This is a genomic window from Marinilactibacillus kalidii (assembly GCF_017599325.1).
GTDB classification, from domain to species: Bacteria; Bacillota; Bacilli; order Lactobacillales; family Carnobacteriaceae_A; genus Marinilactibacillus; species Marinilactibacillus kalidii.
The window spans coordinates 1-57671 of the sequence record NZ_JAGFVM010000033.1; the positions used below are offsets into that span (position 1 = coordinate 1).

General features: G+C 38.7%; 51 protein-coding genes, 1 other RNA gene, 1 riboswitch and 1 other annotated feature (1 of these 54 running past the window's edge). Of the genes, 4 read left to right on the plus strand and 48 right to left on the minus strand.

Features of this window, described 5'->3' with window-relative positions; translation table 11 throughout:
- The 19 genes from J5J05_RS08330 to J5J05_RS08420 all read right to left on the minus strand — a co-directional run.
- Nucleotides 1–833 (minus strand): ISL3 family transposase (locus tag J5J05_RS08330; protein ID WP_208559039.1); only part of this gene is annotated, 833 nt, incomplete at its 3' end.
- Nucleotides 834–959: 126 nt separating this feature from the next.
- On the minus strand, nt 960–3110 hold the full coding sequence (gene recQ / locus J5J05_RS08335; RefSeq protein ID WP_208560230.1) for a DNA helicase RecQ: 2151 nt from the start codon (nt 3108–3110) through the stop codon (nt 960–962).
- Between the two features lie 121 nt (nt 3111–3231).
- Nucleotides 3232–4872, minus strand: a complete 1641-nt coding sequence (abc-f, locus tag J5J05_RS08340) for a ribosomal protection-like ABC-F family protein (RefSeq protein ID WP_244244684.1) — start codon at nt 4870–4872, stop codon at nt 3232–3234.
- A 415-nt stretch (nt 4873–5287) separates the two neighbouring features.
- A complete protein-coding gene (gene pepF, locus J5J05_RS08345; RefSeq protein ID WP_208560231.1) occupies nt 5288–7093 on the minus strand; it encodes an oligoendopeptidase F in 1806 nt (601 codons plus the stop codon).
- A gap of 314 nt (nt 7094–7407) precedes the next feature.
- Nucleotides 7408–8793, minus strand: a complete 1386-nt coding sequence (gene argH, locus J5J05_RS08350) for an argininosuccinate lyase (RefSeq protein ID WP_208560232.1) — start codon at nt 8791–8793, stop codon at nt 7408–7410.
- On the minus strand, nt 8783–9706 hold the full coding sequence (gene argF, locus J5J05_RS08355) for an ornithine carbamoyltransferase (RefSeq protein ID WP_208560278.1): 924 nt from the start codon (nt 9704–9706) through the stop codon (nt 8783–8785). The genes argH and argF overlap by 11 nt, the downstream gene beginning before the upstream one ends.
- Nucleotides 9706–10881: an aspartate aminotransferase family protein gene (locus J5J05_RS08360; RefSeq protein ID WP_208560233.1), complete on the minus strand. Its 1176-nt coding sequence runs from the start codon at nt 10879–10881 to the stop codon at nt 9706–9708. Before J5J05_RS08360 ends, argF begins: the two co-directional genes overlap by 1 nt.
- A gap of 24 nt (nt 10882–10905) precedes the next feature.
- Nucleotides 10906–11814: an acetylglutamate kinase gene (gene argB, locus J5J05_RS08365; RefSeq protein ID WP_208560234.1), complete on the minus strand. Its 909-nt coding sequence runs from the start codon at nt 11812–11814 to the stop codon at nt 10906–10908.
- Nucleotides 11777–13027, minus strand: a complete 1251-nt coding sequence (argJ, locus tag J5J05_RS08370) for a bifunctional glutamate N-acetyltransferase/amino-acid acetyltransferase ArgJ (RefSeq protein WP_208560235.1) — start codon at nt 13025–13027, stop codon at nt 11777–11779. Before argJ ends, argB begins: the two co-directional genes overlap by 38 nt.
- Nucleotides 13028–13038: 11 nt before the next feature.
- Entirely contained in the window at nt 13039–14079 is a 1041-nt protein-coding gene (gene argC, locus J5J05_RS08375) for an N-acetyl-gamma-glutamyl-phosphate reductase (RefSeq protein ID WP_208560236.1), read from the minus strand.
- Entirely contained in the window at nt 14076–15347 is a 1272-nt protein-coding gene (locus tag J5J05_RS08380; protein WP_208560237.1) for an argininosuccinate synthase, read from the minus strand. The genes argC and J5J05_RS08380 overlap by 4 nt, the downstream gene beginning before the upstream one ends.
- Before the next feature lie 65 nt (nt 15348–15412).
- Nucleotides 15413–15681 (minus strand) — a binding site (T-box leader).
- Nucleotides 15682–15905: 224 nt separating this feature from the next.
- On the minus strand, nt 15906–16856 hold the full coding sequence (locus tag J5J05_RS08385) for a phosphoglycerate dehydrogenase (RefSeq protein ID WP_208560238.1): 951 nt from the start codon (nt 16854–16856) through the stop codon (nt 15906–15908).
- A 127-nt stretch (nt 16857–16983) separates the two neighbouring features.
- Nucleotides 16984–17823, minus strand: a complete 840-nt coding sequence (locus J5J05_RS08390; RefSeq protein WP_208560239.1) for a hypothetical protein — start codon at nt 17821–17823, stop codon at nt 16984–16986.
- 63 nt (nt 17824–17886) lie between these two features.
- A complete protein-coding gene (rsmI, locus tag J5J05_RS08395) occupies nt 17887–18762 on the minus strand; it encodes a 16S rRNA (cytidine(1402)-2'-O)-methyltransferase (RefSeq protein ID WP_208560240.1) in 876 nt (291 codons plus the stop codon).
- Nucleotides 18740–19093: a GIY-YIG nuclease family protein gene (locus tag J5J05_RS08400; protein ID WP_208560241.1), complete on the minus strand. Its 354-nt coding sequence runs from the start codon at nt 19091–19093 to the stop codon at nt 18740–18742. The genes rsmI and J5J05_RS08400 overlap by 23 nt, the downstream gene beginning before the upstream one ends.
- Nucleotides 19068–19790 carry a tRNA1(Val) (adenine(37)-N6)-methyltransferase gene (locus tag J5J05_RS08405; RefSeq protein ID WP_208560279.1) on the minus strand — a complete coding sequence of 241 codons (723 nt, stop codon included), beginning with the start codon at nt 19788–19790 and terminating at the stop codon, nt 19068–19070. The genes J5J05_RS08400 and J5J05_RS08405 overlap by 26 nt, the downstream gene beginning before the upstream one ends.
- Before the next feature lie 173 nt (nt 19791–19963).
- Nucleotides 19964–20722 (minus strand): 3-oxoacyl-ACP reductase, encoded by a 759-nt coding sequence (locus J5J05_RS08410; protein ID WP_208560242.1) that lies wholly within the window; start codon nt 20720–20722, stop codon nt 19964–19966.
- 127 nt (nt 20723–20849) lie between these two features.
- Nucleotides 20850–20962: riboswitch (TPP riboswitch) on the minus strand.
- Between the two features lie 369 nt (nt 20963–21331).
- On the minus strand, nt 21332–22213 hold the full coding sequence (locus tag J5J05_RS08415; protein WP_208560243.1) for a YtnP family quorum-quenching lactonase: 882 nt from the start codon (nt 22211–22213) through the stop codon (nt 21332–21334).
- Entirely contained in the window at nt 22210–23148 is a 939-nt protein-coding gene (locus J5J05_RS08420; protein WP_208560244.1) for an Rgg/GadR/MutR family transcriptional regulator, read from the minus strand. The genes J5J05_RS08415 and J5J05_RS08420 overlap by 4 nt, the downstream gene beginning before the upstream one ends.
- 95 nt (nt 23149–23243) lie before the next feature.
- Here J5J05_RS08420 and J5J05_RS08425 point away from each other — a divergent pair, with 95 nt between their 5' ends.
- Nucleotides 23244–24833, plus strand: coding sequence for an ABC transporter ATP-binding protein (locus tag J5J05_RS08425; RefSeq protein ID WP_208560245.1), 1590 nt, complete (start codon nt 23244–23246; stop codon nt 24831–24833).
- Between the two features lie 190 nt (nt 24834–25023).
- Here J5J05_RS08425 and J5J05_RS08430 read toward each other — a convergent pair whose 3' ends face one another.
- The 17 genes from J5J05_RS08430 to J5J05_RS08510 form a co-directional block, all read right to left on the minus strand.
- On the minus strand, nt 25024–26385 hold the full coding sequence (locus J5J05_RS08430; RefSeq protein WP_208560246.1) for an APC family permease: 1362 nt from the start codon (nt 26383–26385) through the stop codon (nt 25024–25026).
- A gap of 216 nt (nt 26386–26601) precedes the next feature.
- A complete protein-coding gene (gene nrdG / locus J5J05_RS08435) occupies nt 26602–27162 on the minus strand; it encodes an anaerobic ribonucleoside-triphosphate reductase activating protein (RefSeq protein ID WP_208560247.1) in 561 nt (186 codons plus the stop codon).
- Nucleotides 27152–29353, minus strand: coding sequence for an anaerobic ribonucleoside-triphosphate reductase (nrdD, locus tag J5J05_RS08440; protein WP_208560248.1), 2202 nt, complete (start codon nt 29351–29353; stop codon nt 27152–27154). The genes nrdG and nrdD overlap by 11 nt, the downstream gene beginning before the upstream one ends.
- A 104-nt stretch (nt 29354–29457) precedes the next feature.
- Nucleotides 29458–30417 (minus strand): class 1b ribonucleoside-diphosphate reductase subunit beta, encoded by a 960-nt coding sequence (gene nrdF, locus J5J05_RS08445; RefSeq protein WP_208560249.1) that lies wholly within the window; start codon nt 30415–30417, stop codon nt 29458–29460.
- Between the two features lie 105 nt (nt 30418–30522).
- Nucleotides 30523–32691: a class 1b ribonucleoside-diphosphate reductase subunit alpha gene (gene nrdE / locus J5J05_RS08450; protein ID WP_425270354.1), complete on the minus strand. Its 2169-nt coding sequence runs from the start codon at nt 32689–32691 to the stop codon at nt 30523–30525.
- Between the two features lie 4 nt (nt 32692–32695).
- The gene (nrdI, locus tag J5J05_RS08455) at nt 32696–33067 is read right to left on the minus strand and encodes a class Ib ribonucleoside-diphosphate reductase assembly flavoprotein NrdI (RefSeq protein WP_208560251.1); all 372 of its coding nucleotides are present in this window, start codon (nt 33065–33067) and stop codon (nt 32696–32698) included.
- A 5-nt stretch (nt 33068–33072) separates the two neighbouring features.
- Nucleotides 33073–33306, minus strand: a complete 234-nt coding sequence (gene nrdH, locus J5J05_RS08460) for a glutaredoxin-like protein NrdH (protein WP_208560252.1) — start codon at nt 33304–33306, stop codon at nt 33073–33075.
- A gap of 410 nt (nt 33307–33716) precedes the next feature.
- Nucleotides 33717–34061 (minus strand): initiation-control protein YabA, encoded by a 345-nt coding sequence (locus J5J05_RS08465; RefSeq protein ID WP_208560253.1) that lies wholly within the window; start codon nt 34059–34061, stop codon nt 33717–33719.
- 203 nt (nt 34062–34264) lie between these two features.
- On the minus strand, nt 34265–35248 hold the full coding sequence (gene holB / locus J5J05_RS08470; RefSeq protein WP_208560254.1) for a DNA polymerase III subunit delta': 984 nt from the start codon (nt 35246–35248) through the stop codon (nt 34265–34267).
- An 18-nt stretch (nt 35249–35266) separates the two neighbouring features.
- Nucleotides 35267–35596 (minus strand): cyclic-di-AMP receptor, encoded by a 330-nt coding sequence (locus J5J05_RS08475; RefSeq protein ID WP_208560255.1) that lies wholly within the window; start codon nt 35594–35596, stop codon nt 35267–35269.
- Between the two features lie 14 nt (nt 35597–35610).
- On the minus strand, nt 35611–36264 hold the full coding sequence (gene tmk / locus J5J05_RS08480) for a dTMP kinase (protein WP_208560256.1): 654 nt from the start codon (nt 36262–36264) through the stop codon (nt 35611–35613).
- 182 nt (nt 36265–36446) lie between these two features.
- Nucleotides 36447–36665 (minus strand): YaaL family protein, encoded by a 219-nt coding sequence (locus J5J05_RS08485; protein WP_208560257.1) that lies wholly within the window; start codon nt 36663–36665, stop codon nt 36447–36449.
- 12 nt (nt 36666–36677) lie between these two features.
- Complete coding sequence (gene recR, locus J5J05_RS08490) at nt 36678–37274, minus strand: recombination mediator RecR (RefSeq protein WP_208560258.1); 597 nt, start codon at nt 37272–37274, stop codon at nt 36678–36680.
- Nucleotides 37275–37339: 65 nt separating this feature from the next.
- Entirely contained in the window at nt 37340–37660 is a 321-nt protein-coding gene (locus tag J5J05_RS08495; RefSeq protein ID WP_208560280.1) for a YbaB/EbfC family nucleoid-associated protein, read from the minus strand.
- 33 nt (nt 37661–37693) lie between these two features.
- Nucleotides 37694–39424 carry a DNA polymerase III subunit gamma/tau gene (gene dnaX, locus J5J05_RS08500; RefSeq protein ID WP_208560259.1) on the minus strand — a complete coding sequence of 577 codons (1731 nt, stop codon included), beginning with the start codon at nt 39422–39424 and terminating at the stop codon, nt 37694–37696.
- Between the two features lie 221 nt (nt 39425–39645).
- An RNA gene (gene ffs / locus J5J05_RS08505) (signal recognition particle sRNA small type) lies at nt 39646–39734 on the minus strand.
- A gap of 61 nt (nt 39735–39795) precedes the next feature.
- On the minus strand, nt 39796–41070 hold the full coding sequence (locus tag J5J05_RS08510; protein WP_208560260.1) for a cytochrome P450: 1275 nt from the start codon (nt 41068–41070) through the stop codon (nt 39796–39798).
- Between the two features lie 653 nt (nt 41071–41723).
- Here J5J05_RS08510 and J5J05_RS08515 point away from each other — a divergent pair.
- Nucleotides 41724–43523: a S9 family peptidase gene (locus J5J05_RS08515; RefSeq protein WP_208560261.1), complete on the plus strand. Its 1800-nt coding sequence runs from the start codon at nt 41724–41726 to the stop codon at nt 43521–43523.
- An 84-nt stretch (nt 43524–43607) separates the two neighbouring features.
- Here J5J05_RS08515 and J5J05_RS08520 read toward each other — a convergent pair whose 3' ends face one another.
- From J5J05_RS08520 to J5J05_RS08555, 8 genes are all read right to left on the minus strand, one after another.
- Nucleotides 43608–44888: an ABC transporter permease gene (locus J5J05_RS08520; RefSeq protein WP_208560262.1), complete on the minus strand. Its 1281-nt coding sequence runs from the start codon at nt 44886–44888 to the stop codon at nt 43608–43610.
- Nucleotides 44881–45780, minus strand: coding sequence for an ABC transporter ATP-binding protein (locus tag J5J05_RS08525; protein WP_208560263.1), 900 nt, complete (start codon nt 45778–45780; stop codon nt 44881–44883). The genes J5J05_RS08520 and J5J05_RS08525 overlap by 8 nt, the downstream gene beginning before the upstream one ends.
- Before the next feature lie 155 nt (nt 45781–45935).
- Nucleotides 45936–46490 (minus strand): hypothetical protein, encoded by a 555-nt coding sequence (locus tag J5J05_RS08530; RefSeq protein WP_208560264.1) that lies wholly within the window; start codon nt 46488–46490, stop codon nt 45936–45938.
- Between the two features lie 288 nt (nt 46491–46778).
- Nucleotides 46779–47381: an ABC transporter permease gene (locus J5J05_RS08535; protein ID WP_208560265.1), complete on the minus strand. Its 603-nt coding sequence runs from the start codon at nt 47379–47381 to the stop codon at nt 46779–46781.
- Nucleotides 47371–47901, minus strand: a complete 531-nt coding sequence (locus tag J5J05_RS12860; protein ID WP_208560266.1) for a DrrA family ABC transporter ATP-binding protein — start codon at nt 47899–47901, stop codon at nt 47371–47373. The genes J5J05_RS08535 and J5J05_RS12860 overlap by 11 nt, the downstream gene beginning before the upstream one ends.
- Nucleotides 47902–48296: 395 nt before the next feature.
- Nucleotides 48297–48755, minus strand: coding sequence for an ATP-binding cassette domain-containing protein (locus J5J05_RS08545; RefSeq protein WP_208560267.1), 459 nt, complete (start codon nt 48753–48755; stop codon nt 48297–48299).
- A gap of 334 nt (nt 48756–49089) precedes the next feature.
- Nucleotides 49090–50124, minus strand: coding sequence for a branched-chain amino acid aminotransferase (locus J5J05_RS08550; protein ID WP_208560268.1), 1035 nt, complete (start codon nt 50122–50124; stop codon nt 49090–49092).
- A 39-nt stretch (nt 50125–50163) separates the two neighbouring features.
- Nucleotides 50164–51177: a PTS sugar transporter subunit IIC gene (locus J5J05_RS08555; protein ID WP_208560269.1), complete on the minus strand. Its 1014-nt coding sequence runs from the start codon at nt 51175–51177 to the stop codon at nt 50164–50166.
- Between the two features lie 418 nt (nt 51178–51595).
- Between J5J05_RS08555 and proC the strand changes: the two genes are divergently transcribed.
- Nucleotides 51596–52387, plus strand: coding sequence for a pyrroline-5-carboxylate reductase (gene proC, locus J5J05_RS08560; RefSeq protein WP_208560270.1), 792 nt, complete (start codon nt 51596–51598; stop codon nt 52385–52387).
- A gap of 14 nt (nt 52388–52401) precedes the next feature.
- Here the strand turns inward: proC and tadA are convergent, their stop codons facing one another.
- On the minus strand, nt 52402–52935 hold the full coding sequence (gene tadA, locus J5J05_RS08565; protein ID WP_208560271.1) for a tRNA adenosine(34) deaminase TadA: 534 nt from the start codon (nt 52933–52935) through the stop codon (nt 52402–52404).
- 100 nt (nt 52936–53035) lie between these two features.
- Here tadA and J5J05_RS12965 point away from each other — a divergent pair, with 100 nt between their 5' ends.
- Nucleotides 53036–53896: a helix-turn-helix domain-containing protein gene (locus J5J05_RS12965; RefSeq protein ID WP_208560272.1), complete on the plus strand. Its 861-nt coding sequence runs from the start codon at nt 53036–53038 to the stop codon at nt 53894–53896.
- Nucleotides 53897–53953: 57 nt separating this feature from the next.
- On the opposite strand, the gene J5J05_RS08575 is transcribed toward J5J05_RS12965, so the two are convergent.
- The 3 genes from J5J05_RS08575 to J5J05_RS08585 all read right to left on the minus strand — a co-directional run.
- Complete coding sequence (locus tag J5J05_RS08575; protein WP_208560273.1) at nt 53954–54292, minus strand: hypothetical protein; 339 nt, start codon at nt 54290–54292, stop codon at nt 53954–53956.
- 80 nt (nt 54293–54372) lie between these two features.
- Nucleotides 54373–55197: a manganese catalase gene (locus tag J5J05_RS08580; RefSeq protein WP_208560274.1), complete on the minus strand. Its 825-nt coding sequence runs from the start codon at nt 55195–55197 to the stop codon at nt 54373–54375.
- Nucleotides 55198–55332: 135 nt separating this feature from the next.
- Nucleotides 55333–57671: the 3' portion of an ATP-dependent Clp protease ATP-binding subunit gene (locus tag J5J05_RS08585; protein ID WP_208560275.1), read on the minus strand. The gene runs 163 nt beyond the window's last position; the window shows 2339 of its 2502 coding nt (coding positions 164–2502); its start codon lies beyond the right edge, outside the window — the gene reads right to left on this strand; it ends in the stop codon at nt 55333–55335.

The window sequence follows — 57671 nt, forward strand, 5'->3', positions numbered from 1 at the left end:
ATTCCTTTAGACGGATAGCTAGAATGGTTGTATTGTTTCATGATTTTTACTCTGATTCTATTTAAAGATCGATTAATCAACTGGGTGATGTGAAAGCGATCAATAATGATTTTTGCATTTGGAAAAAGCTCTCTTATAAAGTACTCATAAGCTGCGTTCATATCAATCACGATGAGTTTTACCTGCTCTCTCACTTTTAGCGGATACTTTTGAAAGTGAAGTTTGAGATAAGCTTTTCTTCTATCAGGAAGGATATCGATCACCTCATGTGTATCGCCATCGGCGTAAATGAAGCTCATCGAACCTTTCACATTTTTGACTGATTTGAATTCATCGAAAAGCAAACAAGGCGGTAAAGATTGGAAGTCAGGGTAATAGACTTGGGCGAATGTGCTAATCACTCGCTTAACGGTGGAAGGTGATACCGTATGTTCTTCTGCTATATACTTCATAGAAAGATCTTCTCTTGATTGAAAGCCGATGTGTTGCTTTACTTTCTTAGAAATAAAACAATGTTCTTCGACTTCTGAGGAATGAGCAGAGAAGGTCTGTGTACAAGACTTACAATAGAAACGTTGTTTCTTTAGATAAAGGCGCGTTGGATACCCAGCCACCTTATTCCAGACCATTTTAGTTAGCTTGGTTCCGTACTTAATAATGTTATAATCGGCGTTTTTAACACCGCACTTAGGACAATAGCCTGGTGTATAAGTGATTGTCCCACTGACAATATTGGTTAAAGTTCCTTTTAGGGTTTGACGATCGATCTGAGTCAATGTGATCGATTCATCTTGGATATGAAGCAATTTTTTGATATCATTAGATTCAAGCAAGCGAGATTCCTCCTATAGATTTGGTGTGGTAACTATAGTCTATCAGAGAATCTCGCTTGTTTCATTTTACATAAAAATAGTGTTGGCGAATTCTCACCAACACCAAATATTATAGAACCCTATTTTTTATTTCTCACTTTTAATTTTGGCTAAGACAAATTTGATTTGATTGTAGGTAATCGTTTCTTCCAAGCTTTCTTTAATAGGCTTGAGAAATTCATCTCCTACTTCATCGATCGCTTCTCTTACTTCACGATCAACTATATCGGGAACAAGTTCGCTATAATTGACCTCTTTTTGTTCTTCGATGGCTTTACACAAGTGGTTAACCACTGTATTGGTCGAGATTCCTCTAATCTCAGAGATCGATTCGATCGTTTCCCCTTCATTGTAAAGTTTCAAAGTTTCTTTGACTGTATTCTTACTTGAAGACTTGGTTGGTTTCGTGACTTCCTTGACTGAAATATTTTGTTCTATTTGTTGCGCTGTATCAATGTCTTGTTCTGATACATGTGCTTTGATAATAGAAAGAAACTGCTCTCCGTATGCTTCTAATTTTGCCTCTCCGACACCGTTGGTTGCTAAAAAGGCTGTCTCTGTTTGCGGAAACTTGGCTGACATGTCGATCAAACTTCTGTCTGTGAAGACAACGAAAGGTGGTTTGCCAATTTCTTGGGCAATTGTTGTTCTCAACCCTCTAAGTTTTTCAAATAACTGTGCATCGTAGTTTTCAATATTCTCCATTGCTTTTGTTTTGTGCGTTGGTTCTTGTTTCAATTGTTTGCGAATCGCTAATGTGGTTTGTCCCTTTAACAATATGGACGTCTTGCTTGTGAACGCTAGTGTTGGATATTGGTCGCCTCCGACTTTCAAATAGTCTTCACTGAGCATGATTGAAATCATGTCTTTGATGTCACTATCTGTATAGTCTGACATGATGCCGTAGGTGCTTAAGTCGTCGAAATTCATCTGCTCGATGCGGCTGGTTTTCTTCCCTCTCAACACGTCTGTAATCAAACCCGTTCCGTACAATTGATTCATTCGATAAATACAGGATAAAATCTTTTGACATTCTACGGTGATATCTGTCGTGACGGTTTCTTCATCACAGTTCGTGCAGTAATGACATTCTTGCCAGTCAACTTCTTGATTAAAGTATTTTAAAATGCTTTTACGAAGACAATTGCCTGTTTTACAGTAGGTAATCATAGAATTCAGATTTTTCTTGGCGTGTGGTGAGTTTCCTTGTTCAATCAGCATAGTGTTTGTAATGATGTCTTGCGCTGAATAAAATAAGATTGCTTCCGCAGAAGCACCGTCTCGACCCGCACGTCCGGCTTCTTGGTAGTAGCTTTCCATATCGAGCGGCATATTGTAGTGGATCACTCGTCGAACATTCGACTTGTCGATCCCCATACCGAACGCATTTGTTGCTACCATTATCGGCTTATCATCATATAAGAATTGTTCTTGATTCGCTGCACGTGTTTCTGGTTCAATACCGGCATGGTAGTAAGTCACAGGGAAACCTTTTTTATTCAAGTTTTTATAAACAGTATCGACATTTTTCCGGGTATTACAATAGATGATACTCGATTCTTTTTTATCTAAAATTCGACTCAACTCATTTAATTTTTTATCCGGCTTGATGACTGAGAAGTAAAGATTCGGGCGGTCAAAACTTGCGATATGTTGAAAAGGTTGTTCTAAATCCAATTGTTGGATCATATCTTCTTGAACGATGTTCGTTGCCGTTGCTGTGAACGCTGCAAATGGTGGTCGATTGGTCAAAGCATTCATGATCTGTGGAATAGCTTGATAGCTTGGTCTGAAATCATGTCCCCACTGGGAAACACAGTGTGCTTCATCGACTGCAACCAAGTTCACGTTCATTTGTCTAACAGAATAAAGAAATTGATCATTACCCAGTCTTTCCGGAGAAACGTAAAGTAAGTCTAGTTCTCCCCTTATTGCTTCGTCTATAATCACTTGTTGTTCGAAATAAGACAGCTGACTGTTGATATAGGCGGCGCTCACACCCATTGTTTGTAAGGTATCTACTTGATCCTTCATCAAAGAGATCAAAGGAGAGATAACAAGCGTCACGCCCTCCATACAAATTGCTGGAATCTGATAGCAAAGCGACTTTCCGCCACCGGTCGGCATCACACCGAGTACGTCTCTTCCTTCCATAATGGCATCAATCAATTCTTGCTGCCCTGGGCGAAATGTTTCATATCCATAATAGTGTTTTAATGTTTTAAAGATGGTTTCCATACTGCCTCCAAGATACTTGTGATTCTATAAAAAGATTTCGTCTTTACTCTTTTTCTGCTTCACAATTGTAACATAATTGGCTTCCTTTTTTTTACAATTCACTATTAAACGGTCTATTACTTTACTGTTCTTTTTCTTGATTTTCCATTTTTTTACTTCTTGCCCAAGAATAGCCACCTTCATAGGCTTTAACTTGTTGATGCTCTATCCAATAAATCTTTTTAAAGAGTTTATCTAAAAAGTAACGGTCATGAGAAACGGCTAAAATCGTTCCTTGGAAATTTTCTAAGGTTTCTTCCACTAGTTCTCTTGATTCAATATCTAAGTGGTTCGTTGGTTCATCTAAAACGAGAAAATTAATATTTTCAAGCATCAGCTGTGCCAATCTTAAGCGCATTTTTTCTCCGCCGCTTAATCCAGAAATGGGTTTGAATACGTCTTGACCGTAGAACATAAAATTAGCCAAATGATGTCTAGCTTGTCCTTCTTCTATTTGCAGTGGTTCCCTAAAGACATCGATCAATCGTTCATCGCTTTTATCAATAAATAGGTGTTGTGAAAGATACCCCACTTTTAGATTTTCGCCCATTTTAACTTCACCTGAATCAGGTGTTTCTTTACCTAGCAATAATTTTAAGAGTGTTGACTTTCCTGCCCCATTATTTCCAATTAAACCAATTTTTTCTCCAAAGCGAATATGCACAGCTGCATCGTTGATAATGAGCCGTTCACCGTAGCTTTTGGAAACTCCTTTGGTCTTCACAACATCTTTCCCACTTCGTTTCGACGCGTTGATTTCTAAATTCATTTGCTTATGATGAATGGGTTTCTTCACTTTTTCCATTCTTTCAATCATTCTTTCCATGTGTCTCGCTTTTTTATGCAGACCAGGATTAGGTGGCACTGCACGGTTAGCCCATTCTCTTAAGACTTTTGCTCTCTCTTTCATTTTCTTGATTTTACGTTGTTGCTCTTCGTATACCTGAAATTCTTTGATGATCTTTTCTTCTTTTTCTTTTACATATTCTGAAAAGTTTGAGTGATAAATCGTGTATTCACCATCTTCAATGTCGATCACTTTCTGAACTGCTTTATCTAAAAAATAGCGGTCATGAGAAATGATGACGACTGCTCCAGTATAGTTGGAGATAAATTGTTCCAACCATTCAATTGCTGCAAAGTCGAGATGATTTGTTGGCTCATCCAGCAACAGTAGATCAGGATTTCTCAATAACGTCATGGCTAATCCAACCTTTGTTTGTTCCCCACCACTTAGTTGTTCAAATGTTGCATCCATCAAGTGCGCGATGTTCAATCCTTGCGCCACTTGATCCATACTTGAATCGATCTCATAGCCACCATCTTGTAGGTACTGTTCTTGGATTTTTCCATATTGATTCATCAATTGTTCAAGCTGATGTTGATTCGTATCTTGGCTCATGGCTATTTCTAAGCGTGCCATTTCTGTTTCTTTTTCTGTCAGCTCTGCAAAAACGGTACGAAGCACATCTTTAACAAGTAAATCATCTGAATATGATGGCATTTGTTCAAGATAACCAATCGAACAGCCCTTTTTCCAGTAAATACTACCGCTACTTGGTGTTTCGCTATTTGCGAGTAGTTTCATGAGGGTCGTTTTCCCGCTTCCATTTCTACCAACTAATCCGATTCTTTCTCCTTGTTTCACTTCAAAAGTAACAGACTCAAAAATGGTTGTTCCTGCGTATTGCTGAGACACTTCGTTTACATTACATATCATCATTTTTACAAGCTCCTTTTTGTCTTACACCCTATTCCCTAGACAAAATTGAAGCATACAAAAATAGCCATAGAAAAGAGTCCTCTCCTAAGGCTATTTTTTAACAAAATCGAAAATGTCTTAGCACTTTCTAATTCGTTTATAAATGGTAGGGGTAAGCTGTTTTTCTGCAAATTTTCTATTCAATTACTAAAAATGGACAGACTAGTCCAATTCTGTAATCACAATAGAAAATTCAGCACGGCATATATATAAATATAATTCTTCTTTTCCGTGCTTTTTCGCAGTTAAAAACATCTAACCTCCACCTCCGTTCGTTTAAGATACTTCTATTCTATACTTTTTTATTTCTAAAAACAATCTCTATTATAAACAAAAAACGCCACGCTATGAACGTGACGTCTTTATTCCTGTGTATTTATTTCTCTAATTCACCAGTCAACTCGATAATGCGGTCTACTGATTCGTCTAGATATTTGATTGTATCTGATAATGGACGATCTGTTGTGATATCAACCCCTGCTACTAGGGTTGCTTCAGCGGGTACTTTTTGTCCGCCTAATGCTAGGAATGCTAACCAACCATCTACTTTTTCTTCACCACTCTTGATTTTAAGGAAAGCCTGTGTCGCAATCGTTAAACCTGCAGAGTAAGTGTAAGGATATAAGCCCATGTAGTAGTGGATTTGACGCATCCATGTTAATTCAGCGCCGACTTCAAGTTCCACAGAATCTCCCCAGAACTGTTCGAGTACAATAAGTTTCAGTTCGCTCAATTTCTTGGCATCAAAACTCTTACCTGCATCGATCAATTTATAGACTTCACGTTGATAAGCCGCTTCAAGTAAGTGTGTAACAAAATTATGGAAATAGGTACGAGAAATCATTTTAGATAAAATCGAACGTTCCATACGTGGATCATCTGTTTTGTTTTTCAAGTAATCTGTTAAGAGTAATTCGTTGAATGTTGAAGGCCCCTCAATCAAGTAAAGAGAAGGACGTGCACTCGTTAATGGATTATTTTCATTTGATAACACGCCTTGTCCAGCATGTCCTAATTCATGGAATAAGGTATAGGCATCTGTCAATTGCCCTGTCCAAGTCACCATGACATAAGGATGTTTGCCATAAGTGGTTGAGCAGAATGCCCCTGAACGTTTACCGATATTTTGTGCAAAGTCAGTCCAGCGTTCTGGATATGAGCGCATAATCATCTGCACATATTCATCTCCAAGTGGCGCTAACGCTTCTTGAACAAGATCTTTAGACTCTTCAATCGTGACTGGCATCGTGTATTCAGGATCGAGATCTACTTTAAGATCCGCATAAGTCATTTTTTCTAATCCATGAACGTCTTTTAAATGAGTAATAAATTTGCGCATAACCGGTGCGAAATCATTCATGATCATGTCGATCTGACGGTGGTACATTTCTTGATCAACTTCTTGGCTCTCTAATAAGTAGTCAAAGATTGAGTCATAGCCACGCATTGTCGCCAACGTTTTTTCACTTTGTAGGTGTGTGTAGTAAGCTGTTGCGACAACGTTTTGATATTGTGCTAGAACTTGGTTGAACTTGTCGTAAGCTGCACGACGGATTTTTGGGTTTTCATGATACATGTAAACTTCTTCGTATAAAACAAAACTTAATTCATATTCTTCGCCATCTACTTCGAATGTACCGTAATCTGCATCAGCTGAACGAGCTTGTTCAAAGATTTCTGATGGTGCTTCAAAGACAGGTTCTAGTTGGGCTAAGGCTTTTTCAACTTCAGGTGCCAGTTTTGCTTTTTTATCCGCTTTGACTCCTCTGATAAACGGTCCGAATTGTGCTTCTTTTTCCACAACTTCATTTAAAGTCGCTTCATCAACTTCTTGTATTTGAGAGTTAAAGAAACTGATTGCTGCGCCAAAATTAGCAAGCACGTTGGATACATGACGAGATTGTTGTTGTGCTTCGCTATCTGAGATGTCGACAGATACAGGTAACATAGCGTATTGTCCCAAATGAGACGCTTTCGCCATCAAGTTTTCAAATTCTTCGATTGCCGCGATCAGCGTGTCAACATTTTCTAACTTGCCATCATATTGATCTGCGAAGGCTTGTACTTCCTTTGGTAGTGCTTCTGCTGCTGCTTCAAAATCGGCTTGCGTTTCGAAGATGGCAGATAAGTCCCATGTTAGTTCTTCAGGTATTTGCGTACGTGGTTTCAATTGTTCAGCCATTCTGTTCTCCCCTTTGATGATATGTAGTGAATAGATTTTTGGTTATATTAATATAACCTTAAAAAAGCTGATATATCCACTACTGACAGCGGTATTTCCCCTGAAAATCAGTAGAAATCACTATTTTCTCATTAATCTATTTCCTATTTCTGATAATTATATCATTCTTTTTAACTTTTGTAAGTCCTTTTTTATGATTTTAGAAATTGTTTATTTTTTTTTCGTTTCAATAATTTTATATTACTCAAAGTTATAAAAAACGAAAATCCAGAGGTATGCTACTTCAGCAACAGTTTTCCCTCTGGATCATCGCTTTATTTTAACTGTTCTTTCAGTCTAATGATTTGTTTTTTAACAGCTTCAGGCGCGGGTCCGCCTTCAATCATTCGCTTCATCACGCACTGGTCCAAATCAATGGCTTCGTAGATATCTATTTCGAAGCTCGGATGCAAGGACTGATAGGTTTCTAAAGAAACTTCCTCTAATGTTATCCCTTCTTCAACGCATGTTTTAACAAGAGAGCCAATAACTTCGTATGCTTCTCGGAAAGGAACCCCTTTTTTAGTGAGATAATCTGCGCAATCGGTCGCATTGATAAACCCTTTAGAAGCGGCTTGACGCATCCGCTCTTTTTTCACTGTCATTGTTTGGATCATCGGCGTCATGGCTGACAATGCGATCGTAACCGTGCGGACGCTATCAAATAATGCTTCTTTATCTTCTTGCATATCTTTATTGTAGGCTAGTGGGATTCCTTTCATCATGGTGAGTAAGGTTTGTAGATTTCCGTACACTCTCCCTGTCTTGCCACGGACAAGTTCTGCAACATCCGGATTTTTCTTTTGCGGCATGATGGATGAGCCCGTTGCAAACGCATCTGCGAGTTCCACAAATTGAAATTCCTGTGTGCACCACAGAATCGTTTCTTCTGAGAGTCTGGAAAGATGCATCATGACCATACTTAATGCATAAGTCGCATCCATCACAAAATCTCGGTCAGAAACACCATCCAAGCTATTAGCAGTCACCGCTTTAAATCCTAACTGTTCCGCTACGAATTGGCGATCCAGTGGATAGGTTGTTCCCGCTAACGCACCATTGCCAAGCGGCATGACGTCTGTATGTTCGATTACTTCGTTTAACCTTTTGATATCTCTAGCAATCATTTGACCATAAGCTAATAGGTGGTGAGCAAAGGTAACCGGCTGTGCAATCTGTAAGTGTGTATAGCCTGGCATGATCGTATGCAGGTGTTGTTCAGCTTGTTCGATGATCACTTCTTCAAATTGGTGCAGTTGTGCTTTGATTTCGCTCATTTGGTTTTTTACGTAGAGTCTGAGGTCGAGGGCGACTTGGTCATTTCGGCTTCTTCCAGTGTGCAGTCTTTTCCCTGCTTCACCGATTCGGTTCGTGAGGGTTGACTCGATGAACATATGAATATCTTCTGCTTGTACGTCAAAGGAAAGTTGTCCACTTTTTATCTCTTCAAGGATCGTGGTTAAACCCTCTACGATTCCTTGTGTATCTTCGTTTGAAATAATCCCTTGTTTTCCAAGCATTTTTGCATGGGCGATACTTCCAGCAATATCTTCTTGATACAGAATATGATCAAAACTGATAGAGGAATTGAAAACATCTACTTCGTATGCGCTCTTCTCGCTGAAGCGACCCTTCCAAACTTTTTTACCATCAACTGGCATAGGCTGGCACTCCCATCAAATGTAGCAATACAGCTTTTTGAACATGCAAACGGTTTTCGGCTTCTTCAAAAATATGATGTGCGTGCTGCTCAAATACGGTTTCTGTGATTTCTTCTTCTTTATGTGCGGGCAGACAGTGCTGAACCATCACTTCGCTACTCGCTACTGCTAGTAACGCTTGGTTAACTTGATAGGTATTCTGAAAAATGGCTTTTCTTGAAGCGGCTTCTGCTTCATCACCCATACTTGCCCATACATCTGTAAATACAACATCCGCATCTTTTACGGCTTCATAAGGATCTTCTGTCAGCAAGAAATCTGGATGATCTCCATATGTTTCAAGCATTGCTTGATTGGGTTGAAACTCTTTTGGAGAAGCGATCGCTATTTGAGCGCCAACTAGTAAGGATCCGACGATCAGTGAATTGGCCATATTATTCCCGTCTCCGACAAAAGCAAATTTCAGTCCGCTTAACGTTCCTTTTACTTCTTGTATCGTCATAAAATCTGCCAGAATTTGACAAGGATGATATAAATCGGTCAAGCCATTGATAACAGGGATCGTGCCATATTCAGCTAGCCCTTCAACATCTTCTTGATCAAAGGTACGAATCATAATGCCGTCCAAATAGCGTGATAAAACACGCGCAGTATCTTCGATAGATTCTCCACGACCCATTTGAAGATCATTTGCGCTCAAGTAAAGTGGGTGCCCGCCTAATTGGTTCATCCCGACTTCAAAAGATACCCGTGTCCGTGTAGAAGCTTTTTGAAAAATCATCCCCAAAGTCTTCCCTTTTAAGTAAGGTGTTTCAATTCCTGCTTTCAGTTTCTTTTTCAAGTCATGACCTGTTTCAAGAATCGCCAATAGCTCTTCTTTCTTCAAATCTGATAATTTCAGTAAATGTTCCATCAACTAACGCCTACTTTCGTGTTCATAATGTGGTTGATACAGGAGACAGCTTCTTCAATCGCTTGTTCATCTATGATAAGTGGCGGCAATAGTCGTAATTTTTCCTTGGCAGTCAAAAACAATATACCCGCATCTTTTGCTTGTTCTACAACTTCTTTGGCTGTATACGAATCAAAGGTGACCCCAATCATCAAACCTAATCCAGAAACGGATTGAACGCCTTCGACTGCTAGCAATTGTGCTTTCAGTTGGTCACCCTTTTTCGTGACTTGATCTAAAAATTCGTCTGTCAGTGTATCCAAAACGACATTGGCACCAGCGGATACTACAGGGTTTCCACCAAATGTCGAACCGTGATCACCGGGTTCTAGCACGTCTTTTACCTTTTCTCCTAGTAATGCAGCACCTATTGGGAGACCATTTCCCAGCCCTTTGGCACTTGTTACGATATCCGGCTTCAAATTATAATGTTCATAAGCATATAACTTCCCTGTCCGACCGATACCCGTCTGTACTTCATCAATAATTAGTAAGCAATCATGTTGTATAGAAGCAGTGGATACCGCTTCGATAAATTCTGTTTCTAGCGGGATTACGCCACCTTCCCCTTGAACCATTTCGATCATGATGGCACAAACAGTATCATCCACTTTATCAAGCAAGTCGGCTATATCATTCGTTTGAACATAATCAAAGCCTTTTGTAAAAGGATCAAAATATTTGTGGAAAACATCTTGTCCTGTCGCTGATAAAGTCGTTACGGTACGGCCATGGAATGAATTGTTTAAGGTCAATATCTTATGCTTATCCGGATGCTTTTGATGACCATATTTTCTAGCTACTTTGATAGCCACTTCATTGGCTTCTGCACCGGAGTTCACGAACAGTACATTTGCCATGCCTGTTCTGGTACAGAGCTTTTGCGCAAGTTGCGCACTCGGATGTGTATAATAAAGATTTGAAATATGTTGAAGCTGACTCAACTGATTTTGTGTAGCCGCTACCCACTCTGGGTGTTGGTAACCTAGCGAATTGACACCGATTCCCGCTGTAAAGTCCAAGTAGCGTTTACCTGTATCGTCAAACACAACATATCCTTCACCTTTTTCTATTGTAATCTCCGTACGTGAATAAGTGGGTGCCACATACGCTTTTGTCCATTTTATACTTTCCATCAAATTCTCCCCTTCCTTTTTTTATCAGCTACTCGTTTCTTCTTTATAAAATAACGTTCCGATGCCACTATCTGTTAAAAACTCAACGATTAAGGCATGTGGGATACGCCCATCTAAAATGACGGCTTGTCGGACTTTATCTCTGACGGCCTCCACACAACAGTGTACTTTGGGAATCATTCCACCACTAATGATCTGTTGGTCATTTAACGCAGCTACGTGATCAATGTTGATTTGTCTGATCAATGTTTGTGGGTCTGATGGGTCTTTCATTACCCCAGCCACATCTGACATCAAGACAAAGTTGTCGGCGCCGAGTGCTTGTGCAAGACCACTGGCCATTTCATCTCCATTGATGTTACAAGTTTCTCCATTCTCATCCATACAGATACAGGCGATCACAGGTATGTATCCATTTCCTACTAGGTCCTCAATCACTTGTGTGTTAACGGTTTTCACCTCACCTACAGCGCCTAGTTGTTCTGGATCTTTCAAAGTCGCTGTGACCATGCCGCCATCAATCCCACTGATGCCCATCGCTTTTCCACCTAACTGCTGGATCATACGTGTTAAATCTTTATTGATTTTTCCCGCTAAGACCATTTGGGCAATTTCCATCGTTTCTGCATCAGTTTTTCTTAATCCATTAACAAATGTGCTTTCTACCTCGGCTTTATCGAGCCACTGATTGATTGCAGGGCCGCCTCCATGAACAATCACAACGTTGATGCCCACTTTAGCCAACAATAGGATATCGCACAATACAGCGCGCTTTAGTGATTCATCTTGCATCGCAGAACCGCCATATTTAATCACGACCATTTTTTGATCGTATTTTTGAATATACGGTAGTGCACTGGTTAGTATCTCAGCAATTTTATAAGAATCGTACGCTTCAGGTTCTGTAGGCACTGTTGATTTTGATGTAATCATTCGTCAAGTCACACCCCCAAGCTGTCGCTTTTTCTTGTCCTTGATAAAGGTAAATATCGATACTTAGTTGATCTGTTCCCAAAATCTCAAAAGCTTTTTCTTCATCAAAAGCCACGATTGAACCGGCTTCGCAGACACAAATCGTCTGGTGATTGTTTGCTCTTAAGTAGATGTCGAGTGACTGCTGATCGAATGATGCTTCACTATAACCGATGGCACAAAGTAACCGTCCAACATTGGCATCTCTTCCATAAACGGCTGTTTTGACCAAGCTACTTCCAATCACCTCTTTGGCAATTAACCGTGCATCTGCTAGCGTATGAGCATCCATCACATTACAAGTAATGAGTGTACTGGCACCTTCTCCATCCTCAGCAATGGCGATCGCTAGCTCTTTACAGACTTGATGCAATGCTTCTTTGAATAGCGGGAAATCAGGATGTGCTTGTGAATCGATCAGTGAATTACCTGCTTGTCCGTTCGCTAATACCGTTACCATATCGTTTGTTGAGGTATCTCCATCCACGCTGATCATATTAAACGTATCATCGACCGCTGATTTCAAGGCAAGCGATAGAACCTCAGCGTCAATCGCAACATCTGTCGTAATAAAACCGAGCATCGTCGCCATATTTGGATGAATCATCCCACTTCCCTTAGACATTCCGCCTATTTTGACTACACTTTCTTTCAAGTTAATGGCTACTGCACTTTCTTTAATCGTCGTATCTGTTGTCAAAATCGCTTCAGCCGCTGCTTCGTCGCCAGCTACGGTTAATTCATCGACCAATACGGGTATGCCATATTTGAATGGTTCTATAGCCAGTGGCTGACCAATTACCCCTGTAGAAGCCACTAGTACGTCATCGACTGATATAGCTAACGATTCAGCAAGTAAGGCACAAACTTCTTCAGCAATTTCGATACCATTTGCATTACACGTATTTGCATTTCCACTATTACAAATAATCGCTTGTGCTTGTCCATTTTCACTGTGCTGTTGCGTCACGATAAGCGGTGCACCTTTGACTTTGTTTTGTGTATAAACACTTGCCGTTGTGCACAACTTTTCACTATAAATGAGCGATAGATCTTTACGCTTATATTTAAATCCCGCATGCACACCCGCTGCCATAAACCCTTTAGGTGCACAAACATTTCCTTCGATCCATTCCAATGATTGTGTTGCTTTCGTTTTTATATTTGTCAGCATGTTTTTTCACCTCAAAACGATGGGGCTACCATCGAAAGTCCTTCTGTCTCTAAAAATCCATTCATCAAATTGAAATTTTGTACCGCCTGTCCTGCTGCACCTTTTTGCATATTATCGATTACACTCACGATGATCAGTCGGTTTGTCCGCTGATCTACTGTAAGACCGATGTGACATTGATTGGAATGCGTTACGTGACTGATATCTGGAAGGTTTCCTGCTTTCAAGACCGTGACAAATGGCTCTGCTTGATAAGCTGCTTCATAAATTTCATGAATCTCTTCTGCCGTTACCCCTTCTTTGATATCCACATAGATTGTGGATAAAATTCCTCGATTGACTGGTAAAAGATGAGGAACGAACGAGCAGTTGATGTTTCCGCCGCCCATTTTCTCAATCGTCTCTTCGATTTCAGGTGTATGCCGGTGACTTCCTACTTTGTAGGCATTAAACCCTTCGTTTTTTATAGGAAAATGGGTGCCTTCTGATAACGTTTTGCCCGCCCCTGTTACCCCTGATTTTGCATCGATGATCAATTTTTCAGGATCAATCAAACCCGCTTTTATAGCTGGGTAAAGGCCTAATAAGATACTCGTTGGATAACAACCAGGATTAGCAATCAGTTGTGCTTTTATAATTTGTTCTCGGTTAAGTTCCGGTAATCCATATACTGCTGATTCCCTTAATTCGGGATAGGCAACTTGGACGTCGTACCATTCTGTATAAGCTTCTAAATCTTTCAATCGAAAGTCGGCTCCGATATCAATGACCTTTTTCCCCAACTCGATACACTGTTTAACGAGGGCTTCGCTCTTTCCATGTGGTAGGCAGAGAAATACTACGTCAGATTGCGAAATAACCGTTTCGTTATCTGAAAACTTCTGATCTAATGGTCCGTTAAAGGCTGGGAAGATGGTTGATAACGACTCTCCGATGTGATTGACGGATGAAACCCCCATTAACTGGACATTAGGATGATGCAATAATAGCTTGGTTAGTTCAGCCCCCACAAACCCGCTCGCCCCAATAACACCTACTTTAACTTTACTCATAGCTTGATTCCTTCCTGAGTACCGTCCATTTGCTTCTGCGCTTCTTTGGCAAATTGGGTTTTTTGTTTCATTTCAGCTTGAATCACACTAGATAAGCTATATAGATTAATAAAGCCTGCTGCATCGCCTTGATTGTATACATCATCTTCATCAAACGTTGCAAATGCTTCAGAATACAGACTATATGGCGAAGTGACACTAGAAACTACCATGTTCCCTTTGTACAGTTTCAACTCAACTGTTCCTGTAACGGTTTTTTGCGTTTCATCGATAAAGGCATCCATCGCTTGTTTGAGTGGTGTGAAAAACTGACCATTATAAACTAAATTGGCATATTGTTGTGCTAAAGTTTGTTTATACTGAAGTGTTTCTTTATCAAGGGTGATCATTTCTAATTGTTCATGCGCAAAGTAGAGTAGCGTTCCTCCTGGTGTTTCATAAACACCACGGCTCTTCATTCCTACAAGACGATTTTCGATCATATCCAGTATGCCTATCGCATGTTGTCCTCCGATTGTATTTAACGTCTTAATCAGCGTTACGCCGTCTGTCTCTTTCCCATCGATAGCCACCGGGATACCTTTTTCAAATGAAATACTGACATAAGCAGGTTTATCTGGTGCTTGTTCTGGCGTGACACTCATTTCAAGAATCTGATCGTATTTAGGTTCATTCATTGGGTTTTCAAGGTCTAAGCCTTCATGAGACAAGTGCCAGAGATTTTTGTCTTTTGAATAGTTTGTTTCACGAGAGATTTTCAAAGGAATTTGATTCGTTTCTGCATAATCAATCGCTTCTTCACGAGAAGTAATGTCCCATGTTCTCCATGGTGCAATGATATCCAACTCCGGAGCGAGTGCTTTGATCCCCATTTCGAAACGAACCTGATCGTTTCCTTTTCCTGTACAACCATGACAGATAGCATCTGCACCTTCTTGTTTTGCGATATCGACCAAAGCTTTGGCGATGATTGGACGAGCGGTCGCTGTCCCTAATAAGTATTTGTTTTCATAAATGGCGCCAGCTTTCAATGTTGGAAAGATTGAATCATAGACAAATGCCTCTTCTACTTCGGCTAAGTAAAATTTAGAAGCACCCGTTTTTAAAGCTTTTTCTTCAAGCCCTTCCAATTCATCTTCTTGGCCTACATTTGCTGTAACAGCAATGATCTCACAATGATAGTGTGCTTTTAACCAGTGAATGATCACTGAAGTATCCAGTCCTCCAGAGTAAGCTAATACGATTTTATTATAGGTTTTATTTGTCATGATTTCGTCTCCTTTTTCTGCTTTATCTTATTTTGGGTAATAAAAAAAACCGTCTACTGTTTTTACACAGAGACGATTTATCATCGCGGTACCACTCTACTTGCAGACGATTATAAAGCAATTGTTTCTCTTTTGTCTGCCACCTCAGTGCAATAACGCTGCAAAACGGCTGGTTCTTCTAATCGTTTATTGGTTTTTAGATTAGTTGAAACAGCATCTTCCAAGTGCGGTTCAGTGAAGTATTCATGCCGACCTTCCACTCTGTGTCGACTCGCTGATTGCCGTTAGGCATTGATGAATCTCCTCCACTTACTCTCTTGTTCGTTGATGTTAAACCGTAGTCTACACGAGCAAAAATTAGAAGTCAACCTTTTTATTCTTTTTTATGAATAAAAACCATCATTTTATGTAATTAAAATCTATATGTTAAATATTTATACATATATTCAATTTAACAGTTCTATTTTCATATTATTTTATAACAATAAAAAAAGGCACGCCATCGCTCTCTCAAGCGCTATCGTGCCTTTCTACTTCATTTCATTTTATAACTGACTTTCAATAACCTTTTGTATAATCGACCACATTGATGGGTAAAGATTCTCCTTTAACAAAGGCTTCTAGATTTTTCTCAAATATGGGGAAAAGGTGGCGATCATAATTTTCTATATGTCCTGAAATGTGCGGAGTGATCAGTACATCATCACGTTTCCATAATGGATGATCCTCTGGAAGCGGTTCTTCATGTAAAACGTCAAGACCGGCGTATGCCAACTTACCATCCTCAAGCGCATCTATCAAGTCATCTGTCACGACTGATCCACCTCTTCCGACATTGATGAAAATCGACTGGTTTTTCATTTTACTGAATTGTTCTTTGTCAAAAAAGTTTTCCGTTTCGTCTGTCAGCGGTAGGATATTGACGACGACATCCGCTTGACCAATAACTTCTGACAGTTCATCTTGGGTATGTTGCACATCCATATGTTCAGCTTTTTCACCACTACGATTGATACCAATAGTTTTCATATCAAATGCTTTTGCGAGTTTTCCAACTTGCTTACCAATTGCGCCAGTTCCTACAATAAGAATGGTTTTCTCTTCTAATTCGATGAGTGTATCCAACTCTGACCATTTTGCATCCATTTGTGCTTTGACAGAATGGCCGATTCCTCTTGTATAATTTAAAATCATTGCCATCGTTGATTCTGCGATACCTTTTGCATGAATCCCGCTTGAGTTGGTCAACACGATTTCTTGATTTTCCAGTGACTCTAAATCCAAGTAATCGATTCCGGCAGAAGCTGTCTGAATCCATTTGATTTGATTCTGTTTATTTTCCAGCAATTCAGTGCCTTTGTCTTTATTCCAACTATATAAGACTTCGATATTCTCTATAGCATCCGCATCCTCTATTGAACGAATGGCCTTATAGTCTGGTGCAAGTTCCTCAATTCTTTTCTGCTGTTCAGATTCTAGTTCTCTAAAGGCTAAAATATATTTCGACATCTCTTCCACTCCTTTTTTCTATTATGACATAGGGTGGTCTAAATTTCTAATATTCAGTCATACATTAGAAAATGACAATCAAAAACCACCGACGAATAAACGTATCGGTGGTTTAGTGTTTAACGATTTAATTTACAGCTTCATAATTCCCTGAGACAGAATTCAGTTTTTGGATCGTGTCGTCTTCAAGATTGTAACGGTACATGCCAATTAAATTAGACCATTCCGCACCATCTTGTTCCATAGATTCTCTTACTTCGATCGTTACCCACTGTTCGTCTGTTTTGTTGACAAAATACGAATAGTCTTCATTTGTCAGTTGTTGACTTTGAATCAATTGTGTAAAGGCGTAATCTTCTGCTTCTTCGTCTGTCGCGAATGTTTTACCCGGTTCAGGTTTTGTCGTCTCTTCGCTAGTTGTCTCTGAGTCAGCAGTGGTTTCTGGTGTTTTCGTTTCTTGCTCAGCTAACCAATTTTCTAGGTCATCATCTGATGCTTCTTTAATAGACTGACCTTTGTCAGCTAAGTATTTATCTGCGAGCACAGCCGAACTACGTTCCGTCTGAAATCCTGCTTTATCAGAAGATACCCCGGCAACTTGTCTTGCTTGTTCTGCTTGCGCTACGGTTACTTCTTTCTGTAATGATTCGGCATCCGTTTTGATCGAAGGATAATCAGAAAGATCTTCATTTAAAAGGACAGAAAGCGTTCCTGCGGCTTCATCAAGTTGGTCAGCATCATATTGTGCTTGTGCCTGATCTAGTTCAGCCTGATAGGTTGCTTCTTGATCTACTGTTGTATCCGTCGTTTCGTTACTTTCAGTTGTATCGGTTGTATCTGAATCTGCTTGATTGGTTGCTTCTTGTTCCGTTTCAGGTGATACGTTCGTTTCTTCTGTATCATTGCTGCAAGCTGCTAATGTAGCGCCTACGGTTAAAATCGTGATGAGTTTCGGCCAATTTTTCATTTGAGGTAACCTCCTTCATTTGTTTTAGTATACTGTATCTTTTTAAAGAATACTATAATGTGCTTAAATCTCGTGATAAGCAGCATAAATGTCTCTTTTAGGTTGACTCCGGCGTTGAGAAACTTCTTTGATCGCTTGTTTACTACTCATCTCTTCAGTATCCATCACCTGTTCAACATGCTCTTTTATTGTCCAGTTTTGCCATTCTGCTGTTTCATTCTCAGAAACAGGATTGGCATTGCCTTCAAGAATCACACAAAATTCTCCACGAATTTGCTCGTTTTGAGCCCACTCTGATACTTCTGATATTGTCCCTCTAATAAATTCTTCATACCGTTTCGTCAATTCTCTGGCGAGGACGATCTTCCGTTCAGGACCCATCACTTTTTCGATTTGATCAAGCAATGCTTTTAATCGATGTGGTGATTCATAAAAAATGATCGTTTCTTGACGTTTGTTCAAAGTTTCGAGTTCCGCATTCAAGTCTTTTTTCTTGCGCGGCAAGAAGCCATGAAAATAAAACGGTTGTGGACTGATTCCTGATGCAATCAATGCGGGTAGCGCTGCGTTCGCACCGGGTAAAGGTACAACAGTAATCCCCGCTTCGATAGCTGCTTTGACTAAGTCTACACCAGGATCACTGATGGACGGCATACCGGCATCACTCACTTGTGCAATCGTTTCTCCAGATAGTAATTTTTCAACGAGAAAAGGGGTACGTTCTTTTGAATTGTGTTCGTGAAAGCTGATTTGACTCGTTTGGATCTCAAAGTGATTCAATAATTTTTGCGTATTTCTAGTGTCTTCAGCTGCTATTCTATCGGCTTCTTTGAGTAGGCGAATAGCGCGAAAGGTCATGTCTTCTAGGTTACCAATCGGTGTAGGGACAAGATATAAAATCCCTTGTGTTGTTGCTTCAAAGCTCTTTTGCGTCTGCATGAGCCACTTCCTTTCTCTCTTTGAGGATATACTGTTTCTGCTGATGGAAGGGAAGTTGGACGCCATTATCGATCAAATAGCGTTCTTTCCTTTTTCTTGTTTGCTTTTTAAAAGCGGCCTCTGCTTTGGTTGCGGCACTTCTAGTCGAATACGCTTCTGCATAGATCATTCTCAAGGGTCTACGATAAGTGGGTTTGGTATATTTCGCACCCGTTCCTGAATTATGTTCTTTTAATCTACGTTCCAAATCAGTTGTGTAACCACCATAAAAAGAGCCATCTTTACAATGCAGCACATAAAAATAGCTATCCTTCGTTTTCTTCTGGTCCATAAATCATCCTTCTCACTTCAGGCAAATAGTGGTCTTGCTCATCAAAAACAACCAGTGGTGGAAGAACGGTAAAACCAGATTCTTTCCCGTTTTTGATCCCTTCAATCAATACCATATTCGCTTCCTTTGTTGCTTTTGGATAGACAAACCGCACTCTTTTAGGCGCTAAATTAACTTTTCGCATGGCATCCAAGATCTCAAGCAATCGATCTGGTCGGTGAACAAAATAAGCTTTTCCTTTTGTTTTCAATAAAAAAGCCGTTGCTTTCATCAAGGCTTCTAAGTCTAAGTGGATTTCGTGTCTAGCAATTGCTAAATGTGTATTCGGATTCTTCAGGCTATCTTCTGTTACTTTAAAGTAAGGCGGATTGCAAGTCACTACGTCAACTGAGTCATGTTGAATGAGTTCTTTGACCGCTTTGACGTCGGCTTGTATCATTTCTACTTGGTCCAATAAGCCATTCCCTTGAACACTTCTTTTAGCCATATCTACTAATCTTTCTTGGATTTCTATGCCCTTTACCGGGCTAGCTGTTTGCTGGCTCAACATAAGCGCTACCGCACCGTTGCCGGAACAAAGATCGACGATCTTTGCGCGAGCATGTTTGGGAACTTGCGCAAATGCTCCTAGTAGAACGGCATCCAGTGAAAATGAAAATACAGAAGGGCTCTGTATGATCTCAATACCGTATTGCATCAACTGATCGATTCGTTCATCGTTTTTGAGTAATTCTTTCAATCGCTAGCTTCCTTCTTTTTACGTTTCTTACAGTATACCAAATTTTCCTTATGAACATTACCCCTGAATCAACAAAAGCTATACCCAATACGGGCATAGCTTCTGAAAAAACACGGATAAGGGTTCTATCATCAATTCATTGTTAGTCCACTATCTACAACAATATTTTGTCCAGTCACACCTCTTGAAGCTTCCGTGCCTAAAAATAAAACCACTTCTGCTACATCTGCTGGTGTCGTCACGCGATTCAGTGCAGAACTAGCTGCAATCATATCAAATACTTCTGGTGTGGTCACTGCGCTAGCATCTGTCTTTTCTAGTAAACCACCTGAGACCATGTTGACTGTGATTTGGTCTGCACCTAATTCTTTCGCCATATTTCTAGTAAATCCAATCAATGCTGCTTTGGCTGTCGTGTATTGGTGATAAGGAACGACCGGATTTTGGAATAGATTCGTTCCAATATTGATGACTCTACCATATTGGTTTTTACGCATACTTGGTAGCACTGCCTGAATCGTATTCAGCGCTGCTTGAATCGTTCCTTCAAACTGTTCTGAATAATTTTCCCATGTTAACTCTTCCACTTTTTCTTGTGCTGAAGGATTGAATTCAAAATTGATCAGCGCATTATTCACTACGATGTCGATCGATCCAAATCGCTCATTGACAGTCTCGACCATTGCTTTCACTTGTTCTTTATCTCTAACGTCAGCTTTTACGGCAATGGCCTGCTCACTGCCGATGGTTTCGACGACTTCATTCGCTTTCGCTTCACTATTAAAATAGTTCACCACGACTTGATACCCTTTTTCACCGAACAGCTTTGCAATTTCTGCTCCTAATCCTCTACTAGAACCTGTAACTAAGACCGTTTGTTTATTTCCCATGATTTCTCCTCTATATCGTTTGATTTTTAAATACAAAAAACCACTTTACTATCCTTATCAGGACAGAGAAGTGGTATCGGTTTATCAATCATCTTTATAAAGCTGTTTCAATCAGCTAGCTTTTGTAAAGTCATATGATCCACTTTTCCTCCGCTGGTTTTAGCCAGATCAGGTACCAAGGGTCAGGAATATTCCAATCTCAGCTTCGCATTTCAGCAGCAAGCCCCCCTAGTGGTCTTTATGTATTTAATTAACTTCATCATAGCATATCTCTTCTAATATCGACACTGATTTTGACGTTCCTATTTGAGAAACACTTTAGAATTGACAAGAGCCGCTTCCCAATTGGGAGCGGCTCTCTAATTAAAAATAAATTATTTATACAGTGATTCGGTGTTAAATTACTATTCAAATTATATTACTGAGTTTCTCATTTAAACAACACAGTCCCTACCTCTACCGTGTCCTTACAACTCTATAGTTGCGCCAGATCGATTAAACTTCGTTAAAACGATTTTATATAATGTTTCATATTTATTCTTAATATAGTTACATTATACCATATCTACTGTAATATGCAATTTTATTGACTATCATCTTATAAATATCTTAATAATGTAAGGGTAAAGCCGGTTGTTTTGACCGCTTCAAATGGTTCACGACCTGGTCGCCTTCTTTATGCCACTGTATCATACGATAATAGGCATCGTGGTAAAATAAAAACTTTGCATCAAGCCGTTTAGCCTCTTTCATCCAATACTGTTTTGCAGCAATGGTATCCATTGGATAATCATCAAAGCCTAGTACCCATAATGGGTTTTGATGGGCATGCGTTGGCATGATATCTGCCAGATGTAACAAGGTTTCTTGTCCTTGTGTTAATTTAACGATACAGTGTCCCTTACTATGACCACCTGTATGAATCAACTCAATACCTGAGACAATCTCTAATCGATCTTCAAAGGTCTGGACTTGTGCTTGTATCGGCTCCCAGTTTTCTTTCCAGTACGTACTTTTTGAGCGAATATTAGGCTGGCGAATCTCTGACCATTCGATTTCGTTTACGTAAATGACTGCATTGGGAAACGTAGAATAATAACCCCCATCCTTTTGTTGGGTCAGTCCACCGGCATGGTCGAAATGCATATGGGTCATTATAACACCATCTATATCGTCCACTGTGAGGCCCAATTGCTGTAAGCTTGCTTCGACTTTTGTTTCTTCCCCTACACCGTAATTTCGAATTTGTTTATCAGTCAGTTTACCTGTTCCAACGCCTGCATCGATCAAATAGTTTTTATGTTGATACTGAATTAGCATAGCATCGGTCGGTAACTCGATTTGATTTTTTTCATTTACTGGATATTTTTTTGACCATAGCGGTTTGGGTACCGGGCCAAACATTGCGCCGCCATCCATTGCTGTAATTCCACCATCTATCCAAGTAATCGTCATGTCATGAAATAAGAGCGTATCTAGTGCATCAGTCATTTTCGCTTTCCCCTTTTCTGTAAGCCTGCTTCTGTTTCTTCATTACCCATGAAACCCAGATTGATGGTTAATTCTTTAAAATCTGGATCCCGAAATTTTTTTAACCACGTTTTATACCGTTTTTGAAGTATCTTCAACGTACTCTTTTGATTAAATAATCTACAGATGTCGAGTGCTTGCTCGCAATAGTGCTTTCCTTTTTCTTCTTGCTGTTTCTTCAATGCTAATAGGCCTTTATTAAATATAAAGTCGATGTGCGGGCTAAGCAAATCGACATTTTCCGAATAACTTCGCTCAAATGCATCAATGGTCTCTTCAGCATAATCAATTTTATTATGATAAAGAAACGTTGAGAAATTATTACTCAATATCGTATGTAGGAGTTTGCTGTCTTTTGGGATCGCTAAATACAGCTTACTACGCTTTAGAGCTGTTCGCATTAATAGATGGGTGGTTTTTACGTCAAGATTAAATCCAAACATCGCATATAGGCGAAGCTCCATTTCTCCCCAGTCTTCAACTTGCATCAGATAATCTAATATTAATTGGTTACTTTGCTGCTTGTCTTCATTTACTGCTTCGAGACTCTCGATAAAATAAAGAATAAATTGCTGCCAGCTATAAGGTGCAGGGCGTGTCGCAATGATTTCTTCTTTAAGCCGATTCATCTCATCATCTTTTTGATGATTGACAGCATATTCGATGCGAAAAAAATATTGTCGAATAGCGGTCTCTGCGGCAGATCCTTTCAAATAGAGAAATTCTTCTGATGTTGTATTGATTTGATTCAATAGGTCGAAAAATAAATCAACGGGTATCATTGATTTCCCATTTTCAAATCTGGATAACTGAGAGACCGAAAGAATGGATCCTCCCGCTTCTTTCAACGTCATCCCCTTACTCTTTCTAATTGTTTTAAATACTTGTCCGTACATAGTAGCCCCCTTTTTTTGCATATCTGCAATCATTGACTTTCGATTAGTTTACCTCACTTATACTAAACGTACAAATAAAATAAGGACGTGAGAAAATGTTTACGATAATCAAATTGTTTTGGAAAGATAATACTGCTGTTGCTTTGCTGCTACTAGTCACGGCTTCCTGTCAAACGCTTGCAAGTGTTCTGATGGCGAATGCTTTTAATGCACTAGTCGATTCAAATTATGACCGTTTTATTCAGACAACCCTACAGATGTTGCTTGTATACTTGTTGTTTCTAGTCTTTACCTTTTTTCAAATCAACGTTATGAGTCGCGTCAAACAACGGATGCTGACGGCTATTCGTCAGTCCATTACAGAAAGGCTTGAAAAGGTCAGTTATAAAGTCTTTCACGAAAAGCAAGTAGGCACCTATGCTTCTTGGTTAAGTAATGATATGAATACAATCGAGGTCAGTGCTTTCGATGAATGTTATACTGTCTTGTCGGGCTTGATTGCAACGACGACATCCGTGATCGCATTATTCTTTTTTCATTGGAGCATTGTTTTATTAAGTTTTCTGATTGGCGCGCTGACCCTTTGGTTGCCAAAGTTATTTGAAAAGCAATTGGCTGCCGCTTCACTTGCGACCACTAAAGAAAATGAAGTCTTTCTAAGCAGGTCTTCCGATGTCCTTTCTGGTTTTGATACGCTTTTTTCTTTTAATTTGTTAGAACGACTGACTTCAACGGTTTATGATGCTTCTTTGGCACTCGCTGATGCAAAGAACCATCAGGCGAAAATGATGAGCTTTGTTGTCATTCTTGGTGCAATCGGTAATATCTTCGGACAGTTATCGGTATTAGCATTAACGGGTTTTCTAGCCTTTCAATCTATCCTTACAGTCGGTGCGATCGCATCCACAGGGAACCTTGCTAGTACTATTTTCAATACTGTCGGGAATCTTAGTCAGCGAATTGCTGGTATCCGCGCAACACGCCCAATTTTTGAAAAGTTCGAGGAGATTCTTTGTCTTGATCAACCTGAAGATGAAGGTTTTCAACTAAACAGCGGCTTTGATTTGCGTAATGTTTCTTATGCTTACGGAAGTAAATCATTGTTTGATTCTTTGACCTACTCTTTTACACTCGGTGGAAAGTATGCCATCATCGGTGCTAGCGGAAGCGGGAAATCAACCCTTCTTCACCTCCTTAATGGAAAACTCACAGATTATTCGGGTTCGATCTCATTTTCGGGTCACGAATTGTCCGAGTTGACCGGACGACAGTTGCGTCAGCATGTGCTTTACATTGAACAGGCACCCTATCTCTTTGAAGGAACGATTCGAGAAAATATTACAATGGGCGAATCATTTTCGGACATACTTTTGGAAGAAGCTATAGCTCAGAGCGCACTAGATGAATTGATTCCCCAGTTACCGAATGGTTTGGACACACCAGTTGGTGAAGGTGGACGTTCTCTTTCAGGTGGACAACGTCAGCGAATCGCATTAGCACGTGGACTGATACGCGGCAAGTCTGTTATTTTAATTGATGAAGGAACCTCTAGTCTAGACGAAGCAAGTGCCTTGAAAATTGAACAGCATCTCGTAAACAATCCCACCCTCACTGTATTGATGGTCACACATCATTTAAGAGAAAAGATTCGAGATCAATTAGATGGTATCGTGTCTTTGGGCTAGCTTACTGTGTTTCCCTTTTGATTCAGTAAATGACTTTTTTAAGTAAAAAATCGATTAGCTTTTCTTCACCCAGTGTCTCATCTGTATTCATTTATTCACCCTATCTCATGACTTGTAAAAAATTCTAAAAAAATAAACCAACCGCTTTGTTTTTCAGCTTTGCTGAAGTGAGCGGTTGGTTTATGATGATTTAGGCGATTTGATTTTTCTTCTGATAGTACACGTATCCTGCGATACAAACGAGCAGAGAGAAAATCAGGAAGAAGGGTACGAATGTCGGGTTAGAGAAGATTCCCCCTACCAATATAATGAGCGCACCGAGTGTGCCAAGAATGGGCGCAATATAGCCTAAGAAGACGTTTTTGATAACACCTTCTCGTTTCAGTTGGATGACTTTCAGATAGAGTACGGCGTATGCAAGATAACTGAATACAATGGCGATTTCACTGATGTCTCCCCCAGATAATAACGAGGTTTTTTGTGAGATGTAATGTAGCCCCATCCATACTAAGCTTACTGCAAAGGCGAAAATCGTAGAGGCTGGTGACAACTCTCTTTTTGAATCGATCAGTTTGATTTTATCACTCATTGGTATCATGTTTTTCATTGCTAATGCTTGTGGCAAACGGATATAGCCAAGTGTCAGCCCATTAACCACGCCTAGTACCGCAATCAATACAAAGGTCAACATAATAGACTCTCCATTTGCTCCAAGAATCGAAGTACCAATTTGGCTGATCGCGCCATCACCTGTAGATAAGATATATTCTTCTCCAACGATGGACACGGTTCCGAGGAAATAAGCCAAATACACAGCAAGGACGATCAATGGTCCAATCGTCAATGCGATAGGCATATTGCGCTTGGCATTTTTCACTTCTGGTGTGATGGTCGTTGAAATGACCCATCCTTCAAATGAAAAAGCCATTGGTGCTAAGGCTGCTAACCAGCCTAAGCCAACTGAACTTGTCCCGATCGTCGTGATTTCATTAGGTATCTCAGGATTTGGTGCACTCCAGAATAAACCAACTAAACCAATCCCAATCAAAGGAATCAATTTAATGAAAGTTGTCAGGTTTTGGAAGCGACCGCCTGTTTTTAATGAAATATAGTTCATTACGAATAAAAAGGTTAAATAAATGAGTCCAATACCCGTTTGCATTTCAAGTGTTGAAGGTAGACCAAATAGCATCGTTGTATAGATGCCGGCTACCCATGAAACAACGACTGTGATCGTCGGGAAGTAGACCCATACTTGAAACCAACCAAATGCACTAGCTGCTGAGGGCGAAATAAATTCTTCAAAGTAACCAACGATCCCACCTGTTTTCGTTGTTCTACTTGCTAATTCTGTCAATGTAATACTTCCAAAAATGACGCATAATGCACCGATACAAAATACTAGCACGCCTAGTAAAACGTCGCCGCCTGTATAAGTGAGGATATCATCTGCTTTAAAAAAGATTCCTGACCCTACACAAATCCCCACGATCATGGATAAGGCGGTTAAAAGACCATAATGCTGTTTGATTTCTATTTTCTTATCTTCCACTGTTTCTCTCCTTTTACCAATTCAATCTATTTTATACTTTTATTCGATATAATTAATTATACTAATAAGGTATAGTAGAAAATATAACAGAAATAGGCAAGCAAGAAAAGATAGTTTTCATTCTTTTGGTCGTTTGATCGCTCATTTCTCTAAAAACTGATGCGTTCAGGATTTTTTTAGAGATGTTTATAAAATACGCTTAATTTCTTTGTGTTTTCAACGGTATTGGCCGTCTTTCCACAAGATCATTTCCCCTGCTAATAAGGATTGCTGAACATCGATGATATTTTGATTGGCACTTCCTCTAAAAGCTAGACTCAAATCTTTTTTATCCAATTCAAATCGCCCATCTACAACAACATCTAAATACTGCAATAACTCCAGTTTATCCGCTGTTCCATTCATCAGTTCATCCCATGTGTAGCCCGTCCAAGACCAAATGTCTTTTTGATGCTTAAATTCTTTTCTTACACGTTGGCTAAGCTGGAGGGTGACACCTGTATTTAAAAAGGGCTCTCCTCCAAGTAAGGTCAATCCTTGGCAATAGTCTTCTCGAAGATCGCTGATGATTTGATCTTCTAGTTCAATCGAATAAGGTTTCCCATAAGCAAAATTTTGCGCTACTTTGTTATAACAGCCTTTACAGGCAAATGGGCAGCCACTCACATATAAACTACATCTGACGCCTTCCCCATCTACAAAATTATAAGGCTTGTAATCTGCAATATAGTGTTGGCTAAACTGTTCTGAGGTCCAAGTAACGGGATCAGTTTTCATGCGTCTCCTCTCCCTTCATATGTTTCGTTCTAGAAGAAATTTCTTTGTGTCTACCTTCTACCATAGGTCGTTTTTGAGGGTTTCCAAGATAACCGCATGTCCGCTTGACCACATCACAGGTTTCAGGATCCGTATTTCCACACTGTGGACATTTGAATCCATGCGCTGTTGGGGCAAAATCACCTTCAAATCCACATGCATAACAATGGTCGATGGGTGTATTCGTACCTAAATAGCCTACTTTGTCATATGCAAAGTCCCAAACGGCTTCCAATGCTTTCAAATTCGTCTGCAATTTTGGATATTCACAGTAATGAATAAATCCACCACTCGTGTACGGTGCATACACTTCTTCAAATTCAATTTTTTCAAAGGGCGTAGGATTCTTTCTAACGTCATAATGGAAGCTGTTTGTGTAATAGCCTTTATCCGTTATATCTTTTATTTCGCCATATTTCTCTTTATCCAATTGACAGAAACGGTCTGTTAAACTCTCACTAGGCGTTGAATAAATACTGACATGTAGGTCGATCTCATCGGCCCACTGATCAGCTGCTTGTTTCAAGTAGTCAAGTATGTCGACTGTAAATCGTTTCGCTACTGGATCTTCTTCCCAATCTGGTCCATAGAATGCAGTCGCAGCTTCATACAATCCAATATAGCCAAGAGAAGCGGTCGCACGTTTATTCTTGAACAGTTTCTCCACTTTATCCGTTTGTTTCAAACGCTCACCGAAGGCACCGTGCATATATAAGATGGGGGCATTTTCAGGTGTTGCTTCCATCACTCGTGCGACTTTGAACAGTAGCCCATCATGTGCTACTTCCAAACGTTCTTTTAGCAACTGCCAGAACCGTTCGATTGAGCCTTCTGCTTCTATTGCGATTCTTGGAATATTGAGTGTCACTACGCCTAAGTTCATTCTTCCAGCATTAACCTCTTCACCTTTATCATTTTTCCAGCCCTGTAAAAATGAGCGGCAGCCCATCGGTGCTTTAAAACTTCCTGTTAGCGATACGATTTTATCATAGGATAAAATATCTGGATACATCCGCTTTGAAGAACAGTCTAAGGCTAATTGCTTGATGGCATAATTTGGGTCTTCTGGGTTCAGATTGGTACCTCTTTTAAGTGTAAAGACTAACTTTGGAAAAATCGCTGTCCGTTTTTCTTTACCCAAGCCATTGATGCGAACCGTTAAAATCGCTTTTTGTATTTCCTGTTCGATCCAAGAAGTTCCTAAGCCAAATCCGATCGTTGTAAAGGGCGTTTGGCCTTGAGAAGTGTATAAAGTATTGATTTCATACTCCAAACTCTGCATGGCATCATAAATATCTTTTTTCGTCCGCTCGATAACAAAAGCTTCTTGTCTTGCTGGCTCTGTGATCCACTCCTCAGCAGTCTGTTGATGCTTAAGGTAATTTAGTTTTGCATAAGGTGCCAAGACTTCATCGATTCGATCAAATGTACAACCACCATATTGACTAGAAGCAACATTCGCAATGATCTGCGCAGTCTGAGCTGCGGCTGTTTGAATCGATTTTGGTGATTCGACTTCTGCATTACCGATTTGAAAGCCTTTCTCAAACATTTCTTTGAAATCGATCAAGCAACAATTACTCATCGGTGAGTAAGGTGTATAGTCTAAATCATGGTAATGTATTTCACCTTTTTCATGCGCATTCGCTACCGCTTCAGGTAGCCACTTCAATCCAATCGCTTTACCCACAACACCTGCTGTTAAATCTCTTTGTGTATTAAAAACACGGCTATCCTTATTAGCATTCTCATTGACCATCCCTTTGTCTTGCGCTAACAAGCGACCGATCATTTGATTCATATCCCTGCGTGAAGTCTTGTCTGCTAATTTTTTCTCTTTTTCTTCATTCAACTGGATAACTAGTTTGGGTTGGCCGATTTCATTTAAAACCACTTTTAAAATGTGTTCTAATTCACAAGAATCAATAACAGAATGTTGCCTTTTAATCAGTCTCTCTTCAATCCCCCTAGACAAACGGTCTTCTCGATTTTCAGTATAGCATTCAGAAGATGATACCATCCTTTTATAAATATGTATGATTTTACTCATAGAAAAGCCTTGCAATCGGGCATCACTTTTTTTTACGATAAGATTATCTAACGCACTTTCTGTTTCAATCGCCTGTTTTTCCTCCTGATTGACTATTTGCATTTGTCATTCTCCTTTCACGATCGGTCACTTTGATTGTTTATTCACAATGGTGTTTAAAAGCAAGTCCTGCCTTTAATAGACAGGATTGACTTTTGAACCTTCTTTTAATACCATTTCACGTAGTCTTCATCTTCCATCGACTCGACCATTCCTAGTAAATAACCATTTCCTACTTGAGAGAAAAAGTCATGATTACTTGTTCCGGTAGAGATACCGTTCATGATGATAGGATCAACATCTTCTGATGTATCCGGGAACAATGGATCAAATCCTAAGTTTTGTAATGCTTTATTGGCGTTATAACGTAAGAATACGCCTACACGATCTGTCCAGCCAATCTCGTCGTAAAGATAAGCTGTATATTCCATTTCATTTTCATACAGTTTGAACAGTAACTCATATGTCCAATTTTTAAGATCTTCTTGTTTTGTTTCCTCTAATTGATTGAAACCAATTTGGAACTTGTAGCCAATGTACGTACCGTGAACGGACTCATCTCTTAAAATCAGTTTGATGATCTCTGCTACGTTTGTCATTTTACTGTTTCCTAGATAGTGTAGTGGCGCAAAAAATCCAGAGTAAAACAAGAATGATTCAAGAAACACACTCGCTACTTTCTTCTGCAGGTCTGTTCCTTCATGGTAAATCGCATTAACGATTTGTGCTTTTTTCTGCAACATTTCATTTGTATGCGTCCATTCAAAAATTGAATCAATTTCTGATTTAGTGTTCAATGTACTGAATATTGCACTGTAACTTTTCGCGTGCATTGACTCCATGAACTCAATGTTATTATAGACAGCTTCTTCATGTTGTGTACGAATATTCTTTTTCAATGCTCCAATACCGTCTTGAGATTGAAGCGTATCTAGTAAAGTCAATCCACCAAACACTTTTGCGACCATATCTTTTTCTGCAAGTGGCAATTTTTGCCAGTCACTCAAGTCATTGGATAGTGGAATACGTGTATCTGTCCAGAATTGCTCAACTAGTTTTTCCCATGTCAACTTATCGACCATGTCTTCAATCTGGTTCCAGTTAATCGCTTTGTAAGTTTCAGTCATTCTCTATTCTCCTTGTCCGTCGCTTCATTTTTTATTGGTTTCTGCACGATCATTGCTCGACAAGAGCGAGGCAACCGTCAGCTACCTCGCCTGTTGTTCGAGTATTTATATCGTACAGCTCTCACATGCATTTGATCCAATTTCTTCTGCATCGTCTGTAAACGTACGAACATAATAAATAGATTTGATGCCTTTTTTGTGCGCATAATGTCTCAAGATATTTAAGTCACGTGTCGTTTGTTTAGTTGTCTTGCCATCTTTCCATTCATAGATACCTTCTGGGATATCTGAACGCATGAATAGCGTTAAACTCATTCCTTGATCCACGTGTTTTTGAGCAGCAGCATAAATATCGATCACCTTACGCATATCCATATCATAAGCACTCGTGTAATAAGGCATTGTCTCATTAGACAAGTAGGGTGCTGGGTAATAAGTTTTACCTGTCAATTTCTCTTGACGCTCTTCAACAAGACGCGTGATTGGGTGGATACTTGCAGATGTTTCATTTACATAACTGATTGAACCAGTAGGTGCTACAGCCATACGGTATTGATGGTAAAGCCCCTGTTCTTGTACGTCTTTTTTCAGTGCTTCCCAATCTGCAACAGTTGGGATATGGATACCTTGATCGGCAAAGATCGCAGCAACTTTTTCTGAATCAAACGTGTGCTCAGCATTTGTATAATAGTCGAAGTACGTGCCTTTGGCATAGTCAGATTTCTCAAAGTTATGGAAAACTTGTTTACGTTCTGCTGCTAATTTGTTACTTGCTTTTAGCGTGTAATAGTTTAGTAGCATGAAGTAAGCATCTGTAAATTCAATCGATTCAGGAGAGCCATAGTGCATTTGGTTTAGCGCAAAGAAGGTGTGTAGACCCATTGCACCAAGACCGATCGTGTGGTACTTGTCGTTCCCATTTTTTACAGAAGGTACGGCTTCGATGTTTGATTGGTCCGTTACATATGTTAATGCACGCACCATTGCGTCTACTGATTTTTCAAAGTCAGGTGTTTTCATCAGGTTAACGACATTCGTAGAACCTAAGTTACAGCTGATGTCTGTTCCAAGTGTTTCATATTCTTGATTATCTTTGATGAGTGACGGTTCTTGTACTTGTAGTACTTCACTACATAAGTTACTCATTGTGATGGTTCCGTAAACAGGATTTGCTTTGTTTGCAGTATCAACGTTAAGCACGTATGGATAACCAGATTCTTGTTGTAATTTAGAGATTTCATTTTCAAGATCTCTTGCTTTTACTTTTGTTTTTTTGATTTCAGGGTTCGCTACCATGTTGTCATATTCTTTCGTAATATCGATATAAGCAAATGGTTCTCCGTAGATGCGTTCAACATCATATGGACTAAATAGGTACATCTCTTCGTTACGTGCAGCTAAGTCGTAGAATTTATCTGGTACGACGACGCCTAGAGAAAGTGTCTTCACACGAACTTTTTCATCTGCATTTTCTTTTTTCGTTGACAAGAAGCTCATGATATCTGGATGGAAAATGTTCAAGTAAACAGCGCCTGCACCATTTCTCTGTCCTAATTGGTTAGAATAGCTAAAGCTGTCTTCCAATAACTTCATGACCGGTAATACACCACTAGAGGCATTTTCGATTTTCTTGATTGGATCGCCTGCTGCTCTAAGGTTAGTCAGGTTGACCCCAACGCCGCCACCGATACGAGAAAGTTGTAGTGCAGAGTTGATGGCACGACCAATACTGTTCATATCGTCTGTTGTTTGGATCAGGAAGCATGAAACAAGTTCTCCACGACGTTTTCTTCCTGCATTAAGGAACGTTGGTGTAGCTGGTTGATAACGTTGGTTGATGATCTCTTCTGCGATATTTGTCGCTAGTGCTTCATCCCCATTTGCCAGATAAAGGGCATTGAATGCAATACGATCTTCGAATCGCTCTAGAAATCGATTGCCATCATTCGTTTTCAAAGCATACTGTGTGTAAAATTTATAAGCAGACATAAACGAACGGAAGCGGAATTTCTGATTATAAAGTCCTTCGATCAAGTCAGTGATAAATGTTCTTGAATACTTACCAATGAATCCTTCTTCAATAAAATCATGCTCAATCAAATAGTCGATCTTTTGATCGATACTATCGAACGGGACGGTATTTGGATTTACATGTTCGATAAAGTACGCTTTAACTGCTTCTCGGTCTTTATGAAGCGGGATTTGATTGTTTACCGGACGGTTGATTTCATTGTTTAGTTGGAAATACGTTACTTCTTTTGCTTGTTCTTTCACTGGACTAGTTGTAGCCAAGATCATCCACCACTTTCTTTATTTTGAGTACGTCTTCTTCGTTTCCTTGAAATTCAAAGCAATGAATCAAAGGAACGTTATATTCTTCTGCGAGGTCTTTCGCGGTAAAAACAAATAGCTGGGCAAAATTAAGATTCCCTCCGCCAGCTACGCCTTTTAAAAATGATTGATTATGTTCTGTTTCAATAAAATCATTTAATATTTCAGTCATTTCCCTATCATAGGTAGGGGTAATGATGATATACGGTTCATTTACAGGAATAAATGGATCAGTCGGCGTTAATTCCAACGAATCCATTTCTAGTTTATTCACGAATTTTCTAGTTTGCCCTGTGAGCGAAAAGTACACGACTTTCATCTTTATTACGCCAATTGGTTTAGCATGTCCGGACGGAAACCATTGAAAGCTTCAAGTCCTTCAGCAAGTACAACTGGTAAAGAGCTAAAGCCAAGGCTTTTCACTTCTTCGATCGCTGCTTCATTTTCAGCGATATCTTTGATTTCAAATGGGATACCTTTATCCTCTAAATATTTTTTAGTGAAGTTACATTGCATACAGTTTGGTTTTGAATAAACAATGACAGTTTTGTTTGACATGAAAAATTCCTCCTAGAGTTTTCTTACTAATTGAGTTAAGTTTAAATTTTCAGCACGTTACAGCCATTTAAAATGGTTGAATACACGCACTTCAACGTAAAAACACCTATCTATATATAGTGCTGTCAAGGTTTAAACTAGACACACTATTCAGTACTCGGTGCTTCTTACTTCGTATCTATTATTCTACATGACTTTTAAAAAAATTCAAGCATAAAACACCTTATATAGTATATTTTTTTAAACCGAACACAACATATAGTGTTAGCGCACAAAAAGACACTCTCGTTATTTTGCTCAATAATACGAGCAGAACGAGAGTGTACAAGGATTTGCACTTCAAATATTCTATTTTGTTTTTATCTATTACCACTATATATAGTAGAAAATTTTTTTGAAGTAAATCATCTTTATTTTCGTTCACCATAAATAACTTCTAAACAAAAAGCACATGGCTCATCGCCATCTCTTCTGGATCCATAAAACAAATTACAAACATGAAAACCATCTTCGTAAATTTTTTCTAGATTCATACGAGATTTTGTCATACCAGTATCACTTAATTGCTTTTCAATTGATTGTTGCTTAACGATTTCAGCTAGCCTGTCTCTTAAATGCTGATTTTCCATGCTCAATGCATTATTCTCTTCAGTCAGTTGAGACAGCTCTTGCTTCACTTGTTTGAGTGTGTTCAGAGTGGCTTCTGCTTGGGATTCCAACTCAGAAAATGTGTCATGTAATTCTTTCTTATTCATTGTTCACCACTTTTTCATTTCTCTTCAGCTTTTTCATCGGTTTCAACTTTGACTTTGATCATGAACAGACAGTCTACGTTTCCTCACTGTCTTGTAATAGCATAACACGATTAGAATTGAAATGGCAAACCCTCAATGCATAAAGTTGCCATAATTTTTTACTAGCTTTATGTGCTTTATGTGCTTTATGTGTTTTTTGTATTTTAAGTTCTTATCATTTGTAAAGCGATATCTTCAAATACACCTTGCGCAGCAACATTGCTATTCAGTTTTTTCTTGGCTTCAAGTAATTGTGTCAAAATTTCTGTGATTTGTCGACTAGCGTACTGATCTGCAAGCTGCTTCAACTGAGGCTCGTGATTGACAAAGGCAACAAGTACCGATTCTGAATAGGTCAGGTTTAATAAATCACGATAGATAATAATCAGTAAATCGACAACAAGTTGATTATCTTCTCTATCCTTTACCGTACTCATCAAATCGGTTTGGACATAAACAAAAGACTGATCATCTTTTTTAGAGAGGAATTTAAACCAGTTCCAAGTCGCCACAACGAGTTGTTGGAACGCTTCGTCTCCAGCTAGCGCTACAGCTCTTTCTGCATCGTGTGTTATTCTTGCTGTTAAAGCTGATTGAGATGTCGTTAGTCCTCGCTCTTCTAATTCGCTGATACGCTCATTCAGTGGTCGTACAGGGAAGTGAACGATTTGACAGCGTGAAAGTATCGTTGGCAATAACCGTTGTTTAGCTGTTGTTAGCAACAAAGCAGTTGTCTCTCCATCTGGTTCCTCCAGAAACTTCAACAAGCTATTCGCTGCGTTCTGCGTCATTTTTTCAATATCTTCGATAATGAATAACTTACGCTTACTTTCCACACCACTTTTAGAGAACTCTTCTTTGAGTTCTCTTACTTGAGCAACTTTTATGGATAAGCCATCTGGTTCAATCTCAATAACATCTGGATGTTGATGAGTTTGGATTCGTTGACACTGGTGACAGTTCCCGCAGGGTGCTTGGTTTTCACCTGGATTCTGACAGAAAAGAGCTTGTGCGACCCATAGAGCCATTTCTTTTTTCCCTGTGCCTGCAAAGCCTTCAAAAACATAAGCATGCTGCATGGTCTGATTGCTGATTAATTTAGAAAACAGTCGACGGATATTCGACTGTTTTTCAATAATGGTCGACATCGAACGTCTCCCTTGTCTTTAGTATTGTTGGAACTGCTCAATTGGAAGTACAAACAAAGTTGCACCGCCTACTTCTACATCTACCGGGTAAGTCAAGTCAGATTCTAAAGTGAAATCATACGAAGGGGGGCTCATCATCGTCTGACTTCTTGTTGAGCAGTTTTCCTTGATCAAGGCAAGTACACTATCCACTTTACGATCTTCGACACCCATTAGGAAAGTTGTATTCCCTGCTCTTAAAAATCCTCCAGTGGAAGATAATTTTGTTGCACGCACACCTTTTTCTACGAACTCATCTGCCAGTCTTTTACTATCTTGATTTTGAACGATCGCTACGATCAATTTCATTTTAATCATCCTTCCTAACTATTTTTTCTTTCAAATTGTTCAATGGCTGAACTCAAAGTACTTGCTGCTGCTTCAAATACACTGTCTTGATTTTTGGAAGCATCAATGGTGATGAAACGCTTAGGTTCTTTCTGAATCATCATATGGTAGGCATTTCGGACTTCTTCGTGGAACGTTACCGCTTCTAATTCTAGTCTATCTTGCGTACGGTTGGATTGCTTATCTCTGATTCTAGCAAGTCCAACTTCTGCTTCTACATCCAGGTAGAGAGTAAGATCCGGTTTCAGTCCTTCAATAGCGAATTCATTGATGGCAATAACCTTCTCCATCCCAATTCCTCTGGCTTGTCCTTGGTAAGCGACTGAGCTATCTACAAAACGGTCACATAAAACGATTTCGTCCCTTGATAGTGCTGGTAATATCTTTTCAACGACATGCTGTCTACGACTTGCCGCTAATAGGAGTGCCTCTGTTCTAGGATCCATGGCCGTATGCCCCGGATTCAGTAAAATGTTTCGAATTTCTTCGGCGATTTCACTCCCTCCAGGTTCTCTTGTCACAACGAGTGAACGTTCAGACATCGACTCAATTGCCGGAATCAGTTTTTTTACTAAACTTGACTTGCCTGCCCCATCTGGACCTTCTATGGTAATAAACAATCCTGTCACGTATATTTCCTCTATTCTATTAAATGCTATTTGCTTCATTATACGGTAGAACGGATCGATATGTCCATGGATTTTATAAAAAGCCGCATACGCACAAAAAAGCAGGCACTCGCCGTTACATCAGTTTCAACTTATTTCTAAGCTTTCGCTGAACATACCGTAGTCCCTGCTGTAATTTACTATTATTTCCCTTTGATTTCTCTGATTTTTGCTTCTTTAAACAAATAAAAGTATTTTGCCTGAGAAAGTTTTCGCTCTGCTTTTAACTTTGGATGTTCTTCTACGATGATTTCTTCCATTACCTTTGACTGTTCCCATTCAGTCTTCAAATGATTCATCAAGGTAAGCAAGTAACCATCATATTGATTTTTCAGTTTAGGTTTTCTTTTAAATAATCCCATGTGTGACTTCTCCTACATTTCTCTTCGGCCTTCAACCGCTTTAAGCAATGTTACCTCGTCTGCGTATTCAATATCACTACCTACCGATAAGCCGTGGGCCAATCTTGTTACACTGATGCCAGAAGGTTTGATTAAACGAGACAAGTACATAGCCGTCGCTTCACCTTCTGCTGTAGCATTTGTAGCGATAATCACTTCTTTGACCTCTTCGTTTTGAAGTCGTTTGATCAAATCGGGTATATTGATATCTTCTGGACCTGTTCCTTCTATCGGTGACAACACACCTTGAAGCACGTGGTACAATCCCTTGAATTCCTGCATTTTCTCCATTGAGATCACATCTTTGGGATGTTCAACAACAAGAATCAATGAATGATCCCTCGTTTTATCTTGGCAGATTTCACAAGGATCTTGTTCTGTCATATTTCCACAAACCGAACAATAGTGCAAATCACGTTTTACACTGATTAAGGATCTTGCAAATTTCGTTACATCGTCTTCATTCATATTAACTGTATAAAAAGCCAGGCGGGCAGCTGTTTTCTCCCCGATTCCTGGCAATTTCATATAGCTTTCCATTAATTTTGAGATCGGCTCTGGATAATGCATGACCGGTTCCTTTCTAGAAAGTTCTCTTAATAAAAGCTGGTAACACTTTTTTCTGAAACACCAAACTACATGCTTGGCATACCCATACCTTTAGTGTATTTACCCATGACACGTTCTGTTTCAACATCTACTTTTTCAAGTGCATCATTTACAGCTAGCAAGACAAGATCTTCAATAATTTCTACATCTTCTGGATCGACGATTTCTTCTTTGATTGATACGTTTGTCAGTTTTTTATCTCCTGTAAACGTTACTGTTACTAAATCATCATTCGCTGTCCCAGTAAACATGGTTTCATTCAATGTTTCTTGAGCTGAAGCCATTTCTTTTTGCATTTTCTGCATTTTTTTCATCATACCTTGCATATTTCCCATTCCACCGCGCATAATTGTTTCTCCCTCTCTATTTTCCATTTATTTTTATTCTTCGATTTTCACTAATGCTTCTCCAAATAGTTTGACTGCTTCAGAGACAACAGGTTCAATCTTTATTTCTGTATCTTCTTGCTTCGTTTCCGTTTCTTCAGATTGTTCACTATGCTCTTCAGCTTTCATTTGCTTGATAAAGTCTTGTCGAACTGTTGGCCATTGTTCAGCAGGTACACTGACCATTTCTGCACGATGACCAATCACTTTCTCGAGGTAATCCCCAATCGTTGCAATCAACACTTTATCATTTGTTGCTCTCTCACATAGAATATCATAATCGAAGGTCACGACCAACCCTCGAGCACTCGCTGCAACAGGTGTTGATGTATTCATGATTGCTTTTTGACTAGCTTCCAAAAAATTCATTAGGTCTGGCCAGACATCTTTTAACTGGACTAAATCCTGTTTCGTTGCTTTTTCGAGTATATTGTATACAGACGGTCTATTGACTTTAAAGACTGCACTACTTTTCATAGCACGTTTAGCTTTAGGCGCCGCTGGTTTAGCAGCCGCTTCTCCCGCACTCATTGACTGCATCAGCTTCTGCATCTCGGCCATTTGCTTTTTCAATGCTGCTACTTCATCTGATGGTGCGGATGTTGCTTGTGGCTGCACAGTCGTTCCTTCATCTCGAACCGGCTGTCTGACTTGGGTCAACCGAACGGTAGCCACTTCAAGGTAAACTTCCGCATGATTAGATAAGCGCATCTCTTGCTGGGTCGCATTGAAAACTTGAATAACTTCGTAAAGTAAATCAGGTGATAAAGCTGAAGCAAGTTGTTCAAATGGTTCATCTACCTTAGCCATTTTCAATAACGTATCTGACTGTGCTGTGTGGTATAAAAGAATATCTCTACTAAATAAAATCATATCCTCAACAAATCGTGATGGATCTTTTCCTTCCGCAATTAACTCATGGAGGATATTCAATCCTTTTTCCGTCTGCTGTTCACTCAATGCACGGATATATTCAATCAGTAGCTCTTGGGTGATACTACCCGTTATCCGCATAGTATCTTCTGTCTTCAACGTTCCTTCTGAAAAGGACAAGGCTTGATCCAAAATGCTTAATGCATCTCGCATGCCGCCTTCAGCTGCTTTTGAAATAGTGATAAGTGCATCTTCTTCATACTGCACGCCTTTTTCTCCCAGAATATATCGCATTCGTTCTACAATAGCTTGTGGAGAAATTCTTCTAAAGTCAAATCGCTGTGTCCTAGAAATGATCGTCAATGGAATCTTATGCGGTTCTGTGGTCGCCAAAATAAAAATAACATTTGTTGGTGGTTCTTCTAATGTCTTCAGCAAAGCATTAAAGGCGCCCATCGATAACATATGGACCTCATCAATAATGTACACTTTATATTCTGCTTGTGTCGGTGCATAATTCGCTTTGTCTCGAATGTCACGAATCTCTTCTACACCATTGTTACTAGCTGCATCGATTTCAATCACATCACCTAATTTTCCCTTAGTGATCGATTCACAGATTTCGCACTGATTACAGGGTTCTCCATCTTTAACATTTGGACAGTTGATGGCTTTAGAAAAAATCTTAGCAGCACTTGTCTTTCCTGTTCCACGAGGGCCGGTGAACAGATAGGCATGACTCGTTTTGTCTTGCACTAGTGCGTTTCTCAGCGTTTTCGTAATGGCTTGTTGGCCCGCGATGTCGCCGAATCGTTGTGGTCTCCAGACACGATACAATGCTTGATAGCTCATGTTTTCCCTCTTTTCTTTATCGGACATGATTGGATTCAATTTCAGTTATGCCTATTTTACTTCCATTTACTATTATAAGCGAAATCAAGACGAATGAAAAACATATTTCGAACATCTGCTGATTTTGACTCAACGAGTAAATTTAAAGAAAAAGAAAAAAGATGCCCTAATGAAAGGGACATCTTTTTACTCATATGCACAACTATCAATTGTTCATAACTATGTATCGCATAACACATGGCGGAATCTACTTAGTGCTGCTTCCTTCCGGACCTGACACGGTTCATACACCCGCCATTGTCATGCGGCCTTGCGGCAATTTTAATTATACTATAGAAAGAACAAAAATTCTAGTATAGATTTAAAAATTCTTAACCTTTTAGCTGGATATTCTCGAAAATCATGCCACTTTTTGGTGTTGTAGGCATATTGACTAAGCTGAATCCACTGTCTTGTTCTGGAAGTGTGTAGTCGATTTTATTGATCAAAAAATCAGTAACGATTTCCATTGCACGAACCGTATTCCATTCTCCAGGACATCTATGCCCCTTCGCATAACTACCTCCACCTTGTGCCAACAATTTAAATTGAATCTGATCCGTTGGACTTTGGTGCCAGTCACTAAAGCGCTCAGGTTTGAATTGGTCTGGATCTTCCCAGATTCTAGGATCATGATTTGTACCATAAAAATCAAAAATCGTCAGTGTATCTTTTTTAAACTGATAACCATTCCAAACAAAATCTTTCCGTGTAATGGCACCATTAAATGGGAAGAATGGGTAATATCTTCTGATTTCTTGAATAAACATGTGAAGATAATAAGGATTATCGCCATTCAATTTCGCTGCTTCTGCTGGATGCTGTTGTAAGGTCAGTGCTGTAAACGCAAAATAAAGAGCGATAGCTACTGACGGTCTAATCACGTTCAGTAATTCAACTGCAGCTGTTTTGATATCCAACAATTCGCCATTCAAATCTCTATGCCAAGCTACTTGATAAAGCGCTGTTTCTTCTTCTGGATGTAATTCGCCGTTTCTGACTTGTTCTATCAGTCCGCCAATCCATTTCTCGCCTTTTTTCCTTCCAATGCGTCCTTCTATATGACGTTTGCTGACTGCTACTGGAGATTCGATCATACTGACCAGTTGCTCAGTACGCTTATTGACTTCTTTTTCCTTTAGGGGGACACCACACCATTCACAGGCTGCTTTGGTTAAGACCTTTTGGCTCTCTTCATAAAAATTAATAGAATCTTTAGTAATCCATTCTTTTGTCGCTATATAAAGGTGTTTTTCAACAAGTTTTGCCCAAATCTCAATTCGTTCCTTGGACATCAAATCTAGAAACATTTTCTTACGATGGCGGTGAGCTTCATCATCTAACTGCTGTACACCACCCTCGCCCAGTAGCGTTGATACAGCTGGTTCAGGCGCCGCACCTTCTCGTTTGAACTTTTCTTCATCGTAAAATAGTTCTGCAGCTTCTTCTCCCCCAAGCAAGATTGTTTCCTGTCCCATTAACCGCGTTTTCACGGCATCTGATTGATAAATTTTTAAGCGATTGGGAACGTATAAATAGCCCTCACGTAATACACTAAGTCCGTTCTCTAGCCCTTCTTCTTTTGGAAATGGTCTTGTCTCTTGCATCTGTACATTCCTCCCAAAATCATTTTTCTGCTGAATACGATTCATTTAACATTAGTATAAGCCTACTATCAATTTTGTTTCAAATCATATTCCTTATTGATTTTAATTTGAGGAATAATCCAATATCAAAGTGCTTTTCTACAGATTTCTTCTATAAAAAGCCAAACTATTTTCACTAAATACAATCTCACTTCTATTTTGATAACATTCGTCTTTTCATACTGAATAATAACCATCGTTGATGTAGGTTTCTTCATATAATTGTTCCCATGATAAGCCTGATGTAGGACACAACCCATTTCTCCTTGAAATCTCCCAGAAAAAATATTTGATGATATTATTTTCTGTGTCTTCAATAGATTGATGTGGTTCTTATAAAAGGTAAACGATTATCTGCTCGTTAGAAGTATACTCTTACCAGACTTAATCGTAATCTTTCTGTTTCAATCTTGCTATGTTCTATATAAACCATCTCTACTGTATCCAAACTTTCTACTTCTTTTTGCTTTAACCATCTTATCATAAAGCTAAAAAGCCATCGTTCATTATTATTTAATTCCCCATTAAACAATATATCAGGTGTTTCTCTTCATTAAATTATGGTAAGCTAAGCTTGTTCATACATACGTTAAAAAAAATAAGGAGGAAATATCATGAAGTTCAAAAAAGCACATTTCGAACAATTTTTTTATACTAATCGAATCGGCACATTTACTGTTGCCTGTGACGAGTCTAAACTCATATACATGACTGACGTTTCGGGTGATCCTAACTTATGGGCAATTGACTTAAAAGAAAGTACAGCTCCTTATCTTTTTTCAAAATATGACGAATCCATCTCTTTTGTTGAAATTAGTTCTGACAACGAATTTGTTTTAGCGGGATTTGACAAAGATGGCGATGAGAATACGCAGATCTATGCATTACCTATCCAAGGTGGCTATCCTGAGCCGCTAGTAACAGGAGAAGCTTCTGAAAAATTTTATTTTTCAAAATTATCAAAAGATAGTGTCCGACTATATTACACAACCTCTAAAAATAATCCTAGCTTTCTCTCTACTTATGTTAGAGACTTGTCTACTGGTGAAGATCGATTGCTTGAAGAAGGAGTAGAAGCACCTACTTACTTAACCGCTGTCTCTGACGATGAAGAGTGGTGCGTGTTTACCAAGATGTATTCTAATACGAACCAAAAAGCTTTTGCAAAATCTGGTGAGACGGTTCATTCTCTATTACCCGACGAATGCAATACTCCCTATACCATTTCTGGAACAACGATTACATCAGATTCAAAAATCTACTTCATCACAGATTATATGAGTGAATATGCAGTACTTGTGCGCTTTGATCTTGAAACCCAAGAAAGTGAGACGGTTCTTTCCTTTAATCATGAAAGTATCTCAGAAATAATCTGGCATGAAGAATCCGAGACCTTCCTTATCCTTACAACAGCAGGTGTCTCAGATAATCTTTACCGCTTCAATCCTTCAACTCAAGGTGTTGAAACACTCGTATCACCTGTTCATGTGATCAATGAGATCAAAGTCGTCAAAAATGGAACCATTTATTTATCGGGGTCTAGTGCTGTCATGCCTGTGAATTTATTTTGTTCCGTAGATGGTGTGCACTGGGAGTCATTAACACAAAACCGCGTACTTGGTATCGATTCAACGGAAATGGTTGAACCTGAAACCATCTCTTTCAAGTCCTTTGATGGTATGGAAATGGAGGCACTTTTATTTACACCACCCGCTGATAAAACTAATGGATATACGATTTTCTGGTCTCATGGCGGTCCTCAAGCGGCTGAAAGACAGAATTTCCGCTCAATATTCCAAGCATTGATTTATAACGGTTACACGTTATTCGCTCCTAACTTCCGTGGAAGTACGGGATACGGGAAAACTTTTGCGACGCTTGTTGAACAGGACTGGGGACACGCCCCGCGTTTGGATAATGTGGCTGCCATTGAATGGTTATTCGACCAAAACACTGCCAGTAAAGATTCACTCTTCTTGGTTGGCGGCAGTTATGGCGGCTATATGAGTTTACTCTTGCACGGACGCCATCCAGAATATTTCCAAGCAGTCGTCGATTTGTTTGGTCCTTCTGATCTTTTCTCATTCTATGAATCTGTTCCACCGCATTGGAAACCCATCATGAAATTATGGTTGGGCGATCCTGTAATCGATAAAGACAAATTTATTGAAGATTCTCCAATCACTTATCTTGACCAGATGACAAAGCCGATGCTAGTTGTTCAAGGGGCCAAGGATCCTAGAGTCATCAAAAGAGAATCCGACCAAATCGTTGAGCAATTAAAAGCGAAACAAAGACCCGTCACTTACCTTGTTCTTGAAAACGAAGGTCATGGATTTGCTAAGAAAGAAAATGAGATTGCTGTTTATAAGAAAGTCATGGACTTTTTGAAACAGCATCAAGAAAAAGCTTAGCTAACTGATTGATACTCTTCCTATATAATAAAAAGAAGCGACCTGCTAACATTTTAATGTTAGTAGGTCGCTTCTTTTGGGTAATTAATGGTTATTCAATTTTTTAGCTTTTCGGTTACTTTTCATCACAGCGTATGAACGTTTCATCGTTCCAAAGATACCTGAATCAGAATAGATCAATACATTGGCACGATAGAACGCTAAAGATACAGCTGTCAGTACAACGGTAAATGCAATAGTCCCGATAATCGAGATCCAAATTTCTACTGTTCCAACAGTCTCCGAAGCAATTCTAAATGGCATAACGAAGGGTGTGAACAGTGGGATGTAAGAAAATACTACAGGTAAAATATTTTCAGGAGAGATAAAGGCAAATAATCCTACATAAAAGCCGGCTAAAGCAATCATAATGATTGGCGTTACTGCCTTGTTGACATCTTCCATTTTAGAAGCCAAGGATCCAAAGAATGCAGCTAATATCACATACATCAACACACCTGTGATAAAGAAGATAATCGTATAACCCAACAGTTGTTGGATGATATCTCCGATATCGATTGCGTTGAGGGCATCTTGTATAAAAGCAATATCCTTCGCAAATAGATACCCGATAGCACCAACAACAACATAAATGGCAATTTGAGTTAAAATGACCAAGATGACCCCAGCCAATTTACCAAAGAAATGGTTGCCCGCTGTTGCACTGGATAAAATGACTTCCATGATGCGTGTTCCTTTTTCATTCGCCACTTCTTCAGCGATAATAGACGCATACGTCATGATAAAAATAAATATGCCGATACAGACAAAGTAAGCACCAAACTCTTGTACAAAGGTATCATTATTTTCTTCAGCCGTTAATTTCCCCTCTTCAATCGTAATAATTGATTCTTCCACTTCAACAGGCTCAGATAGTGACATCACTTCTTCCTGTGATAAACCAAGTTCATTGGCTCTGAGCATCGTCTGATACGTAGCTAACTGTTCGTTCAGTAATGGGACATAATCCGTTAGCGAATCTGTATGAGAAAGATTGGCTTGAATCGCCCCATCATTTTCAACGACAGTCAAGTAGCCGTCTAAGGATTCATCCAACATGGCTGCTTCCGCTGCTTCTTGAGTCGTAATGTCTGTTTGAACGTCAAACGGACTACCATCCTGGCTCAACATTTCTTGAATACTTGCATCCTCAGCAATCACTGCAATCGTTGGTGCTTCAGCATTCTCTGCTTCTTGAGAAGTGAAATACGCTATCGCAATAGCGATTCCTGCAACAATCAAGGGAGATAACACCATAATCAAAAATCCAAACGACTTAACATTTTTCTTGTAGACTTCTTTTGTAATAATCCAAAACTTATTCATGCTTTTCACCTGCCATCTGTTTAAATATTTCTTCTAATGTCGGAGGCTGTTGGCTAAATGTGGTAATATAACCATTTCTAGTCGCTGCATCGAAAATGGCTTTCCCATCTTCAGTATGGCTTAATTTTACTTCTGTGATTTCATCTTTGTTGATACGAGCACTCTGAACACCCGGGAATTGATGAATTTCTTCCAAGGTAAGCGGTGATTCAAGAAATAGATTTGTTCGTCCGAATGATTCTCTTATTTCTTTAATGGAACCTTCAAGTATTTGCTTGCCATCTTTTAACATAATCAAGCTATCACAAAGTTCTTCAACATTATTCATATTATGACTAGAGAAAATAATACTCGCGCCGTTTTTCTGCGCTTCTTTAATGCCTTCTTCGAGTAAATCAGCATTCACAGGATCCAACCCACTGAAAGGCTCATCTAAAATAATAAGTTCTGGTTGATGAATCAAAGTTGTGATCAACTGGACTTTTTGTTGATTACCTTTAGACAATGTTTTTACCTTATCGCCCTTCTTACCTTTTACTTCAAATTTCTTTAACCATACATCGATCAGTGGTTTAATTTCTTTTTTTGATTTCCCACGTAACTGTGCAAAATACAAAATCTGGTTCTCTATCGACACTTTAGAATAGAGACCTCTTTCTTCAGGTAGATAACCAATTTGATTGAAGTTACGATTAGTCAGAGGTTTTCCTTGCCATAAGACTTCTCCTTGGTCTGGAGTCATCAAGTCCAGTATCATTCGGAATGTCGTCGTCTTACCAGCACCGTTTTGTCCAATGAGTCCCATGATTTCACCTTTGTCGATATTGAAACTGATACCATCGACAGCGGTAACTTCTCCAAATGTTTTTCGGAGATTCTTAGTTTCTAACATATTTTTTTCTTCCTTCCTTTTTTCTTTATGTACACGTTCAGCTTCAATTTACTGACCGTAGTTCTATTGTACTATTGTTTGTATTTCATTTCATCCGTCTTCCGAATGAATATTCACAAAAGATTCATACTTTTTTATAGTTACCTTTTCAAGTTTTAGTCAATAATCAATATCTCGAAATAAGATAACTTCCAGTCTTTCCATAAATGGAAAAGATTAGTAAACACGAAAAATGGGCACAGCACTTTATAGGAGAGTGTTATGCCCACATCATTAGAATAGAATACGCAACCACGACTTTTCTTCTCGGTTAAGAACATGTATTTCATTTGCTTGCTCAAAAAAAATTGCGGTTTCTTTTCTATTTCTGTTTCTAAAGCTGATTTTATAGCTGAATCAGCTATTGATTTAAGTATTTCCTTTTTTTCCTTTTCTAGATCATTCAAGCACCGAAGTTCTTCTATTGTTTCTACCATTGAATGGATCGTCGTTTTCGACTCAACTTCTTTCTTAGTTTCTTGATTTTTCGTTTCATCTTTTTGATAGAAAAATTGAGATTCGACTTCTGTATTATTCTTAATCAGTGATTCATCTGCGTAGGCTAACCTTCCTAGTTCTTCACTTAACTTACCCATTGTATGCCCGTATAGAATACCCGCAGAAACCAAAATTATCGATATGCTTAAAGTGGTCTTATTTAAAGAAGCCATCGTCTTTACTGATTCCTTCTTTCCTTTTATGAACTTTACTATTTTTTGATCGATTGCTTCTTTTCCATACCCATTACTCCTTTATTCATTCAATCATTGTTCTTTAAATTCTTTATTTTGATAAGTGTTTCTTTAATAAAATCATTGATAAAATATAAAATACGATAACCAGACCTATGCACCAAAGTAGTGCAATCAAAAGCGTACTTGTATCTAATGCGTTACCTAAAAACGCGTTTCTCAATGTGTCAATAATGGGTGTCATTGGCTGATATTCAGCAAATAATTTTAGTACATTTGGTAGTGAATCAACTGGCACAAATCCAGAACTAAGATAAGGTAAGGTAAGAGAATGGCGATAGCAGATAATCCAGTTGCTCCTTCCGCACTTTTTGAAACTATACCTATGATAATGGCTAACCACGATAGTATTAAAGTAACTCCTATTAGTAAAATAAGCACGACACCAAAATCCATTACATTCAAAGAGGGACGAAAGCCAAGAAACATTGCAGCTATAATCGTGACGAATGATGTGACCAAGCTTCTAACAAGTGCCGCCATCACATGCCCAGTTAAAATAGATGTCTTTTTTATTGGCAATGTACTATATCTTGTTACCATTCCATTATTAAGATCTTTATTCATCATGACAGCTGTAGAACCAGAACCTTGCGCAATACATTGGATGATGATCCCTGGAACAATAAAATTGACATACGACATTCCTTCTATATGGATCAGGTTTCCAAATAAAGAAATAAATAAAAACATCATCAATATTGGTAGTATGATACTCGTAAAAAAAGTATCTGAATTTCTTTTAGAAAGCAGTAAGCAACGCATAGTAATCGTTAGTGTATCATTGTACTGTTTAGTATTACTTTTCATTTGAGTTATCCTCACTTTCAGTGATCATTGCTAAGAATACATCTTCTAAGTTAGGTGTGATCTTTGAAAAATCTTTGATGTTGACATTTTTATCAGAAAGTCTATGAAATATCTCTGCTAGTGTATTGGCTGTTCCGTCTGTAAAAATCGTCAATTCAAGATTTTCTAATGCCTCAGTTATCGTAAAGTTTTTTAAAAGTTCTCTACTCGCTTCTAAATTTGATCGATCATGGAAAGAAAATTTAACCACTCCGTGAGGTAGATATTTCTTTAATTCTTCTGATGTACCTTCTGCAATAATGACTCCATTATCTAATATCGCTATTTTATCTGCTAACTGCTCTGCTTCTTCAAGATACTGTGTGGTAAGGAAAATCGTTACACCGGATTGTTTTAATTCCTTAATGATCTTCCACATCTTGTTGCGACTTTGAGGGTCTAATCCCGTTGTGGGTTCGTCCAAAAAGATCACTTCAGGGCTCCCAACTAAACTCATTGCAATATCTAGTTTTCTTTTCATTCCACCTGTACGATTATTGTTTATTCTATTTCGATAAACGCTTATATACGTTGAATTTTCTTATCCTTGTTATCTATATTATCATCACTTTTTTAAGCTTCTTTCCCTAATTAGTTGTCATATTGTTGTCAGGTCGTTCGTAAAATCTATTATTATTACTACTTGACTAAACGAACTAATGTTCTTATTATAGGGTTAATAGGAACGTTTTTTCGCATTAAGGAGTGAGTGAATTGGAAGTTAAATTAGATATTCCGGATGTCGATATCTTTGATGATGATATTTGAGGATTAGGAGAAAGTAGTTTAATACTTATTGAGAATAAAATTGAAGATAGACTAAAGGAGAATGGCCATGAGCAAAGAAGTGATACTGTTAAATCCCGATAAGATGGGTTACAAGGATAGAGAAATCATGAAGTGGCAAGGCATGATCCTATCAGAATAAGTTGATGCAAGCTGTTCTGATGAAGGTGACAGTTCAAAATAATCTAACAACTCTCTTGCTCTTTCTTCAGGGTTGGAAATATGGAGTAACCTTCCCATGATCATCAGATTCTCTTTTCCCGTTAAGGCTTCGTCTACGGCTGAAAATTGTCCGGTTAAGCTAATGATCTCATGTACTTTTTTAGATTCATTAGATAAATCATACTCCCCTATTTCAACTTTTCCGCTATCGGCCATAATTTGTGTTGTTAATATACGAATGGTTGTCGTTTTACCAGCACCATTTGAACCTAATAAAGTATAGATGCTGCCTTTAGAAACTGAAAAATTAACGCCTTTTAAAACTTCTTTTATATGAAACCGCTTCTTCAAGTCGACAACTGAAATCACTGTATCTAAATTTTTCATGTTTATCCCTCTTTACTCATTTTTTATTTAATATGCGCTGAGTTTATAATCGATTTCTTTATCTAATATATGTACTTGTAGCTGTCTCTCTATCCTAAGTTAACAATGGTGCATCCATTAGTAGCCTTATCTTTACAAGCCATAAGACACACTTTAACAAAGACTCAGCATCTTCAGATAATCATTATTTTCATACCTTAATGAAAATAATGATTATCTAAACACGGCTACGGAACAAAAAAGGTGGCTACAACACTGTCTTTTACAGTATTGTAGCCACCTTTTTATATGCTGTTTTATTTGATCTAATAACAGTTTGCTCTATGCATCCATATTATTTAACTTTTTCGATCCAACCTTCCGGTGCTTCAACATCTCCCGTTTGGATACCGACTAATTCATTGTATAAACGTTTTGTGACTGGTCCAACTTCTGTTTCAGAATAAAAGACATGGAAGTCATCTTTAATCTGTAATCCACCAATCGGCGCAATGACCGCCGCGGTACCACAAGCACCGGCTTCTTTAAACTGATCAAGCTGATCAACATAAACGTCTCCCTCAGAAACTTTTAAATTTAAACGGTTTTCAGCTAACCATAGTAAGGAATATTTTGTGATACTTGGTAAAATTGATGATGATTTAGGCGTAATGAATAAATCATCTTTCGTAATACCAAAGAAATTCGCTGCACCAACTTCTTCTATTTTTGTATGTGTTTCAGGATCCAAATAGACAGCGTCGCTAAAGCTTCTCTCTTTTGCTTCTTTACCTGGTAGCAAACTCCCAGCATAATTCCCACCAACTTTTGCAGCGCCTGTTCCTTTAGGTGCTGCACGATCATAGTCTGTCACTAAGAAATTGGTCGGTTTTAGTCCACCTTTAAAGTAAGGGCCTACCGGCATAACGAAAGCAGAGAAGATATATTCATCAGCAGGTTTCACGCCAATATTATCGCCTGTACCAATGATAAATGGACGAATATACAACGAACTCCCCGTTCCATATGGCGGTACCCAATCTTCATTTGCTTCGACCACTTTTTTGATAGCCTCAACAAATTTGTCTTCAGGATAAACAGGCATCAGTAATCTTTCACAACTTCTTTTCATTCGCTTGGCATTTTCAAATGGGCGAAACAATTGAATGGACCCATCCGCTGTTCTGTATGCTTTTAAACCTTCAAAACATTGTTGTCCATAATGAAGGGCTGTTGAACCTTCTGAAATATGCAACTGATTATCTTCAGTTAATGTGCCTTCATCCCAAGCACCCTCTTTATAATAAGAGATAAATCGATAGTCCGTTTTGATATATGAAAATCCTAAGTTTTCCCATTCGATTGTTTCTGGTCTCAATTCTGTCGTCATGAATCATTTTCCCCTATTCTTCAATAATTTTAGATTTAGTTAACTAACTTCTAGTGCCATATCGCCAACTTTGATAGCTGATTTAGCATATAGCAATTGATTTACGAAAAGTGTGATTCCTATTGGAAGGATCGCACCACATAATAAGTATACACCAAAAGCTTGTAGACCTGAATTGTTGATTACCCAAAGCGGTGCTACACCTGCCGCAAAGCCAACGCCGCCCATTTCAGGTATGGTTTCAAATCCAAAAATCACCGTTGCGATCGGTCCGCATATCGCTGATGCAATCGTTGGTCCAATCAGTATTTTAGGATTTTTGATAATATTAGGTAATTGTACTTTGGGTGTACAAAGTCCTTGTGCGATATATCCCCCAAGATCATTTTCTTTCATTGAAAGAATCGAGAAAACAAAATACTGTGCTGTGGTTCCTATCAGCATCGCGCCACTTGCCATTGGGCTAAGTGCTAGGGCGATAGACAACGCAGCCGATGACAAAGGTGACATCAAAAATAGTCCAAAGAGTACGGCCATTACAGATGATCCAATAATTGGATTTCCTGCTACTGCGCTTGAAACGAATCCACTAATTGCAAGTAGTATCGGTTGAATGACTTGAGCTAGTCCCATTCCTGCAACGCCTCCGCCTAGTAGCGATAGTGTTGGAATAGACATCATATCTAACGGAGATGTACCGGTCAATTTTTTACCGATCCAAGTTGCAATCACACCTGCAATCAACGCACCAATAGGGTCTCCTCCAACAATTGTGAAACCTGCATCTGTAGCGGTCAGTGAGCCACCACCAATGGTTGAAGCTGCCATTGCAGAAAACATGGTTAAACTATTCGCTTTCATGTTGAACGCAATACCTGCCCCGAGAGCCGGTGCCAGCAATACTCGAGTAAAACTACCAATTGTGACTAGAATAGGTAAATTGAACATATCTCCTAATGTACCGAATAAAAAGCCGATACCGATCGTCACGAAAATCGCATTTGCTACCCCTGATGATACTTTAAGTATATTGTCTCTTACATAATGTTTCATTTTACCCTATCCCCTTTCTTTAATACCGCATTGATTTTATTTTTTCAATAAAAAAAGTCAGCCTCTATTTTAAATAGGCTGACAGATTGTTTACACTATCCTGAGCCCATTTTAAAATACGAATAGGACTCTATTTTTGGGAAATAGAATCCTGTTATGGGCTGACTAATAAGAGAATGAATGAAACAGTAGATGCAGTTGCAAGTTCTTTTTGTTTTGTTATCATAACTGTTTTAGTATTCATCTCTGCTCATCTCCTCTTTTTTTATATTATGACAATCATAAACGCTTGTGTCAGACAAGTCAACCCTAATCATTAAATTAATTTAATCAAAAAAATAGTCTTTTTTATCTCCATATATAGAAACTGGGAATATATGCTATACTTTAGCTATTCTTTATGAAAGAAGGTCACTATATGAAAATAGGATTTATTGGATTTGGTAACATGGCGCAAGCTATTGCGACTGGATTATTAGAAAAAAATATTGCAAAGTCCGAGGATTTGAGCTTTTCCAATCGAACAGCTTCCAAAAGGCTAGAGCTTGAAACTTCTTTTGGTATTAAAGGGTTCTCTGATAACCAAGCTGTATGGGATCGATCAGAAGTTATTTTCTTAGCTGTAAAACCTTATCAAGTAGAAGCTGTATTAAACGATATTGATCAAACACACGCCCCCCTCATTATTTCCGTTGTCGCTGGGATCACAAATCATCAATTGACACAATTTTTAAATGGTTCTTCGTTTGTGCGCACAATGCCGAATCTAAATGCTCAAGTTGGTGAAGGGATAACGGCCATCATCGAACGTGAGTCATTAGAAGAACATCATTTGGAGATGGTATCCAAACTATTTTCTGCTGTAGGAGAAGTCGTTGTACTCCCAGAATCACAACTTGGCGCCTTTATTGCTATTGCTGGTAGTTCACCTGCCTTAGTCTTTATGTTCATTGATACATTGGCACGTGCAGCCGTTAAGTATGGTTTACCAAAGGATAAAGCCACTAAAATTGCTGCTCAAGCTGTATTGGGTAGTGGAAAAACTGTTCTTAAATCTCAAGAGTCACCTTGGACGCTCGTGGATAAAGTGTCTTCCCCTGGTGGTATAACAGTAGAAGGCATATTATCTCTTTTACAGTCTGACTTTTCTGCTTCAATTATTCAATCTGTCGATGCTATGGTCGATAAAAATGATGAAATGTCCAAATGAAAAGAAGACTCTCCTTAATCGGTAGAGTCTTCTTTTGACTGGCTTGCTTTTAATTCAATTTCTTTAAGCTGCTGTTTTTCCAATTTCTTTTTATCTCGTAACGATTTAAAAAAGGTCGTCAAAAGTGTTCGGCATTCTTCTTCTAATATGCCACGTTCAACAAGGGCTCTATGATTCATTCGTTGATCGTCTAGCAAATTCATTAAAGTTCCTGCGGTTCCACCCTTGATATCACTAGGGCCATAGAAAACTTCATCAATACGCGATAAAAGAATCGCCCCACTACACATCGCGCATGGTTCAAGGGTAACAAACAATTGACACTCTTCTAGCCGCCAATTATTTAAATTTTGATTGGCCTCTTGTATCGCAATCATTTCTGCATGAGTAGTTGCATTTTTAGAAGTCTCTCTTAAGTTATGTCCTCTTCCGATGATTTTACCCTTATGTACGACGACAGCACCTATCGGAACTTCTCCAATGGCTTCAGCTTTCTTAGCCTCTATGATCGCTTCACGCATCCATTTTTCTTTTTCAACTTTCTCCATTCTGACGCTCCTCTATCTTTTCTCCATTATACCTTAGTTTCTTATTCTCCTAAACAGTGTTAAAATGATTTTAATCACATCATTATCTGGAGGATCCGCTGTGAAGTTTTCAAATTTAAAAATCATCTATCCTGATGCACAATTAGTCGAAGCATCGACCAATGAGCGATCTATGCTTTCTTTACCCTACAAAAATAAATGGATACAACTATCAAAAGAAAGTCTTTCTGAAAATGAAATCCATTTACTGTCGATGCTATATAAAAAGGAATCTACTTATACTATCCAACAATCATCTCCTTGGTATACTTACTTATCGGAAAAAAAACAAACGCCACCAAAAGTTTCCGGACGTGTTCGTATGATCCAATTAAAACTTGAGAAAAAAGATGCACAATTTGATCCAGTGCTATGGTCGGAATCAGCTAAAACACTTTTTGAGCCCTTAGAAGATAGTTTTTTTCTATCGGATGATTTGTATTGTATTATTCAACCGACTGAAGCTGCTTTTTTAAATAAAGATGAGATTGAAGGTACCTTACAGACACTCGAAGATGACTTTTCATTGAAAACAATCTGTTATATTGGTCAGTACTGGGATACTTCATCCTCTTTACGACAGCTTTTAAATGAAGAACAAGCTATCTTCAAACAGGAGACACCTCACTTTAGTGGTCGCATGGGTTCTTTAACAGAAGTTTCTTTGCACTACTTTACAGCTCAAGCTCTATCTAATAGTACAGTTATTACTATTTTAAAAGAAAACATAAATCAAATTGAAGATGCTAGAGAATTGATTCGTGCATTGTGGGAAAATCAAGGAAATGTCAGTATGGCTGCCAAATCCTTATTTGTTCATCGCAATACGCTACAGTACCGAATTGAAAAATTTCACGAATCTACTGGATTAGCACTAAAGCAAATTGACGAACTAGCTTTATGTTATCTACTGACACTATAAAAATTCAAGTACTAAAAAAGACCTTACAGCTAACGTATCAGCTGTAAGGTCTAACTATTATTTCAAGACTTTTTTTGCGTCTTTCATTTTATCGTTTAGAAAGTTTTTGAAATCAGATGTTACATCAGACAAGCTATTTTCAATATCTTTCACTTTGTCTACTGTACCCATTAAGCTATTGATTTCACTATCTGATAACTTATCAACTGCTTTAGCTGATTTTTTACCACCATGCATTTTCTTTTTCACAAGATGTTTTGCTTTTTTGCGATTAATGGCAGATTGTGTTTTTTCCATTGCATCATCTGAAGAAAATACAAAAGCAAGAACACCTACTACTACCGCAAGACCAATTCCTAAAAAGATTCCTTTGTTTGAATCATTCATGTTTTTCATTATTTATCATCCTTTCTTGACCTGTTAAATTTAGGATAACAGAAATCTTTTTATTAAACCAAAGATATGCATTCAATGAATTAGATAGAGTCGTAAGGTGGTGTATTGTAAACTTCTTTACTTGTTGGCTTCAATACAGGTTTTTCACCCATAGCTTCGGGTTTCTCTACATATTGAAAAGTTTTCTCGTCCGCGGCAGTTTTACCATCGACAACCGGTTTACTATCTTCACCTTCAGAAAAATTATATAAAACATGTGAAACTTCATTAACTTCATAGCTTTCTGGCACTTGTCCTGGTACGATGACACCTTCTTTAGCTTCCAATTCCTTGATTGCTTCCATCCACTGGAGTTGGTGTTGGGTATCACGAGCTAGAAGAAAACCTAACATATCTTTGATTCCTTTATCATCTGTCATTTCATATAATCTAGCTACTTGCAAACGGCCTTGAGACTCTGCTGTAACGTTCATTCTCATATCGGCTAATAAATTACCACTTGAAACGATAAAATTAGATGTCCATGGATTACCATTAGAATCTCTTGGTGCAGCACCTAAACCTGAAACTATCGCATGTTGAGGATTCATTCCACCCATCACTGCAGCTAAGGCTGGATCAGAATCAACCGCTTTTTCTTGGGCAGATAAGGGTGCACCTTCTAATAGATGTCCTATCATTGTTGCGATCATTTCCACATGTCCAATTTCTTCCGTAGCTGTATCAAGTAACAAGTCTTTATACTTATCATTACCTCGTGCATTCCATCCTTGGAATAAGTACATATTCATAACAGACATTTCGCCCCATTGTCCTCCAAGAATTTCTTGCATTCTTCTCGCCATAATGGGATCTGGGCGATCCGGTTTTGCTGGATACTGCAACTTTTTGCTGTGGGTAAACATAAATGAAAACAACTCCTCATTCTTTTTTTAATACAACATAAACTATATCACGAGTTTTTTTATTCAAGAAAGAATAGAACTTGTTATTCAATTAAAAAAAGGCAACTGCCTTAGACAGTTGCCTTTTCGTTTATGCTAATTATTTTTGACTGTTAAAACTTCTTTGTTGTCTTTATCATTAGATTGGTTTTTGATTTTCACTGTGATTTCACCTTTTGAAGCACCAATCGTTACTTTATCGCCTACAACGATATTGCCTGAAAGCAATTCTTCACTAAGTTTATCTTCAATCTTTGTTTGAATCGCTCTACGAAGAGGTCTAGCACCATACTCTGGGTCGAAGCCTTCTTTTGCAATCACATCCATAGCAGAAGAAGTAATCTTAAGCACGATACCTAACTCATTCATTCTCTTGACAATACTTTGAGTGAGTAATTTAACGATTTCTCGAAGCTCTTCTTTTTTGAGTGACTCAAAGACAATTGTATCATCCACTCTATTTAAGAATTCTGGACGGAAAGCACTTTTAAGCTCTTCACGTATTTTTTTCTCCATAGCAGTGTGGTTAAATCGTTTGTCGACTGCACCGAATCCTACAGATTTTTCATCTCTTAAAGCTGTAGCACCAAGATTTGAAGTCATAATGATAATAGTATTTTTGAAATCCACTTGGCGACCTTTACCGTCAGTCAATAATCCATCATCTAAAACTTGAAGCAAAATATTAAAGACATCCGGATGCGCTTTTTCCACTTCATCTAATAGAATAACTGAATAAGGTTTTTGACGAATTTTTTCAGTCAATTGTCCACCTTCATCATATCCTACATAACCTGGCGGTGAGCCTACTAGTCTACTTGTACTATATTTTTCCATGTACTCAGACATATCCACTCTGATCAGTGCATCTTCACTACCAAACATAGCCTCAGCTAAGGATTTTGCCAATTCCGTTTTACCCACACCTGTAGGTCCCAAGAACATGAAAGAGCCAATAGGTCTATTTGGATCTTTTAGACCACTTCTCGCTCTTCTAATGGCTTTAGAAACGGCTACTACTGCTGGCTCTTGACCAACAACACGTTCATGCAACACTTTTTCAAGATGCATCAAACGTTCAGATTCTTTTTGTTCCATCTGTTGAATCGGTATGCCTGTCCATTGCGAAACAACTTCTGCAATATCTTTAGCCGTTACTTCAAGTTTGTCCTCATCGTCATTTCCTTCATTTTGAATCATTGTTTCAATTCGTTTTCGCTGTTTCATTTCTTTTTCTCTGATCTGAGCAGCTCTTTCAAAATTCTGATCCTGAATCGCTTCTTCTTTCATTTTCGTGAAATTCTCTAGTTTTTCAGTAGCCTTAGACATTGTCGTTGGCTGGTCACTAGCATCTATTCTCACTTTTGAAGCAGACTCATCCATCAAATCGATTGCTTTATCTGGTAATTGTCTTGAAGTGATGTAACGAGTAGAGAAATGAACAGCCGCATGCACAGCATCGTCTGTAATGTTTACACCATGATGTTCTTCGTAGCGTTCTCTTAAGCCTAATAAGATTTCTTCCGCTTCGATTTCAGTCGGTGGATCAACTTGTACAGAAGCAAAACGACGTTCTAATGCCGCATCTTTTTCAATGTGTTTTTGATACTCATCTAAAGTTGTCGCACCAATAGTCTGCAACTCACCTCTAGCTAAAGCAGGCTTCAAGATATTCGATGCATCAATTGCACCTTCTGCGCCACCTGCGCCAATTAACGTATGCAATTCATCAATAAATAAGATGACTTCTCCATCTTCATAAATTTCATCAATAATTTTTTTCATTCGCTCTTCAAATTCACCACGGTATTTCGTACCCGCTACTAAAGAACCCATATCTAATGTCATCAATCGTTTATCTTTTAAGACGGGTGGCACTTCACCAGCAACAATTTTTTGAGCTAGTCCTTCAGCTATAGCTGTTTTACCTACACCAGGATCTCCAACGAGCACTGGATTATTTTTGGTACGTCTACTAAGAATTTGAATAATACGACGAACTTCTTTACTTCTTCCTACAATTGGGTCTAATCGATCTTCTCTAGCAGCTTGCGTAAGGTTACGAGCTAATGAATCTAATGTCGGCGTACCTTCAACAGATTTAGGACCTTTAGCTGGTCTACGTCCTTTAAAACCATTACGTGTTTTATTTTCTTGTACACCTAATTTTTTAAGAATCATTTGTCTTGTTTTAGATAAATTAATATCAAGGTTACTCATGATTTTAGATGATAAAATGTCATCATCTCTCAACAAACCTAATAGTAAATGTTCCGTACCCACTTGAGGACGTTGCATTCTTCTAGCTTCATCAGTTGCATATTTAATGACCTGACGAGCCCTTGGTGAATAAGGTAATACGGCGCTTGCCGGAAGAGTCTTTCCAGGGCCATAACTCGTAAAGTGTTCAATTTCTTCTTTTACTTCCTCTTCAG

Bases quoted from the DNA above. Each gene is read 5' to 3' on its own strand.
- dnaX (WP_208560259.1), bottom strand. From the start codon at position 39,424: ATGAGCTATCAAGCATTGTATCGTGTCTGGAGACCACAACGATTCGGC.
- J5J05_RS08475 (WP_208560255.1), bottom strand. From the start codon at position 35,596: ATGAAATTGATCGTAGCGATCGTTCAAAATCAAGATAGTAAAAGACTG.
- argC (WP_208560236.1), bottom strand. From the start codon at position 14,079: ATGAGTAAAGTTAAAGTAGGTGTTATTGGGGCGAGCGGGTTTGTGGGG.
- J5J05_RS08545 (WP_208560267.1), bottom strand. From the start codon at position 48,755: ATGAAAAATTTAGATACAGTGATTTCAGTTGTCGACTTGAAGAAGCGG.
- J5J05_RS08550 (WP_208560268.1), bottom strand. From the start codon at position 50,124: ATGACGACAGAATTGAGACCAGAAACAATCGAATGGGAAAACTTAGGA.
- tadA (WP_208560271.1), bottom strand. From the start codon at position 52,935: ATGGAGAAAGTTGAAAAAGAAAAATGGATGCGTGAAGCGATCATAGAG.
- J5J05_RS08580 (WP_208560274.1), bottom strand. From the start codon at position 55,197: ATGTTTACCCACAGCAAAAAGTTGCAGTATCCAGCAAAACCGGATCGC.
- recQ (WP_208560230.1), bottom strand. From the start codon at position 3,110: ATGGAAACCATCTTTAAAACATTAAAACACTATTATGGATATGAAACA.
- pepF (WP_208560231.1), bottom strand. From the start codon at position 7,093: ATGGCTGAACAATTGAAACCACGTACGCAAATACCTGAAGAACTAACA.
- holB (WP_208560254.1), bottom strand. From the start codon at position 35,248: ATGTCGACCATTATTGAAAAACAGTCGAATATCCGTCGACTGTTTTCT.
- J5J05_RS08400 (WP_208560241.1), bottom strand. From the start codon at position 19,093: ATGGACCAGAAGAAAACGAAGGATAGCTATTTTTATGTGCTGCATTGT.
- J5J05_RS08510 (WP_208560260.1), bottom strand. From the start codon at position 41,070: ATGCAAGAGACAAGACCATTTCCAAAAGAAGAAGGGCTAGAGAACGGA.
- J5J05_RS08405 (WP_208560279.1), bottom strand. From the start codon at position 19,790: ATGCAATACGGTATTGAGATCATACAGAGCCCTTCTGTATTTTCATTT.
- J5J05_RS08535 (WP_208560265.1), bottom strand. From the start codon at position 47,381: ATGAAAAGTAATACTAAACAGTACAATGATACACTAACGATTACTATG.
- J5J05_RS08525 (WP_208560263.1), bottom strand. From the start codon at position 45,780: ATGTTAGAAACTAAGAATCTCCGAAAAACATTTGGAGAAGTTACCGCT.
- nrdD (WP_208560248.1), bottom strand. From the start codon at position 29,353: ATGCAAATAGTCAATCAGGAGGAAAAACAGGCGATTGAAACAGAAAGT.
- argJ (WP_208560235.1), bottom strand. From the start codon at position 13,027: ATGCTGACAAATATAAAAACGAAAGCAACACAATCATTGGAATGGATC.
- J5J05_RS08420 (WP_208560244.1), bottom strand. From the start codon at position 23,148: ATGTACGGACAAGTATTTAAAACAATTAGAAAGAGTAAGGGGATGACG.
- nrdI (WP_208560251.1), bottom strand. From the start codon at position 33,067: ATGAAAGTCGTGTACTTTTCGCTCACAGGGCAAACTAGAAAATTCGTG.
- J5J05_RS08520 (WP_208560262.1), bottom strand. From the start codon at position 44,888: ATGAATAAGTTTTGGATTATTACAAAAGAAGTCTACAAGAAAAATGTT.
- proC (WP_208560270.1), top strand. From the start codon at position 51,596: ATGAAAATAGGATTTATTGGATTTGGTAACATGGCGCAAGCTATTGCG.
- J5J05_RS08465 (WP_208560253.1), bottom strand. From the start codon at position 34,061: ATGAATAAGAAAGAATTACATGACACATTTTCTGAGTTGGAATCCCAA.
- argB (WP_208560234.1), bottom strand. From the start codon at position 11,814: ATGATTACATCAAAATCAACAGTGCCTACAGAACCTGAAGCGTACGAT.
- J5J05_RS08415 (WP_208560243.1), bottom strand. From the start codon at position 22,213: ATGACTGATGCACTAGATACGCTCTTATTTCATGACATGACGATTACT.
- J5J05_RS12860 (WP_208560266.1), bottom strand. From the start codon at position 47,901: ATGAAAAGAAAACTAGATATTGCAATGAGTTTAGTTGGGAGCCCTGAA.
- nrdG (WP_208560247.1), bottom strand. From the start codon at position 27,162: ATGAAAACTGATCCCGTTACTTGGACCTCAGAACAGTTTAGCCAACAC.
- recR (WP_208560258.1), bottom strand. From the start codon at position 37,274: ATGCATTATCCAGAGCCGATCTCAAAATTAATGGAAAGCTATATGAAA.
- argF (WP_208560278.1), bottom strand. From the start codon at position 9,706: ATGGAACATTTACTGAAATTATCAGATTTGAAGAAAGAAGAGCTATTG.
- J5J05_RS08425 (WP_208560245.1), top strand. From the start codon at position 23,244: ATGTTTACGATAATCAAATTGTTTTGGAAAGATAATACTGCTGTTGCT.
- J5J05_RS08575 (WP_208560273.1), bottom strand. From the start codon at position 54,292: ATGAAAAACATGAATGATTCAAACAAAGGAATCTTTTTAGGAATTGGT.
- J5J05_RS08515 (WP_208560261.1), top strand. From the start codon at position 41,724: ATGAAGTTCAAAAAAGCACATTTCGAACAATTTTTTTATACTAATCGA.
- J5J05_RS08555 (WP_208560269.1), bottom strand. From the start codon at position 51,177: ATGAAACATTATGTAAGAGACAATATACTTAAAGTATCATCAGGGGTA.
- J5J05_RS08495 (WP_208560280.1), bottom strand. From the start codon at position 37,660: ATGCGCGGTGGAATGGGAAATATGCAAGGTATGATGAAAAAAATGCAG.
- J5J05_RS08485 (WP_208560257.1), bottom strand. From the start codon at position 36,665: ATGGGATTATTTAAAAGAAAACCTAAACTGAAAAATCAATATGATGGT.
- rsmI (WP_208560240.1), bottom strand. From the start codon at position 18,762: ATGCAGACGCAAAAGAGCTTTGAAGCAACAACACAAGGGATTTTATAT.
- argH (WP_208560232.1), bottom strand. From the start codon at position 8,793: ATGCCAGTTGATGGTAAAAAAGTTTGGAAGGGTCGCTTCAGCGAGAAG.
- nrdF (WP_208560249.1), bottom strand. From the start codon at position 30,417: ATGACTGAAACTTACAAAGCGATTAACTGGAACCAGATTGAAGACATG.
- abc-f (WP_244244684.1), bottom strand. From the start codon at position 4,872: ATGATGATATGTAATGTAAACGAAGTGTCTCAGCAATACGCAGGAACA.
- J5J05_RS08530 (WP_208560264.1), bottom strand. From the start codon at position 46,490: ATGGCTTCTTTAAATAAGACCACTTTAAGCATATCGATAATTTTGGTT.
- J5J05_RS08380 (WP_208560237.1), bottom strand. From the start codon at position 15,347: ATGACAAATAAAACCTATAATAAAATCGTATTAGCTTACTCTGGAGGA.
- J5J05_RS08360 (WP_208560233.1), bottom strand. From the start codon at position 10,881: ATGGAAAGTATAAAATGGACAAAAGCGTATGTGGCACCCACTTATTCA.
- J5J05_RS08390 (WP_208560239.1), bottom strand. From the start codon at position 17,823: ATGAAAAATTGGCCGAAACTCATCACGATTTTAACCGTAGGCGCTACA.
- nrdH (WP_208560252.1), bottom strand. From the start codon at position 33,306: ATGTCAAACAAAACTGTCATTGTTTATTCAAAACCAAACTGTATGCAA.
- J5J05_RS08410 (WP_208560242.1), bottom strand. From the start codon at position 20,722: ATGGGAAATAAACAAACGGTCTTAGTTACAGGTTCTAGTAGAGGATTA.
- J5J05_RS08385 (WP_208560238.1), bottom strand. From the start codon at position 16,856: ATGTCGAAATATATTTTAGCCTTTAGAGAACTAGAATCTGAACAGCAG.